At 41.8% G+C, this 57671-nt stretch carries 49 protein-coding genes; 10 read left to right on the top strand and 39 right to left on the bottom strand.

What is annotated here, in order from left to right:
* The first annotated feature begins 614 nt into the window (after positions 1-614).
* The gene (locus tag J2Z69_RS04980; RefSeq protein WP_245338951.1) at positions 615-1427 is read left to right on the top strand and encodes a DNA-binding protein; all 813 of its coding nucleotides are present in this window, start codon (positions 615-617) and stop codon (positions 1425-1427) included.
* A 628-nt stretch (positions 1428-2055) separates the two neighbouring features.
* Here J2Z69_RS04980 and J2Z69_RS04975 read toward each other — a convergent pair.
* Entirely contained in the window at positions 2056-2292 is a 237-nt protein-coding gene (locus J2Z69_RS04975; RefSeq protein WP_209859698.1) for a DUF3953 domain-containing protein, read from the bottom strand.
* Positions 2293-2796: 504 nt separating this feature from the next.
* Positions 2797-3264, bottom strand: coding sequence for a coagulation factor 5/8 type-like protein (locus tag J2Z69_RS04970; protein ID WP_209859697.1), 468 nt, complete (start codon positions 3262-3264; stop codon positions 2797-2799).
* A 767-nt stretch (positions 3265-4031) separates the two neighbouring features.
* Between J2Z69_RS04970 and J2Z69_RS04965 the strand changes: the two genes are divergently transcribed.
* Positions 4032-5399: a cytochrome ubiquinol oxidase subunit I gene (locus J2Z69_RS04965; RefSeq protein ID WP_209859696.1), complete on the top strand. Its 1368-nt coding sequence runs from the start codon at positions 4032-4034 to the stop codon at positions 5397-5399.
* A 12-nt stretch (positions 5400-5411) separates the two neighbouring features.
* Complete coding sequence (locus J2Z69_RS04960; protein ID WP_209859695.1) at positions 5412-6458, top strand: cytochrome d ubiquinol oxidase subunit II; 1047 nt, start codon at positions 5412-5414, stop codon at positions 6456-6458.
* Positions 6459-6508: 50 nt separating this feature from the next.
* On the opposite strand, the gene J2Z69_RS04955 is transcribed toward J2Z69_RS04960, so the two are convergent.
* From J2Z69_RS04955 to J2Z69_RS04930, 6 genes are all read right to left on the bottom strand, one after another.
* On the bottom strand, positions 6509-6814 hold the full coding sequence (locus J2Z69_RS04955; RefSeq protein ID WP_209859693.1) for a hypothetical protein: 306 nt from the start codon (positions 6812-6814) through the stop codon (positions 6509-6511).
* 524 nt (positions 6815-7338) lie between these two features.
* Positions 7339-7899 carry a hypothetical protein gene (locus tag J2Z69_RS04950; RefSeq protein WP_209859691.1) on the bottom strand — a complete coding sequence of 187 codons (561 nt, stop codon included), beginning with the start codon at positions 7897-7899 and terminating at the stop codon, positions 7339-7341.
* A 49-nt stretch (positions 7900-7948) separates the two neighbouring features.
* The gene (locus tag J2Z69_RS04945) at positions 7949-8464 is read right to left on the bottom strand and encodes a zinc metalloprotease (RefSeq protein ID WP_209859689.1); all 516 of its coding nucleotides are present in this window, start codon (positions 8462-8464) and stop codon (positions 7949-7951) included.
* Between the two features lie 426 nt (positions 8465-8890).
* Entirely contained in the window at positions 8891-10201 is a 1311-nt protein-coding gene (locus J2Z69_RS04940; protein WP_209859688.1) for an arsenic transporter, read from the bottom strand.
* A 126-nt stretch (positions 10202-10327) separates the two neighbouring features.
* Complete coding sequence (locus J2Z69_RS04935; protein WP_209859685.1) at positions 10328-11752, bottom strand: NAD(P)-binding domain-containing protein; 1425 nt, start codon at positions 11750-11752, stop codon at positions 10328-10330.
* A gap of 67 nt (positions 11753-11819) precedes the next feature.
* The gene (locus tag J2Z69_RS04930) at positions 11820-12128 is read right to left on the bottom strand and encodes an ArsR/SmtB family transcription factor (RefSeq protein WP_209859683.1); all 309 of its coding nucleotides are present in this window, start codon (positions 12126-12128) and stop codon (positions 11820-11822) included.
* Positions 12129-12474: 346 nt separating this feature from the next.
* Between J2Z69_RS04930 and J2Z69_RS04925 the strand changes: the two genes are divergently transcribed.
* On the top strand, positions 12475-13818 hold the full coding sequence (locus tag J2Z69_RS04925; RefSeq protein ID WP_209859682.1) for an FAD-binding oxidoreductase: 1344 nt from the start codon (positions 12475-12477) through the stop codon (positions 13816-13818).
* A 159-nt stretch (positions 13819-13977) separates the two neighbouring features.
* Here J2Z69_RS04925 and J2Z69_RS04920 read toward each other — a convergent pair whose 3' ends face one another.
* The 8 genes from J2Z69_RS04920 to J2Z69_RS04885 form a co-directional block, all read right to left on the bottom strand.
* Entirely contained in the window at positions 13978-14244 is a 267-nt protein-coding gene (locus tag J2Z69_RS04920; RefSeq protein WP_209859681.1) for a glutaredoxin family protein, read from the bottom strand.
* Positions 14245-14260: 16 nt separating this feature from the next.
* Positions 14261-14881, bottom strand: coding sequence for an NAD(P)/FAD-dependent oxidoreductase (locus J2Z69_RS04915; protein ID WP_209859680.1), 621 nt, complete (start codon positions 14879-14881; stop codon positions 14261-14263).
* Positions 14882-14905: 24 nt separating this feature from the next.
* Positions 14906-15829 (bottom strand): hypothetical protein, encoded by a 924-nt coding sequence (locus J2Z69_RS04910; RefSeq protein WP_209859679.1) that lies wholly within the window; start codon positions 15827-15829, stop codon positions 14906-14908.
* A 28-nt stretch (positions 15830-15857) separates the two neighbouring features.
* The gene (locus J2Z69_RS04905) at positions 15858-18296 is read right to left on the bottom strand and encodes a heavy metal translocating P-type ATPase (protein WP_209860513.1); all 2439 of its coding nucleotides are present in this window, start codon (positions 18294-18296) and stop codon (positions 15858-15860) included.
* Positions 18297-18343: 47 nt separating this feature from the next.
* Positions 18344-18544 (bottom strand): copper ion binding protein, encoded by a 201-nt coding sequence (locus J2Z69_RS04900; protein WP_209859678.1) that lies wholly within the window; start codon positions 18542-18544, stop codon positions 18344-18346.
* Positions 18545-18700: 156 nt separating this feature from the next.
* Complete coding sequence (locus J2Z69_RS19450; protein WP_425354983.1) at positions 18701-18784, bottom strand: metal-sensing transcriptional repressor; 84 nt, start codon at positions 18782-18784, stop codon at positions 18701-18703.
* Positions 18785-18917: 133 nt separating this feature from the next.
* Positions 18918-19262 (bottom strand): metal-sensitive transcriptional regulator, encoded by a 345-nt coding sequence (locus tag J2Z69_RS04890; protein WP_209859677.1) that lies wholly within the window; start codon positions 19260-19262, stop codon positions 18918-18920.
* Positions 19263-19389: 127 nt separating this feature from the next.
* Entirely contained in the window at positions 19390-20826 is a 1437-nt protein-coding gene (locus tag J2Z69_RS04885) for an MFS transporter (RefSeq protein WP_209859676.1), read from the bottom strand.
* Between the two features lie 518 nt (positions 20827-21344).
* On the opposite strand from J2Z69_RS04885, the gene J2Z69_RS04880 reads away from it, so the two are divergent.
* Entirely contained in the window at positions 21345-21947 is a 603-nt protein-coding gene (locus tag J2Z69_RS04880; protein ID WP_209859674.1) for a hypothetical protein, read from the top strand.
* A 154-nt stretch (positions 21948-22101) separates the two neighbouring features.
* On the opposite strand, the gene J2Z69_RS04875 is transcribed toward J2Z69_RS04880, so the two are convergent.
* The 4 genes from J2Z69_RS04875 to J2Z69_RS04860 form a co-directional block, all read right to left on the bottom strand.
* On the bottom strand, positions 22102-22617 hold the full coding sequence (locus J2Z69_RS04875; RefSeq protein WP_209859672.1) for a hypothetical protein: 516 nt from the start codon (positions 22615-22617) through the stop codon (positions 22102-22104).
* Positions 22618-22703: 86 nt separating this feature from the next.
* Positions 22704-23450 carry a hypothetical protein gene (locus tag J2Z69_RS04870; RefSeq protein WP_209859671.1) on the bottom strand — a complete coding sequence of 249 codons (747 nt, stop codon included), beginning with the start codon at positions 23448-23450 and terminating at the stop codon, positions 22704-22706.
* A 340-nt stretch (positions 23451-23790) separates the two neighbouring features.
* Complete coding sequence (locus J2Z69_RS04865; RefSeq protein WP_209859669.1) at positions 23791-26280, bottom strand: RICIN domain-containing protein; 2490 nt, start codon at positions 26278-26280, stop codon at positions 23791-23793.
* Between the two features lie 139 nt (positions 26281-26419).
* A complete protein-coding gene (locus tag J2Z69_RS04860) occupies positions 26420-27421 on the bottom strand; it encodes a peptidylprolyl isomerase (protein ID WP_209859666.1) in 1002 nt (333 codons plus the stop codon).
* A gap of 587 nt (positions 27422-28008) precedes the next feature.
* Between J2Z69_RS04860 and J2Z69_RS04855 the strand changes: the two genes are divergently transcribed.
* Positions 28009-29157, top strand: coding sequence for a glycosyltransferase family 61 protein (locus J2Z69_RS04855; RefSeq protein ID WP_209859665.1), 1149 nt, complete (start codon positions 28009-28011; stop codon positions 29155-29157).
* A gap of 75 nt (positions 29158-29232) precedes the next feature.
* Here J2Z69_RS04855 and J2Z69_RS04850 read toward each other — a convergent pair whose 3' ends face one another.
* The 9 genes from J2Z69_RS04850 to sbnA all read right to left on the bottom strand — a co-directional run bounded on the left by J2Z69_RS04850 (position 29233) and on the right by sbnA (position 41115).
* Positions 29233-30816, bottom strand: a complete 1584-nt coding sequence (locus tag J2Z69_RS04850; protein WP_209859663.1) for an AraC family transcriptional regulator — start codon at positions 30814-30816, stop codon at positions 29233-29235.
* Positions 30817-30851: 35 nt separating this feature from the next.
* Positions 30852-31856: a FecCD family ABC transporter permease gene (locus tag J2Z69_RS04845; RefSeq protein WP_209859661.1), complete on the bottom strand. Its 1005-nt coding sequence runs from the start codon at positions 31854-31856 to the stop codon at positions 30852-30854.
* Positions 31857-32858, bottom strand: coding sequence for a FecCD family ABC transporter permease (locus J2Z69_RS04840; protein ID WP_209859659.1), 1002 nt, complete (start codon positions 32856-32858; stop codon positions 31857-31859).
* A gap of 122 nt (positions 32859-32980) precedes the next feature.
* Entirely contained in the window at positions 32981-33973 is a 993-nt protein-coding gene (locus J2Z69_RS04835) for an ABC transporter substrate-binding protein (RefSeq protein ID WP_209859657.1), read from the bottom strand.
* Positions 33974-34100: 127 nt separating this feature from the next.
* Positions 34101-35984, bottom strand: a complete 1884-nt coding sequence (locus J2Z69_RS04830) for an IucA/IucC family protein (RefSeq protein WP_245338950.1) — start codon at positions 35982-35984, stop codon at positions 34101-34103.
* Between the two features lie 4 nt (positions 35985-35988).
* Positions 35989-37797, bottom strand: a complete 1809-nt coding sequence (locus tag J2Z69_RS04825; protein WP_209859654.1) for an IucA/IucC family protein — start codon at positions 37795-37797, stop codon at positions 35989-35991.
* Between the two features lie 49 nt (positions 37798-37846).
* Positions 37847-39070 (bottom strand): type III PLP-dependent enzyme, encoded by a 1224-nt coding sequence (locus tag J2Z69_RS04820; protein WP_209859651.1) that lies wholly within the window; start codon positions 39068-39070, stop codon positions 37847-37849.
* Entirely contained in the window at positions 39061-40080 is a 1020-nt protein-coding gene (gene sbnB, locus J2Z69_RS04815; protein WP_209859649.1) for a 2,3-diaminopropionate biosynthesis protein SbnB, read from the bottom strand. Before sbnB ends, J2Z69_RS04820 begins: the two co-directional genes overlap by 10 nt.
* Positions 40081-40116: 36 nt before the next feature.
* Positions 40117-41115 carry a 2,3-diaminopropionate biosynthesis protein SbnA gene (gene sbnA / locus J2Z69_RS04810; RefSeq protein WP_209859647.1) on the bottom strand — a complete coding sequence of 333 codons (999 nt, stop codon included), beginning with the start codon at positions 41113-41115 and terminating at the stop codon, positions 40117-40119.
* A 234-nt stretch (positions 41116-41349) separates the two neighbouring features.
* Here sbnA and J2Z69_RS04805 point away from each other — a divergent pair, with 234 nt between their 5' ends.
* The 3 genes from J2Z69_RS04805 to J2Z69_RS04795 all read left to right on the top strand — a co-directional run bounded on the left by J2Z69_RS04805 (position 41350) and on the right by J2Z69_RS04795 (position 45323).
* Complete coding sequence (locus tag J2Z69_RS04805; protein ID WP_209859645.1) at positions 41350-42627, top strand: MFS transporter; 1278 nt, start codon at positions 41350-41352, stop codon at positions 42625-42627.
* A 23-nt stretch (positions 42628-42650) separates the two neighbouring features.
* Positions 42651-44495, top strand: coding sequence for an IucA/IucC family protein (locus J2Z69_RS04800; RefSeq protein WP_209859643.1), 1845 nt, complete (start codon positions 42651-42653; stop codon positions 44493-44495).
* A gap of 150 nt (positions 44496-44645) precedes the next feature.
* A complete protein-coding gene (locus J2Z69_RS04795) occupies positions 44646-45323 on the top strand; it encodes a stalk domain-containing protein (RefSeq protein ID WP_209859641.1) in 678 nt (225 codons plus the stop codon).
* A gap of 234 nt (positions 45324-45557) precedes the next feature.
* Here J2Z69_RS04795 and J2Z69_RS04790 read toward each other — a convergent pair whose 3' ends face one another.
* The 4 genes from J2Z69_RS04790 to J2Z69_RS04775 all read right to left on the bottom strand — a co-directional run bounded on the left by J2Z69_RS04790 (position 45558) and on the right by J2Z69_RS04775 (position 49492).
* A complete protein-coding gene (locus tag J2Z69_RS04790; protein ID WP_209859639.1) occupies positions 45558-46274 on the bottom strand; it encodes an alpha/beta hydrolase in 717 nt (238 codons plus the stop codon).
* Positions 46275-46758: 484 nt separating this feature from the next.
* Entirely contained in the window at positions 46759-47286 is a 528-nt protein-coding gene (locus J2Z69_RS04785; RefSeq protein ID WP_209859638.1) for a hypothetical protein, read from the bottom strand.
* A gap of 143 nt (positions 47287-47429) precedes the next feature.
* Complete coding sequence (locus tag J2Z69_RS04780; RefSeq protein ID WP_209860505.1) at positions 47430-48518, bottom strand: low temperature requirement protein A; 1089 nt, start codon at positions 48516-48518, stop codon at positions 47430-47432.
* 86 nt (positions 48519-48604) lie between these two features.
* On the bottom strand, positions 48605-49492 hold the full coding sequence (locus J2Z69_RS04775; protein ID WP_209859630.1) for a LysR family transcriptional regulator: 888 nt from the start codon (positions 49490-49492) through the stop codon (positions 48605-48607).
* A gap of 116 nt (positions 49493-49608) precedes the next feature.
* Here J2Z69_RS04775 and J2Z69_RS04770 point away from each other — a divergent pair, with 116 nt between their 5' ends.
* Positions 49609-50994 (top strand): MFS transporter, encoded by a 1386-nt coding sequence (locus tag J2Z69_RS04770; RefSeq protein ID WP_209859628.1) that lies wholly within the window; start codon positions 49609-49611, stop codon positions 50992-50994.
* Between the two features lie 148 nt (positions 50995-51142).
* Here the strand turns inward: J2Z69_RS04770 and J2Z69_RS04765 are convergent, their stop codons facing one another.
* The 6 genes from J2Z69_RS04765 to J2Z69_RS04740 form a co-directional block, all read right to left on the bottom strand.
* On the bottom strand, positions 51143-52186 hold the full coding sequence (locus J2Z69_RS04765; protein WP_209859626.1) for a hypothetical protein: 1044 nt from the start codon (positions 52184-52186) through the stop codon (positions 51143-51145).
* The gene (locus tag J2Z69_RS04760) at positions 52146-53804 is read right to left on the bottom strand and encodes a glycoside hydrolase family 3 protein (protein ID WP_209859624.1); all 1659 of its coding nucleotides are present in this window, start codon (positions 53802-53804) and stop codon (positions 52146-52148) included. The genes J2Z69_RS04765 and J2Z69_RS04760 overlap by 41 nt, the downstream gene beginning before the upstream one ends.
* Before the next feature lie 19 nt (positions 53805-53823).
* Entirely contained in the window at positions 53824-54849 is a 1026-nt protein-coding gene (locus J2Z69_RS04755) for a zinc-dependent alcohol dehydrogenase (protein WP_209859622.1), read from the bottom strand.
* Positions 54850-55030: 181 nt separating this feature from the next.
* Positions 55031-55843: an ABC transporter permease gene (locus tag J2Z69_RS04750; RefSeq protein ID WP_245338949.1), complete on the bottom strand. Its 813-nt coding sequence runs from the start codon at positions 55841-55843 to the stop codon at positions 55031-55033.
* Positions 55844-55846: 3 nt separating this feature from the next.
* Positions 55847-56656, bottom strand: coding sequence for an ABC transporter permease (locus J2Z69_RS04745; RefSeq protein WP_209859619.1), 810 nt, complete (start codon positions 56654-56656; stop codon positions 55847-55849).
* Positions 56653-57636 (bottom strand): ABC transporter ATP-binding protein, encoded by a 984-nt coding sequence (locus tag J2Z69_RS04740; RefSeq protein ID WP_209859617.1) that lies wholly within the window; start codon positions 57634-57636, stop codon positions 56653-56655. Before J2Z69_RS04740 ends, J2Z69_RS04745 begins: the two co-directional genes overlap by 4 nt.
* Positions 57637-57671 lie beyond the last annotated feature (35 nt).

The following is a 57671-nucleotide window of genomic DNA, read 5'->3' as shown; positions in this document are numbered from 1 at the left end:
TGAACGAGTTCATCTACATAAGCAATTGCCGCTAAAAAAAGGGGATAGCTGTCAACAAACAAGTTACATAATAAACTTTGGCTTTTTTTGTGTATAGAAGTTCTTGTCATTTACTCAAGACAAAACTTCTATACAATCCCGTTGTCCCGGAAAGTACGAATTTTTAAGTGTATTGTCGGAACAAGGAGCCGGCTCGTGTTCAGTAAAATCTGTAGTAACAAATGCTGGGGAAAACTTGCCAGTTGTTCAAGCGTGGTTGTTTACAATTGCATTAAACAAATCAAATTTTATTGTAGTATCGACTAGAATGGATATTTTGTCTAATCCAACAGATGGAATGGAAACTAGAAGAGTTATAGGATTACATAATATGAGATTGCAATCATGCAGACATGAAACATATGTTGGATGCTCAGAAGAAAATAACCAAAAAAAATCATTCGTGCAGAAGATTTTTTTTGTGATTATTTTTATAGATGTACAAAGCAATTAATATTTAATTGAACATTAGTTAATTTTGGTATATATTACTAATATTAGGAAATATAAGAAGTTGCTATACATGCTTTCTGATTTTTTAACACATTAATAAAAAGTAAAAGGAGGCATTTATTTTGGAAAAAAATAAAGAAATTTCATTAGTTTCAGACAATTATCACGTATTAGATAAGACTTTTGAGCTCATTCGATCCTGCTATAAGCATAATGATTGGGAAGAAGCAGAAGTTATCTGTCAACATATGCGCAAAATAGCAGAAAAGCTTTACTCAGATCAAAAAAAATGGGGAGATATCTTGCCCTCATATTTAAAACGACCCATCATTTTTTACATTGGTTACAGTTATCTAGCAGAATCTATATTATATCAAAAACAGAGACGCTTTACTGAAGCAAAAGAGGCAATTCAGCAATATGCAAAGTTAGATAGATATGAATTATTTGACCAAAACAGCCAAGAAGAGATCGAGCGATTTCAACATTTTGCCAAAGCGAATTCTTATGCGAATGATATTTTATCAGGAAATAGGGCATCTTTAGGAGACTATGTAGAATTCTTAAAATTGGATGAGGAAGAAGTACTTCCAGGACTCATTACGATATTAGAAGCTGCAAATTTTAATGGATGGATTATAGATGAGGCTATAAGCGAATTTATACCTAAGGAACTTGAAGCTTTTTCATGCTATGAAGATCAAGGAAATCGAGTCTATTATATCAAATTACTTAACCAACTTGCTATTTATGAATTCGGCAGAAAAAATTATAATAAAACTATTGAATACATCCTAAGTTATCTTACTAAAGCAGTGAAAATGGATGCACATAGGGAGTTTATTGTTATAATTTCAATGTTTGAAACTATTCGATCCTTTGCAACCTCTGACCAAGAAAATTGTTATCAATTGATATTGAAGGGAGCGTGCTGAATAATGAAAAAAATATTAATAATAATGCTTTTAGCATCAACGGTTAGCTTTACAGTCACAAATCTGTCCAATGCAGTTAGTAAGGCTGTAACTTATAATCACGGTATTAACGGCTAATTTCATGACTAAGAGAGAAGCAAATTAAAGGGGGCAAATCGCCCCTTTAATTAATAGAAAACTAGAAAACTGATATTGGCGATAAGAATTTCAATCACGCGCTTACTCACAAAACTCGTATTTTGTACATATGTAAATAGGCTTAAACCAGTAGCCATTCCCTCCTCTTTGATTTCATAATATAACGTTTTAATTATAGATTAAATAAGATATACCTTGTTTATTCTATTTTCTATTTCAAATGCTAACTATAGGAATGATTTCCACCTCACAAAAATCAGTTTGTTTTTTAAAAAATATTTGAATAACAAAGTGATATTATCCCTAAGGCAATCTAATGAATAGATAATGAAGAGTAAGGCTCTGGTGTATCAATTATGTCTAAATTACGATTAAAGGCAAAAGCAAATGTGAAAATACCCGTATATGCTAATATCCTTCCAGTCATTGTAGGATTTTTCATTGCTCAATCACCACCTTTAATAACTTAATACTAATTCATAACTGCTCGTTAATTTAATATTAAATTTTGAATAGATACAATTAAAACAAATAATGCAACGATAATACTCATATACCAGAATCCTTTTCTGCCTTTTTGAAGATCTTCTAAGCCTATTATCAACATAAATACTCCTAAGCACAACATCATATATGGCATCAATTCAAATGTTTTAGTAATTAAACAATAAAATGATGTAGCAATAACTATTAAAGCTAAAATCATTTTACTGATTTTTAGCACCATAATTTCCCTCCTTAAAAATTAAATTTTCTATACTTCCAATTTTAGTAACATCAATCTAATACATTAATTTATTGTGAATTGTACCATAAATAGAATTTTTATGCTTTTGGCTCATCTTCTTATTAAGCTAGCCTGCCCGTTACCTAAATAATGGGCAGGCTACCGTAGCGCTTGCTCATCAATATATATTATTCAACTATGGTTCCCCGTTGGCAGCTATTGATATTTTTTTACATAAAAAAAGATTTTTTCAGTGTTTCCGGTCTAGTCTTCCTTCATTAGTTGAATCTTTGGGAAGTTCAGGTTTATCGTTTCCGATCTGCAATAAGACCATGTTCTTGTCCATTATCGGCAAAGGAATCAAGTTCTTGTCCTATGAAAAAGACAAGAACTCGGTCCCTTAAAAGAGAAGTTCCGCTCTGAGCGCGGATATACTGGGACTGTGTTCTTGTCTTCTGACAATATTCTATCGATCCATGTTATTTACTGCATTACTCGGCTATATTAAATTCCAAAATGAATAATTAATCTGTTATTCGCTGAAGCTTTGATAGCTAAGTCAATTAAAGATTCTAATTCACTCTGCATTGTTTCTCGCTTTAACCAATTTCTCGTCTGTTCCCAGTAGCCATCTTCATTCTCTTCTTCTTTCCAAACAGTATCTCCTCTTAAACTGAATATGTCAGGTGCTTCTTTGATTAATTCAAGCCATTTACCTAATATCTTTTTTAGCTTCTCTGCTCCCGACTTACTAATAACGGTTACCCCGTAGTAATTTATTCCTTTGTGACTTTCTTTTGTTTCGGGGTTATAAGTAGGTAACCAGTTCAAGAAGTCCGTCATGTACTGAATAATCTCATCAGATACTTCAGACTTTTCAGTCCATGTATACCGATTAGTTCTGTACCATTCATATCTGTCATTCAAATCAAAATTACTGCTAAGAAGAAAAAATTCGTGGGTTAGACTCATTCAATCACCTGGGTTACCCCTTGTTAATTTATTGATATTACAGAAACTATTTTAACACATATTGGAACTAACCTGCCTTTTAGTTTAATAACCTGGTTCATTTCCAGGGATTATGGATTTGTGTAGAAGTTCTTATCTTGAGCCAAGAACTTCTACACAAAAAATTAAAAATCCGCATTTTATAAGACTTTCATTGTATATATGTTCTTGTCGTCCGACAGCAAAGCCCGGAACCTGTCACCCATGCTGAATTTTGACGTATTGTCACCCATGTACACCATCGACCATACTGGTTCCTTCTCCCAGCCTTCCTCTTAAATGAAGCATTATATCCCCTCCAAGAATATTTATCCGACTATTTACGTTAGTCTTTGGACTCTCCGCTTTAACACTATTGTGATAAGTTTCACCTTATTACTTCAACGGCGAAACTTATTGAAACGAATTATCTTTTAGAGGGTCTATCGCTATGCGAAAGGTCCTCTTCATTGTAGTAATTATTTACTCTTTCGAAAAAGATTTTTACCTCATACACTATCAAGCCTTGCATATAAATCCCCCCTCCAAGTGAAGAAATATAATAGCAATCCGAGCGGAAGCAGGGCTCTTTAGCCTTTTAAATCTAATATAGCTTGTCCTGCAGCTCCTTCTGTTCAACCCATTTCCAAGCCGTTATACATATGTTAAAAAAAATGCATAAAAATATACCTTCAGGAAATTATAATATGGTCATGAAAAAGTTGGATGACTTGAAAGGACGAGACATCATGGATGATGTAGTTATAGCACGCTCATTATTTGGCACCACAATGGCCTTCCATATCATATTTGCAACGATAGGCGTTGGCCTGCCTTTGATGATTCTTACAGCAGAATTAATATATCAGAAGACAAAGAACTATGAATATGTGGTGATGGCCAAACGTTGGACCAAAGCATTTGCTGTTCTACTTGGCGTTGGTATCCCAACAGGTACGATTGCTGGAGTTCAATTATCTCTGCTTTGGCCAGGTTTCATGGAGGTCGTCGGACGAGTAATGCCGCTTCCTTTTCAAATTGAAATCTATGCTTTCTTTGTCGAAGCACTTTTTATGTCGGTTTATGTTTATGCAGCGGAAAGGATTACTCCTTGGCTAAGAACTTTAAGTCTAATCCTAGTCGCATTAGGTGCATTGGCTTCTGCCATGTTAATCACCAATGTGCATGCTTTCCAAGGAACTCCAGCTGGTTTTCATTATGATAACGGAAAAATTACAGACATTGACCCTTGGGCGGCCTTTTTCAACCCAGGATTTGCGGTGTCCGCCTTACATGTGGCATTTTCTGCTTATGTTGTAGGTGCCTTTGTAATTGCATCTGTTTCCGCTTATAAAATGTTAAGAAACAAATATGGGTCACAGCTATATCGTTTTCACCAAAAGGCGCTTATGGTCAGCATTATAATGGGCGCAATTTTTTCCTTGCTAACCGCATTAAACGGGCATCAATCTGCACAGCACTTACACGAATATCAACCAGAAAAGCTTGCAGCTGCAGAAGGATTGTTTGTGACACAATCCCATGCTCCCTTATCAATAGGTGGTTATACGGATAGGGCAACGAAAGAGGTTAAAGGGGGGATAGAAATTCCCTGGGCATTAAGCTTTTTGGCTGGAAACAGCTTTGATACGGTGGTTGTAGGGTTAAATGATTATCCCGAAGATCTTTGGCCCCCCTTATTTGTTCACACGCTGTTCAATGCAATGGTCGGAATTGGCTCACTACTCATCCTCATCTCTTTGTTAGGACTAGCATGGAAGTGGATATTAAAGAAAGGTAAATTTCCTAAGCTGTATCTGTTGATACTTGTTTTCTCGGGTCCATTAGCGATTATTTCTATTGAGTGTGGATGGATCTTTGCCTGCACAGGTCGTCAGCCTTGGGTTATTTATCATATTCTGAAAACAGTGGATGCTGCCACTTCAGCAAAGAACTTAGGGGTGCTTTCCATTTTGTTCTTTAGTATCTATCTGATATTAGGAATTGCAGTGGTTTCTGTGCTTCTCTATTATTTTAGAAAGAATACGGTAATGGATGATTTCGAAAAAGCTAAGAAGAAGGGTATCCCTCTCCCTCAATACGATTCAAGTAATTAGGAGGAACAAATAATGACAGATGAAATTTTAGCAATTAGTGTAATTTGGGGCTTTGTATTTATTTACGCTGTGATGGCAACAATGGATTTTGGCGCAGGTTTCTGGTCGATGATCTACCTCGATAGAAAACAAACAAAAGCTACCAATGTAGCCAATCGTTATTTATCACCGACCTGGGAAGTGACCAACACCTTTATAGCCGCTTTGGTTGTTGCTATTTATAGCCTTTTCCCAAAAGCGACCTATACTTTAGGCACAATTCTCATTATCCCTGGCAGTACGATTTTATTATTGTTAGCACTACGAAGTGCATTCTTAGTTTTTTCGAATATTGCCACGGATTATGTAAAGCCTCTTTCTTATATATCTGGAATAACGGGTATTATTATTCCGGGTATTTTAATCTGCATATTACCCATTACTCATGGCTCATACATTGAATATGTAGATGGAACTGCCAATTTAAGTCTCGCGGCTCTGTTTACAAGCCCAAATGCCTATGCATTTATCGGATTTGGCATTAGTAGTACACTATTTTTGTCTTCCTTACTATTAGCTGATTATTCTAAGGTGTCCACAGAAATGCATGCTTATAAAGTATATCTTAGGGATGCACAAATTATGGGTCCTATTTCGTTAATTATGGCCATATTGATTGTATTTACGCTGAGAAATGAGGCATCTTGGCTATACGATCGAATGTTAGCAGATTCACCGCTCCTTTGGTTATCCGTTCTTTCCTTTTTAATTGCTGGATTAGGTTTGTTCCTGCCATCTTTTTTTGAAAAGGGAGTCCGCGGTATGCCTCGAATATCTGTCGTAGCCACTATCATCCAATATCTAATCGCTAGTTATGTGTATGGGAAAGCACACTTACCCTATTTCATATACCCTAATATCACGATTCAGGATGGTGTTACAGATCCAAATTCATTTAGAGTCGTGTTTGCTACTTACATTGTAGGATTTGTTATTTTGTTTCCTGGATTTTTCTACTTCTGGCGTTTATTTATGAATGATAAAAAATATATACAGCAAGGGAAAGAAGAAAAGGAATAATAACTGGATAGTTAAACCCGATGCAAGTGACTTAATTTTCCTAGATGAAATCAAAAAATAAGTTTAAAATCAATAAAGTTTTTATACTCCACAATTGTCTTAAAGAATGATGAGTTACTAGGAAATTTGATATATAGAAAATTTCCAACTAACTCGATATTGTCTAATACCTCTCCAACAGCTATAATTTCATACACTAAAAAAAGCCCCTTATTAGAGGCCATTTGAGATCTATTGCTTAGTTTTAAAGATTTTTTCAATGTATGTCCCATTGGATCTTTAGCAATAATTCCGCCGATTAGCCCATGCATATCCAGTCCATCTGTTATAAAAGCAATTCTTGCTAATTCAGGCAAAGTAATTCATCAAACTTCCCTAAAAGGGGGGTCTCTCCTTCAGGGAGTAATTTGTCTGCACTAGTATCCTTGCATCCAATTATGATTTCTTTAATTAGCGTTTTTGGATTACCTATTCCTGAAACGACCAGGTAATACGGTTCTATAGGAACAATAGATCTGAGTGTTAACTTCTCGAATAGACCATTTTTTAATAGTCGTTCTAGAGTACGAAATCAAGCATGAGGATATCCTCTATAATGATTGTTTCTAATACCTCGCCGTATTTCTCAACGGATTTTTTATAATCATTACCAGATGAAGAATGAATCCATATGGATTGTGTAATGGTTACTTTAATTACATGTTAGAAGACATGTGCCTAGTCATTCAACAGAACCCATTCGTATCGAAAAATTATTATTTTTATCAAAAAGCAAAAGGTCCCATGCTCGCAATTAGCGACAAAGGAACGTTTTTGTTTTTGTTCCACTCGGAAGAAATGTCGTGATGGCTAAATTCAAGTAATTCTTTTGCTTGCTGGTTTACTTGTCTAGTTGCAGATCATTAATACTTTGAATGCTTTGAAGTTCTCCGAATTTTTCATTAGCTTTTTTGAAGCTTATCTTCTTACCGTCATCAAAAGTAAACTTACCTTGATATGCTCCTTCGATTGTATACGCATCTTCTGTTACAGGTCCATCATATTTCTTTAAGAACAAGACCAATTTTTCGCCTGGCTTAGAAACTGGATTTCCTTCTAAAACAAACTCTTTATTGTCGGATATACCTCCAGTTTCTAGTATGTCAATATTCTGCTTGCCTTGAAGATCACCTTTGTAAACTTTTTTTACAAGCAAATTATTTTTAGTGAATATTACATGATTGTATTCAAAAGATGTGCCTTTAACAACTTCAGCTTCAATAATTAGGGGTGCATTATTTTTCAAATCACTGACCGTTTTAAATACTTTGTTAAGATCACCGGAAACATTAACGACAGGAATAGATGATGCCTTTGATGTGTGATGGAGTGCTAGTGTACCTCCGCCAAATAAAATGGCTAAAGCAGGAATCAAGATTAGGATCTTCTTTTTATTTGTCATTTTATTGTTTCAATCCCTTCTATTTCTTTATTTATAAAATTCTAAAAACTCATGGATAAAGAGCTTTTGCTCCCTTGATGTCTTCAGAACCTGGTACGGTAGCCGTACGCCCATAGCCATCCTGACACATAATTTGTTTTACATCAGAATTATCATCATTTAATCCCAGAACATGTCCCAGCTCATGCGTAATTATTGCTTGATTTTTTGTAGAAGAATATCCTGACATGTGGTAATAATTCATGCTGACCGAAGCATTAATAGTTGTTGTACCACTAGGATTTATTCTAGTGGTAGCATTGTAATCCGTATTGCCGTAATTCCCATCGTAAAGCGAAACTTCAGTGACTGAATCATTGAAAGTCCACGTTATTTTGGAGTACGCATTATGCCATGCATTTTTAGCATTTGTAAATTCCGTTCCGTAATAGAGGAGTTGACTTGAGTCGTAAGTAAAAGCTGCATTTGAAAATTTATACCCTGTAAGTACGTACGCATAAGAAGTCGAAGACAAAGACATTAAAGCAACAAGCGATACAGCGAACAAAATGAATACTTTTTTCATTCCATTTTCAACCTCACTCTCATTGGTAATAGTTTCTATATTAGTTAAACATAGTTATATATTATCAATTAATGATAATTGTTAATTTCGAGTAAATATTTTATATTCTTGCAGCTCCTTTTCTTTTTCAAACGATTGAACGATCCTTAAAGTTGCAAATTTTACCAAATAAATTTAAGAAATGGACTGTTTTCTTTCTTTCGCCTTGTCCCACTAGAAAAATTGAATGTTCATCCACTTCATTCGTGTATTTTATATTAATGTTGCATCTGGCTTATCGGTCTCAGGATTTTTTCCCCCAGATCTATTCTCAGCTCCTATGTGAACGGTACAGCTACAAGCCAAAGCTTTGATTCATTTTTACTAGAACCTCTTAGCTTATCTAAAGGAACTGTATTATTTTCATCTGCTCCCTGTATATTAAGATCATAAGATAACTAACCATAAGTAGAGTCCTACCAAAGTAATTAGCAACGTTGGAACGGTCAAGATAATTCCTGTTTTAAAATAAGTGCCCCAAGAAATTTTAACTCCCTTGGTTCCCAGTACATGTAGCCACAATAGCGTAGCCAGAGATCCAATCGGTGTGATTTTAGGACCTAAATCTGAGCCAATCACATTGGCATAGACCAAAGCTTCTTTAATCGTATCTGTCGTATGAGTCGCGTTAATGGCAAGTGCATCAATCATCACGGTAGGCATATTATTCATTAGTGATGAAAGAAGAGCTGACAGAATACCCATCGACATCGTTGCGGCGAACAATCCTTGATCCGCTGCAAGCTGAATGACTTTAGCAAGTAAATCGGTTAATCCGGCATTTCTTAATCCGTATACCACTACATACATCCCAATGGAGAAAAATACGATTGCCCACGGGGCTCCTTTGATGACATCCTTGACGGGTACCTTTGGACTTTTTCGTGCCATGAGAAGGAAGAAGATGGCGATGATGCCAGCGATAATGGATACAGGAACATCTAGAAATTCGCTAGCAAAATAACCAATTAGAAGTACTGCGAGCACAATCCATGATATACGGAACATCTTTGGATCCTTAATTGCATTAGAAGGTGTCTTCAGATGCTCTAGATCAAAATTCTTAGGAATGCTCCTACGGAAGAACAGATACAGTACCAAGACGCTGGCACCAAGTGCAAACAAATCTGGAATGATCATGTGGCCTGCGTATTCTAAGAAAGTTATTCCGAAATAGTCTGCAGAAACGATATTTACCAGATTGCTGACTACGAGCGGTAGCGATGTTGTATCTGCAATGAATCCACTAGCTATGATGAAAGGAAACACTTTCTTTTCATCCAAATTCAATGCCCTGACCATTGCTAGTACTATAGGCGTTAAAATAAGTGCTGCACCGTCGTTTGCGAAAAATGCTGCGACAATTGCACCAAGTATGGTCACATAAATAAACATGCGTAATCCATTTCCACGTGCAGCTCTAGCCATATGCAGAGCAGCCCATTCAAAAAATCCAATACGATCAAGGATTAATGAAATGATAATGATGGCTACAAAAGCCAACGTTGCATTCCATACGATTTGTGTAACATCCCATACGTCTTGGAACGTTACAACTCCCACAAGCAGAGCCAATACAGCACCACCGCAGGCAGACCATCCAATAGATAATTTCTTCGGCTGCCAGATGACAAACGTCAGAGTTACCAAGAAAATAACAATTGCTATAATAACTGAAACCAATGTGATACCCTCCATTTAATCACAATTCATCTGGAATTAAGTTGTCCCGTACTATCCCACGCCAAGTATATAGCAGCGGTTAAGCCTGAAGGAATTGTATTTGATTTGTACATTTCTTCTAACAATTCGAAATTGGTACTCTTAATTACAGCAAGAAGGTGTTGTTGAAGCCGAAGTTGAACAACTGCTTTCACCTGAGCTATTCGTTGCATTAATTAAGCTGCACACACCTGTTTCAGGCAGCTCAAGTTCAACTTTTGCTGCTGTTTCTACGTCACCACTTAGATAGGCAGCAATAGATCGAACCTGCTCATATCCAGTAGCCATCAAGAAGGTCGGTGCTCGTCCGTAACTCTTCATTCCTACGATATAAAAGTCTTTCTCATGATGTTGCAGTTCTTTTTGACCATGGGGTCTTACAGTCCCACAACTGTGAATGTTCGGATCAATCAATGGAGCCAATGCTTCAACACTCTCTGTGGCTGGGTCTATACTGAGTCTGATTTCATTTATAATAGAAAAGTCAGGACGGCTTCCTGTGTTCACAATGAGTTGGTCAATTCCGCTAATCTGTGTGTATTCACCATTTAATGTCCCTGATATTTGAATCTGATGATCTGTTTGAATTAGCTCTTCAATTCTAAATGGCGTAAATACTTTAATTTGATTTGAAATGACGAGCTGGTGAATCCGGCTACCAAGCTCACCTCTTGCTTCTAGTTGGTCGTTCTCTTGACCACCATAGGCCTCTTCAACATTTCTTTTTCTTAAGATCCAATAAAGCACTGTCTCTGGATTAGCTTCTTTTAATGTGGCTAGTTCAAGTAAGGTATTTATCGCTGAATGCCCACTTCCGACAACTGCAACGCGTTTTTCTTTGTATTTCAATTGATTTTCTTCATTCATCTTTGGAATACCATAGAATATATGCTCATTCAAAGCTCGCTCTTCTTTTGTCCAGACACCACTAGCATATAAAGGATTAGGATTGCTCCAAGTACCCGATGCATCCATAACTGCTCTTGCAACAATGCGTTTTGTCGTTCCTTCGGATTCAACATAAAGTACGAACGGCTGTTGTTCCCGATTAGCCGATTTCATTTTATCGGTGTCTAGTTTGCTGACAGCAACCACCTTTGAATTTAACATGATATAGGGTTTGATCTCAGGAAGTTCGGCAAGTGGCTCCAAGTACTGCTCTACAATTTCATTTCCCGAGGGTAATTCATCAGCTGGGGGAGTTTTCCACCCCTGTTTATTGAGTAGTGATTTTGCAGCCTTGTTGACATTGTACTGCCACGGTGAAAACAGGCGTACATGCCCCCACTCACGGACATTTTGGCTGACTGCGGAACCAGCCTCCAGAAGGATAAAACGTTGATTCCGACAAACGAGTTCTGCTGCAGCCGCTAATCCGACCGGGCCAGCGCCAATAATTGCTACCGGAAGGTTACTTTGGTTTGCAATTGAGGCTTTATTTTGAACCTCAGCCACTCTAGATTCGTTACAGCACTCTAATGAAGCAGAGCAATCAGAATTGACGATCTCAAATTCAATATTTTCCATAATAAAAATCCTCCTTCACTAGTTAACACATCAATTTATTTTGATTAGATAAACAAAAAAATGATTATCAAGTATTCGGATAAAAAATGCAGCATAGCTCTTCAGACAAAAGTCCTTTAATTTCCTTATTGTTTAGTTCGTAATAATTCCATTTTCCGATACGCTCCATGAGGATAATATTTGCATCTAAAAGCATTTTCAAGTGATAAGACAGTTTGGATTGAGGCAAACCAAGCAGATCGGTCAATTCACATACACAAACCTTCCCTTTCTGGTTCAATTCATATATAATTTTCAAACGATTTTTGTCGGATAAGGCTTTAAACTTTTGTTCGTATTTGTTCAGCGTAGCATCATCGATTGTAGTACTGATCATGGTATCACCTTCTTTTCATTCATCAAATTTTATTGATATGAAAATTGTAACAGTATGAATATTAATCATCAACCATCAATTTTTTTTGATGTTTTTTTTAATTTAGAATTCTCATTCTGCTCTTTCATATACACTGTGGATTGAAGATGTATCAACCTTACAAAAAATATGTTACATGCCATGCCAACCAACACCAATAACAAGAGCTGAATTGTATAGCCCAGATCATTTAATTACGGCTCCTTCAGCAGCCCATACCATACAAATAATTTCTTCATACGATATGTGGTATCTACCTACTTTTTCGGGAACTACACTACACATTTATGAATAGGGAGTTGAGCAAGTGAAATTAAAAACGTTGCTTACCGGGCGAATAATATTTAAGGGAGATCCGGGGTATGAAGCAGCTCGAAAAAATTGGGATCCACATACCGACAGATTTCCAAAGGTATTTGTTTTTGCTCGAAGAACGAAAGATGTATCTAACGCTATACAATGGGCCCGCAAAAACAACGTACCTATTCGGCCAAGAAGCGGAAGACATTCATTAGAGACTAATCTTTCACAGGTTAACGGTGGCATTGTCATCGACGTTAGCGAAATGAAAAAAATCAAGTTGAATAAAAAGCACAGTACTGCTGTAGTAGAGACAGGTAATAGGGTAGGAAGAATTGTAGATACACTAGCCCGGCAAGGATATATTGCTCCATTTGGTGACAGCCCAACGGTTGGTATTGGAGGAATTACACTTGGTGGGGGAATTGGTCCACTCCAAAGGACGACTGGCCTCATCAGCGATAACCTAATCGAACTGGAAATGGTTGACGCTAAGGGAAGAGTAATCCTTGCAAATAAGAAACGAAACTCCGATCTCTTATGGGCCTCGCGCGGTGGCGGTGGCGGCAACTTTGGCGTATACACCAAATATAAATTCAAAGTACTTCGGGCCCCTGCCAAAGCTACCGTATTCAGCATTACCTGGCCATGGGATCAGTTCGAAAAAATCGTAAAGAAATGGCAATTATGGGCTCCTAACGCTAGCAGCAAGTTGGGAAGCGAACTGAGTATAGGTCCCAAAAAAGGTGGGAATGTCAGTATGCTGGGCCTCTATCTTGGATCTAAAACAGAAGCCTTACGTCATTTAAAGCCTATTCTCAGTGTAGGAACACCTACTAAAAAAGACATCCGATTGTTGCCATATATTGAAGCCACTAAATTTCTGTTAGCTCCCGATCCAGTGCTTACTCAAAAGTTCAGCAACCAGTTCTCCAGCGGCTTCGGTAGACGTCCATTCCCAAATAAATCCTTTAAAGCCATGCGCGAGTTTCTAGAAAATGTTGAGCAAGGAACTCCCGCAGGATTCTTTTTCCTCAACTGGGGTGGTGCCATAAGCCGTATCGCACCTAAAGCAACCGCATTCTACTGGCGTAAAGCCCAATTTTATGTCGAATGGAATAGCTCATGGATTAAACCTTCTCATGCGGCTAAGAATATCGCCTTGACTCGCAACACTCGGAAGAAGTTGCAGCCATATATCGTAGGCTCCTATATCAACGTACCAGACCAAGGTATTAAAAGTTCAGGGCCAGTTTATTATGGTAAGAACTATCCTAGGCTGCGTAAAATAAAAGCAAAGTATGATCCTACAAATGTGTTCAATAATCCTCAGAGTATTCCACCAGCGTAAATAGGTCAAGGGGACTATTACAAGAACTTCAATGAGCTCTATTGATGTAGAAAAGTCTAAATAAGTAGTAAAATAGAAGTTATACTTGAAATACCTGAAATAACGAATGACCGCTAATGTAAATTAGTGGTCATTCAACGACATGGCTGTTAATTCACACTAGGTTTCCTTGACAAGGAGAAGCTTACTTATTTCAATCAAGTTCTCGGCAAAACCAACAAACACTTTGTCGTGGATTAAAATGGTTGGTACGATTTGCTTTCTGGTCAGCTCTAGCACTTCTTTCACATAGTCGATATTTTCTTCGCAGTTGAAATCGGTATAGGGAACTTGTCGCTCTTTGAAATAGCGCTTGGCAAATTGGCAGTCGCTACAGGTCGGAATCGTGTAAATCTTAATCGGTTCTGTCTGATTGTCCTCTGACATTGATGTTCTCCTCCTTTTACGCGATGAGTTGCTTTAACTGATCCATCGTAATTCGATCTACGAATTTGACGAATTTTTCTTTCCCTTTCGCCTGTTCTTTGTAGAAATCTATAAGCGTAGATACGACAGGAACAAGCCGTTCCTCCGTTACTCCGGATACAAGCAACCGACCCATGGAGGCCTTAATTCCTTTAGGCTCTCCTCCAACATAAATATCGAATGTATCCCGTATTTTGATGACCCCGATATCCTTTATCAGAGGCTCACTCGTACCCAGTGCGCAGCCTGCATATCCAATCTTCAGTGGTGTGGGCGTCTCAATGCCGGCAATCGCTCGGTTCAAAATTCTTGCCGTCTCCAGACCGGCTTCTTTCGTGCCTTTACAGAAGTTGCAGGCGATCAGACTCTTGGTTGCAAACCCCGCCGGGTACACTTCAAGTCCGGCGTGCTCCAGTTCATTCTGGATGGCCTCCCGCTTATCGAGTGGCACTTCCACATAAAGCTGCTTGAACGAGGTCATTTCAATTTTGGCAGCCGAATCGGTAACAGTGCCGATCTTAGCAAGCTGCTGGGGTGTAAACACGCTTCCTCCGACTTGAATGGCGGGCGATACCGCGAGTTTCGTCTTTTCTCCCATGTTCACTCTCCTCCATTGCTACCTTTATTTCACATCAACGACGAATGGTACCGTGAAGACTTCGCTATTATGCTGAAACTGTCCCCAAATTTTGTATGTCCCGCTTTGTGGAAAAGAAGTTGCAAATTGCGCAGCCGGCCCTGTCGCTTTTTCATCAGTTGGATGGACATGAAGATACTGCTCTGCATCATCCGACAGGATAACGACATGACCTACCGCACCCAAATAGGGCTGTAAGTTATCGATCCCCTTTTTCGTCTTCGCTTCGCGAATGTTGAAGGTCAATGTCACGTCTTCTTTCGGCTTGCTGGCGCTCATAGTTAACTCAATTTCCTTGCCATCGACTTCTTTGACCCGCTTAACGTCAGCTGCAATCGCAACATACTTGTTTTCACTGCCTTCCACCTTCACCCATTCACTGAGCGTTGTATTGGCACCGCCGGTCGGAGTAAAGTCTGCATACATCTTGTATTCACCGCCAGCCGGGAACGAAGTGTTCACCGTAAATGTGCCGTCTCCCTTAAACTCTGGATGAATGTGGTTAAAGAACGACAAGTCATGATTGACGATGATGAGATGAAGCAATTTCTCATGATTGACATCATACTTATTGACTGGTTTTCCTTCCTTATCCGTCACTTGGATGGTCAATTCCGTTTTCTCGGTTGCTTTTGCAGTGCCTGTGGGAAAGGCAAACGATACGTTAAGATCCGTCGATGACGGCTTCGCATTTGCATCATGACCGCTGTGGCCTTCTCCGTTTTCCATGTCTATCACCTCTTTCTTCTCATTTCCTACAGCTTTCTCAGTATTCCCTTGTCCATTGCTGGCTTTATGAATAGAATGGTTATTGCCGTCTACAGGCTTCTTATCTTCCGCTGTTCCGCATGCGGCCAGTACACTGAAAGCGAGAATCACAGCAGTGACGAGGATAATTTTCTTTTTCATATGAGTATAACAACTCCGTTTCGTATCGTTATAAATTTGAGGATGCAGAGCGTACTTTGATACGTTGCAGCCGTAGAGCGTTAAGGACCACGGACACCGAACTGAAAGCCATTGCCGCCCCCGCAACCCAAGGGGCGAGAAGACCAATCGCGGCAATTGGTATACCGAGGGTGTTGTAGCCCAGTGCCCAGAACAAATTTTGGCGAATGTTACTCATTGTTTTACGGCTCATATAGATTGCATCCGGAATGCTGGTCAGATCACCGCGCATCAGGGTAACATCCGCGGCCTCCATTGCCACGTCCGTACCCGTACCAATGGCCATGCCGATATCTGCCATGGCGAGTGCCGGGGCGTCATTAATGCCGTCTCCGACCATGGCTACCTTCTTGCCCTGCGCTTGAAGCTTCTTTACTTCTTCCGCTTTGCCTTCGGGAAGCACTTCGGCACGGACATGATCAATGCCGACCTGAGCTGCGATAGCCTTCGCCGTCCGTTCATTGTCTCCAGTAATCATGATGACCTCAATACCCATATCTTTCAGCCGCGTTACGGCTTTTTTCGATGTTTCTTTAATGGTGTCAGCCACCGCGACAAGACCTGCATACGCTCCGTCAACCGCAATCAGCATTGCCGTTTTTCCTTCTTCTTCAAGCTGCGTCATCTGATCCAGGGCCGTTTCAACCGATACGTCATATTTCGCCATCAGTTTGCGCGTACCGGCTAAGACTTCTTTGCCTTCGACGATGGCCCGGATACCAAACCCCGGAATAGCTTCGAACTGTTCCGTTGCCGATGGCTCAATACCCCTAGCCCTAATTCCGGCAACGATGGCTTCCGCAAGTGGATGCTCGGAATCTTTCTCGGCAGCGCCGACCAAACGAAGAAAAGTATTTTCGTCCATATGGGATGCGGCAATATCCGTAAGTTCTGGCTTACCCTTGGTTACGGTGCCGGTTTTGTCGAGAATGATCGCATTAATCTTATGGGTAGATTCCAGATGCTCGCCGCCTTTGAATAGCACGCCAAGCTCAGCAGCGCGGCCGGAACCGGCCATAATCGATGTCGGAGTAGCAAGCCCCAGAGCACAAGGGCAGGCGATGACCAAAATTGCAATTGCTTTCTCCAGCGCATTCGCGAAGTTGCCGGGTGTCACCAAGAAGTACCACACCACAAACGCCGCAACCGCTATACCAACAACGATGGGGACAAAGATGCCGGAAATGACATCCGCTATCCGCTGAATCGGCGCTTTCGAGCCTTGCGCTTCCTCTACAACTTTAATGATTTGAGCAAGTGCGGTTTCCTTTCCGACTTTGGTCGCTTTCACTTTCAATCTGCCGTTCTTGTTAACCGAAGCGCCAATGACGTTATCACCAGCTTTCTTCTCGACGGGAATGCTCTCCCCAGTCAGCATAGATTCATCGACCGCCGAGCTTCCGTCGAGTACGTCCCCATCAACCGGAATCTTCTCCCCCGGTTTCACGATGACAATATCGCCGGCAAGCACCTCTTCGATAGGGATCGTCAACTCCTGTGCGTCCCGAACGACGAGAGCGGTTTTCGCTTGAAGGCCCATCAGCGTCTTAATCGCTTCGGATGTACGACCTTTGGCCATCGATTCGAACAGCTTCCCGAGAATAACAAGAGTAATGAGAACGGCGCTCGTTTCGTAGTACATTGAGGGACCCAGATGGGCCATGTTGCCCATCCTAGTCCATTCAATCGTCAAGTATAAGCTGTAGAAGTAGGCAGCCGATGTACCGAGCGAAACTAGGACGTCCATATTCGCGCTTTTATTGCGCAGCGCTTTGAACGCGCCCATATAGAACTGTTTACCGATGTAAAATTGAACCGGTGTTGCTAATGACAATTGAAACCATGGATTCATGAATAAATCCGGCATCCAGATCCAGGACAAAAATGAAAAGTGGCTGACCATGGACCAGAGCAGCGGCAAGGAAAGAATAGCTGAGAGAAGCAGTTTATGCTTTTGCTGCGAAATGGCTCTCTCGCGATGCTCCGCAGGATCGATTTCCTCTTGCATCGAAATCGCTTTGTAGCCGAGCTTCTCCACGCGCTGTTGCATATCAACGATCGATACATCGGCCGCATTGTACTTGACTCGTGCGGTTTCCATCGCAAAGTTGACGGATGCGTTCATGACGCCGGGCATTTTGCCAAGACCTTTCTCGATCTTATTCGCGCATGCCGCGCAGGTCATCCCTTCCAGCTTAAAATCGACGACTTCTTTTGTCGTGTCGTAGCCAAGTTTTTTAATGGTTTCTTCCAACCGCTGGACATCGACCTTCACCGGATCATACGTTACGCTCGCCTTTTCTAAGGCGAAATTTACATTCGCGATTGCCACGCCATCTATTTTGCTAAGCCCCTTCTCGATCTTATTTGCACAGGCCGCGCACGTCATGCCCGTGAGCTGCAAGGTTGTTTGACTATTTTGATTCATTTCGATTGCTGCCAATGGTGTTCGCTCCTCATCTCGCTAGGGTTTGATTAAACGACGTCGTATCCTTGCTCTTCAATCGCTTCTTTAATGACCTCAATAGAAACTTGGTTCTCCTCGTAAGAGACTTCCACCGTGTTGCTTGCCAGGTTCACTCTACCAGCTGCTCCGATTTCTTTCAGTGCGCTTTCAATAGAAATTACGCAATGCTGGCAGCTCATACCCTCAACTTGAAATGTTTGTTGTCTCATGTTCCTACTCTCCCTTTTCGAATTAATTTGTTAATGGATTCAAACATTCCATCCATTCGCTGCTTCAATTATCTGGGGGCCTCACTCTTCATGTACGATTTCAATTGATGTAGCAAGACCAGCTTCCCTAGTCCTTAAAAGTATTGTGAACGGCCGCTATCTGATGAACACTTGATCGCACTTGTCGGTTTGTTCCACTTGCCTTTGTACTCCCTGAACCTGACCTTCTATTTGATTCAGTCGGAGTACGTCATTTTTAATAACTACTTTCTTTTAGCATATCTGTCTACTCTATTATATTTACAATACCCGGGTACCCTATAAAAATAAAATATTAAAAGCAGTATCTCTGTTGCTTATTAGTGGTATGAATTTATTTCATCAGTTTATTGATGGTTGTCATTAATTCGGTTAATATTTCCGCATCTCCTTCTTGGATTCGTTCAATGACACAACTTTTCATATGATATTCAAGTAGCATCTTTCCGACACCGTTCAATGAAGCTTGCACCGAAGCAATCTGATTCAACACATCATCACAGTAAATATCTTTCTCAATCATTCCCTTAATTCCGCGAACCTGTCCCTCGATTCGATTTAGTCGATTGAGCAGACTGCTTTTGGTTTTATCTGAATGATGGCTCCTGCGCTCTCCATGAGAGAAGCAGCCCGGGTCTTGGTATATTGGTTGTTTCACGAGTATCGGTTCTTCGCGCATTGGAATCCCTCCTTTTTTAGTTTGCTATACCTCTCACCCCTATAGTAATTGTGTTAAATCAGTGGGCACTTTCACATAAGATAATTAGCCTCTTGCGACCGATTATAGATTTACATGGACTACATGACTACGTGTTACTTGCTTCATCCTTCTTAGGCGAACGGATAAATAGAAGCGTTAAAATTGCACCTGCAAAAGCAACGATACCTGACCAGAAAAATGCGTGTTGAAATCCTACGTTTAGCGCAGCGACCGAATCAACACCCGTTTGAGAAGCAGTTATTGAACCAGCAATCGCAACCATGATAGCCAGACTGATTGCTGATCCAATCTGGTAACTCGTATTAGCAAGACCCGATGCTAGTCCTGCCTCATCGGGTTTCGCCCCCGACATGGCAGACATCGTAGCTGGAATATAGGCAAGTGACATACCAAGGGCACCGAGTAAGGATGCCGGAAGTACGTTGACAATGAAATTCCCATCATTCGGCGTATTGCCAGCGAACAGAAGCATCGAACCTCCGAGTGCAATCAATCCGATGACCAGATTCGACTTCATCCCGAACTTGCCGATTAGCTTACCTGTAATAAAGATCATAAAGACGGCAATCAAGATCGTCATCGGCAGCAAGCCGACTCCACCTGCAAAAGCAGAAAACTTTAGCACCTGCTGCATATAGAGATTGAGGAAATACCACAGTGGAATCCAACCACCGGCCAGCATAATGAGCGCGATATTGCCTGCAGCCAGATTGGAAGCTTTAAAAATCTTCAGGGGAACAAGCGGCTCTTTTTTAGTTGCCTGAACGATCAGGAACAAGATAAACAATACGGCTGCTGATATAAGCGTCCACAATGTGGACGACGCCCCCCATCCATTGTGCTCTGCAGTAACAATGCCATACACCACCAATACCAAGGCTGCTGTGACGAAGATAGAACCAATCACGTCAACTCTACCTTTTCTACGCGTTCCCTTGGCCAAAAGTCCCGGGGATAGAAGCAGCGCTATAATACCAACGGGTACGTTGATTAAGAAGGTCCATTGCCAGCTGAGCCACTCGGTAATGACCCCACCGAGAAATACGCCTGCCGACCCACCTGCAGCGGCCGATGCGCCCCAGAAGCCTAATGCTTTCCCTAACTCTTTGGGGTTACCTCCGAAAAGCATCATTACAATCGTTAACGCAGATGGAGCAATTAGTGCGGAACCGAATCCTTGCAAGGCGCGGCCAACATTAAGCGTCTCTTCGTTCCAAGCCAACCCTGCCAACAAAGAAGCTAGCGTAAGAATCGACAACCCCCACATGAATATGCGGCGTTGACCAAACAAATCGGACAATCGACCACCGAGCAATAATAACCCTCCAAAGAAAATGACATACGCGTTGAAAACCCACTGCAAACTTGCTTGCGTGTAACCTAGTCCTTCTTTAATAGCTGGCAGTGCAACACCGATAATGGATGTGTCCATGATCACCATAAAATTGGCAAGGCATAGTAAGGCTAATGCTAACCAACGCTTGGGATCTGCTTGCGATAAAGCTTTGGCTTGATTTTTCATAATTTTCTTCCTCCTCTTCATGCTCTTAATCACTCTTATATTGTTGTGTTGAACATAATAGTATAGCCCCCTACCCTATATGTCAAGAAATAATTTACATATTCTTCTCTGTTGCTGAAGAATACCGTGCTTTATTTTACGTAATATTAAATCGTCGCAAAAACACAATTATTTTTTTCTACCTCTGACTAACGTAGCACGCAACAGTGAACTTTGAGCATATTCAGGACTAACCATAGAGTTTTAGTATTATATCAACTTCTAGTTGTCCTTTAAGGGCTGAAGAAAATCTCTTCAAGATAATTAATATCTTTGATAATGATGGTGACCATTTACACTTACTCTGACGAATCAACATCCATTAATAGTAGAATTATAGATACACACGGATAATAAATATTTATTTTAGCCTTACCTTGAACACTTCAGTCCTTCAAAAGGTTTGTAAAATTTTGTAAAATTCAATGTTAGACTAAAATAATATAAATATTATAAAAATACACTATTGGGGTGGCGAAGTGAAAAAGACCAATAAATCACAAAGTCTTATCGTATGTTTAGTGTTCGGTGTAATCTTGGGTATCATATCTAAATATTTAGATACTATCTCAATTACAGATGGTAAAAAATGGGATACTGTCCTTAGTTATTTTGGTGATTTATTTACAAGAGTTGGTATTTGGATATTCATTGCTACAATAATAGCAACATTTAGTAAAACAAAAATCAGTGCTGCAGGTAACACGTTCATTTTCTTTATAGGAGTGTTAATCAGTTATTATCTTTATTCAACATATTTATTTGGTTTTTTTCCAACCAGATATTTTATATCTTGGTTTATAATAGCGATTATATCTCCTCTTCTAGCACTTATTGCATGGGAGGCTAAAAATAATGTGCGTTTATCCTATATTCTACCTGCGTTACCAATGGGCATATTGTTGAAATATTCAATTGGAATTGGTTTATTTTATATATATTTGAATTATATTGAAGAATTAATTATGTATTTAATTATATGCATTGTCTATTACAAACAACCAAAGCAAATGGTAGCCATAGTTATTCTTTCAATTATTATCGCGTTTTTTGTTAAACAAATAGATCTATCTCCTTTATAAATTTCAGTTAGAATGTTAGGAAAGCCTGAATAGCTTAATCATCTTATCTTTGTTATCTCCTCTTAAAAAAGAAACCACATGGAGAATTACTCACATGTGGTATTCATGTAGGCTAAATCTTTTTTAGCGTTTATTTGAAAGTTCTTTGTTTTAATCAAAAATCACTGACCAGCGTTGCTCTCAGTTTCACTAGCTGATTTACATGAAAATTGTACTGGTGAGACATAAAATATTCATTAAATCTCATAAAAAAATGCTCCGCTTCGTTAATTATTGTTTGTAGAAATATTAACTTTGGGATAATGGTACAACCGTATTTTCCTTCACCCACTATAAATTTTATGGAATCATACCTATTCTCAAGGATCTCAATTTTTATGGGTTGATCAGGAAGGTAGCATTCCCCTTTTCTGTTCATCAAAAATTCTTCCACTGCGTTCAGCAAATACGCCCATAAATCCCCCACGTAATCCCATAATTCAAAACATAAAATTTGGCTGTTTTTATATTTCATTATTAGAGCACCTTCCAAATAATCTTGGTCAAATTGATTAATGATATTGATTATTCTTTCTTTATCATCAATATGTATAAAGTATTTTTCAGGTTCTTGCTCAAAATCATCTGGCAATTTAATATTGGGGATTTTAATATACGAAATTATTTCCATTCCATTACCTCAGTTTCTCATAGGATAGAATTGACCAACATGACCGTTGTCCTACTGGCATCCATTCTGAATAAAAGCGGTAGTATTTACTCCGCGACAAGCTTCTTATTAACCATATCTAATTTGTAATGCCCATCTTTATCTGGAGGCCCTCCTGCTCCTAATGGACGAACTACTACTAACTGATTGTTCTTTATATAAAGAGGTGCTATATCTTTAGCTTCGGAATATATTAATCTATCTATATCTTGATTATTATTTTTAATTAATATAGAAAAGGCTTTTCCAGTCTGCTTTTCAATCGCAAATACAAATGCTTCTAATCCATGCCCTGACTGATATTGAGGAGTAAGAAAATAAAGATCAGCTTCTTTAAAGGCAATCTTTTTAAAAGTTAAGATCTTATCTGTGGGCTGTACATATAAATAGGCTGGCAATTCTAAGAGGACTTTCTCCTGTTCACCTTGTTTAAAAAGGATAGAGTAAGTACTCTGAAACGTTTTACTTCCCTCTAGCCCTGTTGTACTTGACACAAGCAAGTGTCCTTCCTCTTCTCTCCCCTTAGAAATCATAAATAACGTTCCGTGTTCTGTTTGGGTTTCAGCACGAATAGATGGCGTATCATGAACTGCATCTATAAGAATAGATTCCTCAATACCTGTCTTTGGGAAAACACTGGCATGGCCTTCTGAGAGATTGGAATTAGAAGAATTATTTGAAGATTCTACTTTCTTTTGGAGTTGTTCATTTGATATCTTTCCATGATTAGAACTAGGTTGATTGCTACAAGCAACCATGATACTAAATGATATGATCAGTGTCAGAAATAACAAAACATACTTTTTAATAACAATCTCCCACTTTCTGCGTGTTCTCCTTTTGATTATATACATCCGTTTTATTTGAAAAGTTTTAAAAAATTTTTTTATGTTGAAATTACTGTTACTATTATGTATGTTTTACAGCTTTACTAAATTTCACATCACTGATGCAAAACTAGTCTAAGTGCTTTTCTCCATGATCTTTCTCTCACCACTGCCCATCTATGCCTCTAAATTAAGAGCCTGCTCTGCTTCGTATCTTGATATTGAATATTGATAGACAAACAAGCCATACTTGTTCCGGCTCCGGAACAAGTATGGCTTGTTGCATGACTTCATTTAAAGCCGAATTTTATAATTTAGTAAGCAATACTTTCTGGTTATCTGCTGAACCAGAGGTCCATTGTATGAATTGTGTACCCAAGGTTGTGCTGGATCCGGGGATATCAAGGGCTTTACCGCTATTACGGTTGATTAGCTTATAATAACCTCCGCCCGCATCTACAAGCTGCCACTCGTCGTTGGATGGTGCCGCAGATGAATACGTAACCTGTACGATCTTAGCATTATCTGCAGTGGATGCTCCTTCGACGGCTAAGGCTTTGCCGCTATTCACATTCATGATTTTGTAATAACCACCACCGATATCTGTGATTACCCATTGTTGGTTGTTACCACCACCATAATTCCATTGAATAATTGCAGCACCCTCAGCGGTACTGTTGGCATTCACATCCAGTGCATAGCCATTACTTTTGACCGTCATTTTGTAAGTTGCGCCAGATACAATTGCATTGGACACAGGTGTCAATTGGAACTTCTGATTGTTGCTCGTACCCGCGTCCCACTGTGCGAACTGGGTGCCCGCTGTCGTCGAATTAGCAGGCATATCAATAGCTTTGCTACTGTAACGATTGATGAATTGGAAATACCCTCCGCCGACATCAACGATTTGCCATTCATCGTTATAAGGACTGTTAGATGTATACGTATACTGAGCAATTTTAGCATTGTTGTTAATGGAAGCTTGATCGACTGCTACAGCTTTACCACTCTTCTTATTAATCAGTTTATAATAGCCATTGCCAATGTTCGTAATGATCCATTGTTGGTTGTCTGTTCCGGTATCCGCTGACTGATCAATCACTGCACCTTCAGCGAGACTCCCTGCATTCACTTCTAGCTTCATCCCACTGTGTTTTACTGTCAATGTGTAAGTCCCATCCGCAATAACACTTGCAGCCGGATAGGCCGTTCCTGTGTATTCATTGGCTCCAATATCTGGTTTGCCATTGTATAGAGAGGCTCCCCAATAATCCTGACCTCCATTATTCGGAATGAATACGCCTTTGTTAATAGCCGGAGAATCCGCTTGTAGTTTATAGCCGGCAACTGTAGTCAGCCCAACCGTTCCCGACCCGGGAGATGTTAACTTGGGATCTGCTGTGATTGGGTTTGGATCAGTACTCGGTGTGGATGGGAATCCATAATATACGTTGGAGTTGTAGTTAATCGCACCGGTTGCGAAATCCAGATTGGACAAAGTACCTTGATTGTAAAAAATATTATTAAAGACTTGAACCTGATTATCCGGTCCTCCGGAGAAATTGTAAATGAACTGTCTGGACTCTCCTGCCCCCATATAGACGGTGTTGTTGTATAACATCGAGCCTCGCATGGTTGCCCGTGGCTGAATTACCCCATGTGATGTACTGTCATTTTGGCTAATGTTATACCGGTAGATTCCGTCATAACTAGGTAGATTTGCGGTATTACACCACATGGCGAAGCCGCCTGCGTTATTGTGCACATAGTTGTATTGTACATAGGTTTTATCATTCAGGGCATCGATCTCAATTCCTTGCGCATCGCCTGCAGGCTGCGTATCGTATACCTCATTGTATTGGAAAGTTACGTTCTCGGAATTCCAGTTGAACAATCCGACTGCGTACGAGCCACCTTTCGCTGCGCGGTAAACGGTATTGTGCTCGACAATGGCATCCTTGATATCTCGAATAATAACCCCATCACCTTCGACATCGTGAATCACATTATTATAGATGTGTACACCTACGGTAGGAGTCCACGGTCCAATGCCTTGGAAATCGACACTTGGAAATTTTCCACCTACGCCTGGCGCACGAGTACACCAACTTGAGTGAAACTTAATGCCTGATCGACTGACGTTCTCAATGGTACTATCACTGATTACGACATCCTCGAACCATGTAGGTTGTCTGAGCGAAGGATCGTCTGGGTTGAACTGCACATGGAATACGATACCGCCAGAAACCTTACCTTCATTTGTATCAGGTCCTTTGAACCCGTTAATATGAACATTGCGAATATAGATATGCTTCACAGCCCCAACATCTTGGGCTTCGATATATATGGCGCGTCGATACACTGTAGTCGTATCGGGATTAACGTTAGCTCCATTCGGATCCACAAGATCTAGTCCCTCAATCTCCCAGTAGGACTGGTTATATAATTTAATAACACTGTTAACGGTGACATTACGTTTGACGTAATTGTTCAACGTCATTGCAGGATCTACCCAGTCCGCATCCGGTTGAAATAGTGGTTTTGCACCCGTTCCGTAGGCACCAATTTTGATAGGTGCGCCTTCAGTACCCGAGCCCTTTGGTTCGAGTCTACCTGTCCACGTTGAACCTGCCTTGAATAAAATTTGATCCCCTGGTTGAAACGTAGTGCTGCTTACTTTACTTAATGATTTCCATGGAGTAGCAGTACTTGTACCGTTATTTGCATCGTTACCTGTGACCGAATCGATATAGTAAACGTTAGTTGCAGCATGTACCGTATTTAGCTCTCCTGGCACGAGAAGCCCGCCCAAACATAAAACACTAACTATAAACCATACCAACAGCTTCCTGTTTTCCCTTAACATGCACATATCCCCTTTGTAAATTAATTATGCAATACTTAATTAGAGCGCTCTCTCTCACCTCCTCTCCATGTTATTTGTTAGCATCCGTGATAACTTTCGCCTTTAGAACCAGTTGATCCACGTACTTCTCGTACTTCTCATTAGTGAGCATGATCTTGATCCGATCTTGAATTTCATTAAGAGGTGTGTAGCCTTGAGGCACCCTTGAAATGCAACGTATTAAAGTTAGCTCAGTCTCATTCTCGAGCACCTGTCCAACTTGTCCTTCTTGCAGCAATTTAGCTTCTTCCAGTAGATAACTATAAGCGTTCTCGTCGATTCTGCTGGTTTTGTCCGTAAACTGCTGGACCATGATTTGGTTTGATGCATTGACACTCTTCGCAATCACGTCGAAATCAGATCCATTGGCGATTTTTCGCTCGATATCTTCCATCTTCTCCCTAGCTTTTTGAATAGAAGATTTAGTTACTTGCCCATCGCTGTCTCGTTTGTCCACAGTAATTTTATGAATGGTAATCGCATCCTGCTTACGATACGAGACTTTTACTTCCTCATATTTCTGTTTCAATTCAGCATTAGTCACTGTAATCACGCCATCAGCAAGCAGTTTTTCCTTGAGTTCTATAACTGATTTGCTAAGCGCATAATCCTGATAATCATGGGCTGATAATTGTGTTACCCCATAGACCACTTGCTGCTTTTGTTGTTTCTGTTGCCGTTCACTATTCTCCATTTGACGTAGCTGATCTAAAGTTGAGCTATCAACGATACCCAACTGTTTGGCCAGTGCCCATTGAACTTTGAACCGTACTATCGCATGTTCTGCCCTATGTAATGCTTCCTTGCTTGATCCTTTCATGGAAGTCAGACCAAGCTCAGTTTGTAACTCTTCCTTGGTGACCTGCTCCCCATTGACAGACATAACGATATCCGGTGAAGAAACATGCAGACGATTAAATAAGTAAGCGCTTCCAATTATAGTAAAAAGAACAATCGCAGTTATCACATATCTCTTCTTTCGCATCTCCAATAACTTCCCCCTCTGATACACTTTCGAAGTAATCGTTTTCATCCTCTTCACTCCTATAATTTATCTTAGCGACACGTTTATATCTACAGACATATTGCCGTTGATTTTATAAATGTTGCTATTGTAATATATTTCAAATTGCTTAGAAATTGCGTTTGTGTTAGCAATTTTCATAATTTTAAGCCTTTATTACGTAAAGGTTTTTGAACATTAAAAATGACTTCACCCCAACTTAGAGAAGGTTTCAAGTGATCCAACAAGAAAACCCAAGGGGGTAAAGTCAGTATGTATATTGTTCGAGAAAGTCTGCTTCTTTTGCCGTGATAATGAGTTACTAATTTCTTAAAGCGATCCTTTTCCTCAAAGCTCATTTCTAACATTGTATACATTTTTAAATAATAACGATTAACCTCCTGATCTTTACCATGAACTGTTTTGAACTAAACTGACCCATTTTCTTTGTAAAATTATATACCACACTCCCACCCACAATGAAAACTAAGGTTACACTAATAAATATCCCTCTTTACTCACCATATTCATACGCCCTATTTGTTCCAACTCCGTGTCCTTTACTTTTTTTCAACATAAAATATTGCCATGTAATAAGAACACTGGAGGGATATTCCTTGAATGAACAGATGAGAAATCCCGACTCGAATGCATGGAGTTATTACAACACCATTTGGGATTGGCAAAAATCATTCAAACAGACACTGCCCTCTTCTATTGAAGATGAATATATTACTCCCTTTGATTTTGGTGCTCTCGCGGTATATGAAGCTCCTCGAGGAATGGAGGCGAATATTCATCCTCATCTCACCCCCTATCAACTTCAACCCACAGGTGGTTATGTTGCTGTAATCCCCTCCGGCCGTGTATGGGGGAAGTCTGGCTGTATTCTGTCGGCCGATGGCAAACTAATTGCGGACCTATCTCCTGAATACGATGGACAGCAAAATCGAATGTTGAGCGCGGATGAACATCCTGCTCTGCATAGGCGTCCTGATCAGGAACTTCAATATATTCACGGCACCCTTGCCGCCTTAACTTTTTGCGGGAGTCATAATTATTTTCACTGGCTGTATGACGTGATAACTAGATTCAGCATGCTTCAGATCTTAGGCCATCCGTATGACTATCTAATCATGAACCCGAATCCTTATGGCGCATTTGTTGATGAGACACTAGAAATGCTTGGTATACAGCCATCTTCCATCATTCGAAATGGTGAGAATTCTAATATCCAAGCAGATCGATTAGTTGTTCCCTCTATCATGATGACATCTCATTACCCTCCATGGACCACCGCTACCTTACGCAGCTTATTCCTCCCTCACCGGGTAAATACATGGGCAGCTCCAGAACGCATCTATATCTCACGCAGAAAAGCCTCGGTCCGGCGAATCGTTAACGAGATTGAAGTCATTCGCTGCCTAGAGATCCATGGTTTTGTCTCCATTTGCCTAGAAGATTTCACGATTGCCCAGCAGATTCATTTATTTGCTTCAGCTAAGGCGATTGTGGGTCCCCATGGCGCTGGGCTAGCCAACCTTGCTTTCTGTACTGCAGGAACTTCAGTTATTGAAATTTTTCATATTCATTTTATTGTGCCTACCTATTGGATGATCAGCAATCACAACCAGCTACATTACTATATGCTATATGGACAACAATCCACTACCCCATCAGATCTTTATCCGGGCCTAGAAGATTATGTTGTAGATATCCACCGTCTAGAACAAACGCTACACCTAGCTGGATTAAATTATCGATGAGAATCTTTTTACATTCTCTCTACAATTGAACTGAACTATATTAGTTTAAGTCTTATTAATAACGAGTTCACATATTTAGCTAAAAGTAGCCAGCAATTCTTTCATGATCTGCTGCCTTCCTTCAGGAGTCCAACTCATCAAGAACCAATTGGATATATGCTGGACCTTATCCTGCTGTACAGCTGGAATCATTGGCCATGCCGCGATTTGTGTTAGCTTAGTATACATCTGTTCGCTGCCAGCAAGCTTGTGATGGTGATGAATGAATAGATGTTCTGTCTCCAAAATGGGCATCGTTTGAGGTTGAACCTCCATTCGCCATAGGTCTGAAGGTACTTGATTACCCGGAAGCAGGGCAAGCTGCTCATATATTAATTGATTCAGAGGATGATGTGTTTTTCCTTGGATTCCGATGGCCCGGTGATTGACTTGCAGAATAGTTATACGTTCCTTACCCAATGTCTGGCGAAGGAACTTTCCGGTTGTCTCCATCTCGATTTCTAGTCGTGTCAGAACTTCCTTGGCTTGACGTTCACGGTTCACAAGCTCAGCAATGTTGTTGAAATTAGCTTTCCAGTCCCAAGTCGAGAAATCCAAAAAAAGGGGTGTGGCGATCTGTTTGAATTGTTCTTTGAATGCTATATGATAATGATCTGCAATAATCAAATCCGGCATTGACTCGCTCAATAGCGTGAGTCTGCTTCGAAGCAGTTCAGTATATTTCTCTTTAGGCTGACCCGGATAATGGAAGAGATCTACAACACACACCGGGGCTACTCCTAAAGAAATCAGATGACGGTCAAAGCCAAGAGAAGTGGCCACAGCTACTTTTAAGGTATCTCTATTCTTAAATAGGGTCGGCGTAACACCAACCGAAGACTGAAACCTTCGGCTGAAATAGAATTCACTACGAAAACCTACCGCAGCAGCAATTTCTTTTACCCTGCTGTTCTTCATACCTAGCATCTTCTTCGCCTCACTCATACGAATCTGATTAAGATAATCTACGGGTGACATGCCGGTCTCACTTCGAAATAGGCGCGAAAATGCAGTCGGTGCTAACATACCCGCTACTTGGGCCAGTTGCTCCATCTTTATTTTTTCAATAAAATGCTTCTCCATGAACAAGATACTCTGAACTATTCGTACATCCATTGTTGTAGAAGGCACTTCGGACGGACATTGCGTTATAGCAAGAATAAGTTCTTCTAACGGCAATCTCAGTTCCATACGATCTCGATGGTAAGTTTTGCTCAGATGAAATAAATGTACTATTTTTTCTAACAACCACTGCGGGTGTTGGACTGGAATGAATCCCGGTAATAAGGTTGGCTTATATAAAGGTAGGGTACGATTCGCTTCATATTCGCCTTGTTTTTTCATAAGCATAATTGGTTCAAAACAAATTCCATAATATACAAAGTGTGGACTGTGCTCCGGAAACTCTAGGATCATGCCCGGAACGAGCAGGTATAACTGCAGAGGACGAATTTTCTGTAGGGAACCGTCCAAGACCATGAACCCTTCTCCTTCCATCACATAACACAGCATATGTACCGAAATATTGAGGCGAACGGCCTGACCGGTCTTTGGATATTTACGCATACGAACCGAAGATAAAAGATAGATAGAATGGGTCTCATCCGCTTGAGGATTCATTAGCAACTCCCCCTCCCTTCTCCTCGTAGATATTCTTATAACACTCTAGGTTTTAATAGCAAATATATCATATAGGGTGCGCCAATAATTGCCGTTATTAGTCCGGCAGGGACTTCGAAAGGAGCAAACCCTGTGCGTCCTACCAAATCTGCCATCATAACGATGAGTCCCCCGATTAGTGCAGAAATGGGTAAGCGTATTAAGCTTCGGTGACCTACCAAATACATAGCGATATGTGGTGCCATTAATCCAACAAATCCAATCGTTCCTACCATGGATACAGCAGATCCAGCAAGTCCTACACTGATTAGAATAAATAGCATTCTCCATGTCTCTACGCGCAGCCCGAGACCTAGTGCAGATTGTCCATCTAAGAGGAACATATCTAATCTTCTCGTAAGTGACAATAATAGTAGAAAGAGAATCAAAATCCAAGGAAGCAAGGGCCAAACATGCTCCCAGGTTCGCCCGTACAAACTGCCAGCCATCCAGATGGAAGCTTGGGATACTCGAAATATGTTACCTACTGTAAGTAAATATGTAATAAGTGCGCCTGTCATGGCTGAGAGACTTATGCCCATCAGTAACATCCGAGCAGGTGAATCCATGCCTCCTTTTCGCCAGGAGAATATATAAATGATAGTGGCAGCCGCGAAGGCTCCTCCAAAAGCTATCCATGGCAAACCCTTCATAGAAAAAGAAGGAACGAACACCATGATGGCAACAACAGCTGCAGCAGCCCCAGAATTAATACCAATTACTCCTGGAGAAGCTAAGGGATTACGCGTAATCACCTGTAATATCGTACCTGCTAAGGCTAAACCACATCCTGCTAGAAAACCGGTTAACACCCTAGGCAATCGCAGCTCAAGAATGATGAAATTAGATTCCACACCTTCTCTACCCAGTAGCACTTTGAATACTTCATTTACCGGAATATATCGATCCCCTATAGCTATATTTAAGAAAAAAAGAAGGATATTTAGCAATATTAAGATTACAGCAATATAAAATAATGCGGTTCTTCTAAAAATGATCATTCATTTCATTCCTCCCTTCCTTTGAGCCAAAACCATCAAAAAGGGCGCTCCAAAGAAGGCCGTAACTATACCCACTGGCACTTCCTGGTGAGGAAGTACAAATCGCGCTCCTATATCCGCTATCAAGAGGAGCAATGCCCCTAACACAGCTGTATAAGGAACAATCCAGACATAGTTGTTACCTATTAATAATCTAGCGATATGTGGAACGGCAAGACCTATGAACCCGATAGGCCCTGCAAGTGCAACTGCACCACCTGTTAAGAGTACGATAATGAGAATACATACGATTCGAGTTCCTCTTAGCTGCTGCCCTAATCCCTGAGCAACTTCTTTTTCCAGATTCATAATATTCAACTGTCTGCCCATCAACAATGAACAGATTAGTCCTATAAGCAGGATTGGCATAATCTGAAAAAATAAATCCATACTTCTCCCCGTTAACGAACCTGCGAGCCAGAATCGCAACGTATCCAGTGATTGTTCATGCAAGATGAGAATGCCTTGAGTCAAGGAGGCAAACAACAAGTTGAGTGTTGAGCCAGCTAGGACAAGCTTCATAGATGTTAAAGGCTGCCTTCCTGTAGAACTAAGGAGGAATACAAGTGAACCGGCTACGGCAGCTCCAATTATAGAAGACCCTGCAAATAGCTGCAACGAAGTAGTCCCCAGTATGAACGAAGCGATCACCGACGTAAGAGCAGCACCGTAATTAATGCCGAATAGTTCAGGCCCTGCCAAGGCATTCCGAGTTAAAGCCTGCATCATACAACCTGCCACAGCCATGGAACTCCCTACAAATACCGCAATCATTGCCCTTGGAAATCTAACGGTGCGAATAATTAATTGTTCCCGGGAACCATCGAATGAATATATGGCCTTTGAGATGGATTCCCAAGAGATCTGTGCAATACCGAACAGGATACTAAAAAAAAACATGAGTAAAGTCAACGACAGAAGAATCGCTAGACCTGTTAGTTTATGTCCCCATTTACTATTCATCTAAGTAGCCTCCATATGACCTATCGCTGCGTCGCTAAAGTTGAATATGTATACTTTTCATAGAAAAATTGGACCGCCACAATCGACGATCCAATGCATGTAATCATTTAATTTGAGAAAGTCTAATGGATCAAAAATCTATTCAGGTCATCAATAATCTTATTGACTGCCTGAATGCCAAGTCCACTCATCCAGTACTCCCAATCGACAGGTTGCACAGCATGTTGCTGAACCGCTTGTAGTGTAGACCACAGCGGACGATTGCTCAATTTGTCGAAAGCATCGGGTTCGCGATTGAACCATAGAATGAGGTCCCCATCCAGATCTGTAATTTGTTCTTCGGTGATATCTTTGGAAAACCCATCCCCCTGCTGAGAAGCAGGACGAGCAATTCCCGCATCATTCATGACGGTACCTGCAAAGGTTTCTTTTAAATAGACTTGGATTTTGTCTTCCCGCGGACGAATCAAGGAGATTTGCTTAGCTTTCTTACCTGCAAGTCCAGACTTTAATTTATCTATGCGATCCTGATAGGTACGTAATAGTTGTGTACCTTGATTTTGCTTATTTACCGCCTCAGCATGAAGTTGTAGGTTTTCTTTCCAAGTTACACCTAAAGTCTCTACGAACACTGTAGGTGCAATCTGCTTTAGCTGTACATGAATCGCATCATGAGTGTCCTTGTTACCCAAGATGAGGTCCGGCTTCAATGCATGGATTCGTTCGAGATTCGGTTCATTCACCGATCCAATATTCTCAATGCCCTTAGTTCCTTTTAGGTATGCTGGATAAGGATCACCTATTTTTAAGATGGAAGGTGCACCCACAGGGGTAATACCCATCTCTAATAAATTATCTAAAGCTCCGATATCCAGGACCACAATTCGGCTAGCTTGAGTAGGAACCTCTACCTCACCATAAGCATCTTTTACCGTTCGTGTATCACCTTTGATTGCTGATGATTTTTTATTGTTATTTGTTTTCTCAGATTGTGCAACGACATTCTTCGTAACTGAATCCGAGTTACTGCACCCTACAATTAACGACATTACCATAGCTGCAATAATTACGTACAACCATGACAGATGTCGAATCTTATTACGCTTTGCTTCCATAACAGTTCCGCCTCCACATTCATTTCGCGATCTAATTAATAATGATTATCATTATTAACAACAATATCCTACCGTTCCAGTTTCTGTCCATGCACATTTTTAAAAATCTCATATACTTTTTTATTACCTAAGCTAGAGGATTAGGTACCAGATGAATGTGCATGCGATCATCCGGAAAAAGACGACGCTTGGTCAATTGCTCGACACCGATTTTGGGCGCAAATAGGGAATACACCTTATACCTATCTTGATATTCTGGAAAATGCAGTTGGTAATTATGAATAATGGTTCGGACATGATTCCAGAACGTTCGCTCGGCAACTTCATAATGTTCGTGCATAAAAAGGGCTAATTCACCCAGATTGATAAAGAAAAAAGCGTCATGCATAAAATCTCGTACTTCACTTGGTTCTTGCGTCTCTATGAATGAATTTCGGTTTACTTTTTGATGATGTGCTGAGGATTCTACTAATAATGGACAGAGGTTAGGCTCAGCAAGCCACTCCCTACTGAAACGGATGCCATCGTGAAAATCCTTAAGTGCAATGCGGGTAGGTATACCCGACTGATGAATGAGCAACATATTTTGTGCATGAGATTCTAGAGCAATGCCATGAGCGAATAACCAGTGAATGAGAGGACGAACAGATGTATTTAATAGATCATATAGCCAATGTTCTACCCCCTGTTGCCTTACCCAAGGTTCAATAATAGGTAGACCATTCACGTCCATTGTAGTCAAGGCATTAAAGGGTATGGAGGATTCATGAGGTTCCAAATAAGGATGGATGCTTTCTCGCCAAATACAGGATAGAACACCATAGGACAAGGACTTCACAGGTTCGGGTCTATGACTGTTATCGTAGGCAACTCCCGCTACCTCACCTAGTAGAACAGTGCGAAGTTCTTTTTGAAAGTAGACATCTTTCTTCAAAATGCCTTGCATCCAATCGGTTAGACGTGGAGCATTTTCTACAGTATGAGGTGCTAGAATTCTTCCGGTCGAAGTATTCAGAATGCTCAGCGATAATTTTACATAAGGCAAGTGAGGATGTGTACGATGGGCTAATGTGCGTATCGATTGCTGGGCTGTAAATTTGTCCTCGCTACTGCCGAGTAGCACAATAGTTCCGTTCTGGATATCGCTTGCAAGGACTGAACTTAGCGTTGTTCTCCACTGCCAAGGATGAACGGGGAGTAGAACATAGGCGGCTGGATCCATCTCGCGTTTATGTAAAATACTATAAAAATGTGAAAGTACAGATTCCCCCAAATGCTCCCTTAGCCACTCATTTGAAGACGGAGAATGTTGATGTAAAGAATGGCTTATGCGCGCTTTAGACTTGTGAACACCGAGCCAGATGGGTCTAATCCACTGTGCAAATTCAGGCCCATAATCGATCTGGTCATGAATATCAAAACCTATTCTTGATTTATAACTTGGATGGTAAGGATGGCCTTCAATAACTACGCTCTCCCAATCCTCATCCTGCACATTTTGAACTTCAATATGACGTTCTGCCCGTATATAACGGGCTAATGTGTCATTGATCAAGGTCTGTTCTAATTCCGTGATGAACTGAACTACTTGCACTTCGTCAATGCCCGCATTAGCACCTACCTCGATCAGAAAAAGAGCAATAGAAATAGCTTCTGTTTTCTCAGCACTAATTGTACAAGATTGATCCCCTCTCAGTTGCGATGATATAGTTCTGCTGATCGGCTCAGTGAACAGCCGTATACGTCCAAAAGTTACATGTCTTCTTCCCTTGCACGTATAGGTTACTGCCGAACCATCTGTTGCCGTTCCAAGAATCTCCCATACGGAATATTCGTTCGTATCACTACACGCAGAAATAACAATATTTTCATATAATAAGGATTCGACGAGCTGTTTGAATATGCGCCTTCGGGCAGCTATATAATGATCTGAGGTTATTGCCAAAGCATACATGCCATCCGGCGAATCTATGTCCATCTGATCGATTAAGGTTGTACGCGTTGTATCCATACGTTCACTCCTTCCGGGATTCATTCATGACAACATATAGGGGATTACGTACCCTATGGACACAATCATCGGGATTTTCATCAAGGCGTCTATAGGTTAACTTTTCAACTTCAACTTCGGGTGAAAAAACTTGAAAATGGTCAAATCGTTCGCCCAAATTAGGGAAATGAGCTTGATAATCCTTAATGATCTTCACAGCGATATCCCACCATCTGCTCTCATGAAGGCCAAAATGCTTCTCCATGAACCAAGCTAAATCAGTCAAATTAATGAACATAAGTGCGTCCAGCAAAAAATCTTTAACTTCCTTAGGATCTTCTTTCTCAATAAAGGAATTACGGTTCACTTTTTGGTGATTAGGGGGCGGGTATTCGATTTGGGGATATTCATTCGAATGAAGTGCCCATGGACAATACCGAATACCATCATGGAAGTCCTTCAGTGCCAAGCGAACCGGCCAGCCTTGCTTCATCACAATGATCATGTTCTGAGCATGTGATTCTAAAGCTGCACCATGGGCATATAAGAGATGAACGAGCGGTACAATGACAACGCGAAGCAAGCTTGTAGTCCAAATGTCTAGCCCATATTTACAGATCCATGGTTCTATGAGTGGAATACCTCGCTTGTTCACGTGAGAACATGCAGCAAATGGTAACGCATGCTCTTCAGCATGCAAATAGGGATGGAGACTTTCCCGCCAAATGGTCCCAAGTGACCCATACATTTGTTGCTCGAATAGGTTAGGAAATTGGGGAAGATCATAGGTCACCCCTACCATTTCTTTGAGGACGATTAACTCTAGTTCTTGTAAGTACGTATCTTCTGTAACTATATGACCCAGCCAGTCCGAAATGCGAGCCGCATTGATAATGGTATGCCCAGCTAGAATCCGACCTGAGGATGTATTTACGATATTTAGTGGCAATTTAACATAAGGCTTATCTCGGTTAGTCACATTTGTCATGGTACGAATGGATTGCTGAGGACGGTAGGAATCACCGGCCCTGCCCAGATATATAATTTCGCCCTTTCGTATTTGATCCGTACATAATAGTGCGATGTGTTGTTCCCACTGCCACGGATGGACGGGGAGTAGTACATAAGGAACTTCGCGGGAAGCTAGTTGTGGCAGCTTAGACATGAGCAGCTCCCATTCCTCTCCGAGTTGCTGTTGGACAAATTGGCTATAGGTACCTAGGGAAGTGGATAGAGAAATTTTCGCTACATCCTGATGTAGAGCAATCCATACCAAAGTGAATTCAGGGGAGAATTCCGGTCCATACCTTTTATTATCCGCCAGAGTAAACCCCATTCTTGATTTGTAACATGGATGATAGGGATGACCTTCTATCAGTGTCGATTCCCACTCATCATAGTCAGACATATCAGGGTCTTCTTGATGATTATTCCAGCGTAGTGAAAGCGTATCTTTCAGATGAGTCTGCTGGAGTTCAGCTATAAACTGTGCTAGTTGAGGTTCTGAGGTAGGAAGACAGCAAGCAATTTCCTGTAAAAACTGAGGGATTGAGTCCGCTTCCGTCTCCTCTTCTGAAGTAATTCGCATAACGGGTGTCTCGGTTAATCGAATCCGATCAAAGCTTAGTTTATGCATAGCATAAAAGGTATATTTCACCTTGGCTCCGGTATGGCTGTGCCCATGGATCACATAGGTTGAAGCGGCCTTGCTCTCCACAATCGGAATGCTTAAAATTTGCTCATACAATAGCGATTCAATCAGTTGTCTAAAAATTCGCCGGCGCACTTGAACCCACTCTTCTGACATCACTAACGTTGCAATCACATCGTTCATTACACACCTCCAATAATCATTGCAATTCTTAAGTTCTAATTGTAATTCTTTAATTCAAATAGATATGCTGCGGATGAGGATGGCTTAAAAAATCATGATGAGAAATCGCCCAACCGTAAGCCCCTGCGTATTGAAAAAGTAAAACATCCCCTACTCGCAAGCTGGGTAATACAACATCCTTAGCTAAAATATCTTTGGGCGTGCAGAGCTGACCCGCTATGGTAATCGCAGAATCGATGACTTGAGGACGCTCATAGGAATAAGGCCAAACTTCAACTTCGATCACTTCGAAAGGATGACTATGCTGCCATGAGACTGGGAGACGGAAGTGATGTGTTCCCCCTCGTACAATGGCATAATTCGTAGCATGATTTGATTTGATATCCAGTACTTCTGTGGCATAATAGCCGCTTGAAGAGGTGAGATAACGACCGCATTCAAATAAAAGCGTCGTAGATGACTCAAGTTCACTCTCCAATAACACACCAAGTTCACGTACAAATGTGAACCAATCAAATTGATCTTCGAGATGAGCATAATTCACACCTATACCGCCTCCAGCGTTCACATATCGCAAGGGAATGCCATACTGCTCCGACCATTGCTGGGCAATGCGGCAATAATACTGAACCAGCTTCACGTGCTGTGAAGCATCAAGATGATTCGATAACGAGTGGAAATGGAAACCTTGAACTTCAATATGAGGAAAATCCCTAATACGCTCCATGACTTGTGGAAGCAAGGATTCGTCTATACCAAATTGAGTGGGGCGACCTCCCATGCTAAGTGTAGCCTGAGGTAAAGGTCCTTTCAGATTCACTCGAAGAAGGACGGGAACGAGAATTCCTTTATGGCTAGCTAGATCATTTAATTTGTTCAGCTCGTGTATACTTTCCACATGAATAAGCTGTACGCCATATTCTAGAGCACCTTGCAGTTCCGCTTCTGTCTTGCCTGGTCCGCCGAACAGAATAGGAATCTCTTTAGAGATTGCTCTTACTTTGATAATCTCACCTAACGATGCCACCTCAAATCCATGCACCAGAGGGGCCAGCGTTCTTAGAATAGTTTCGTCTGAATTCGCTTTGATCGCATAAAATAACTTACTCTGCTCAGGTAGAGATTGTACGCATTGTCGAACATGTGAAGTCAGAGCCTGTAAGTCATAGATGTAGGCACAGATCGGTGCGTGTTGTGTGGTCTTCATTTCCTGAATCGTAGTCCGAACGCTTGCGGCTTCCAACTTATGCCCTGCCACATTAGTTACAGACATAAGCGCGTACCTTTCTCTTGCTCCACAGCTCTTGAGTAGATTTCTGCGGCACAGGCAATATCTTCGATAGCCATTCCCATCGGATTCAGTACAATAATCTCATCCTCATGTTCACGGCCTGGCTTCATTCCCATTAAAATTTCTCCAAGCTCCGCGTGAAGCTGTGCACGAGAGAATTTCCCTTCTAGTACAAGCTGATGGATAATTTTTTTCTCCCGATTGGACTGGTCCCAGTCATCTACAATCACTTTATCTGCACGTGTGAAGACATCCTTATGCAAATCCATGATGGAAATATTGCTTACAAAAGTTCCTTTTGCCAACCATTCGTAAGGAATATGTGGGGAAGAAGCTACTGTAGCTGTAATTAATACTTCGGTATGACGTACGGCCTCTTCAGAAGATTGTGCTACCCGAACCTCCACTTGATCGACAAATGATTTCAGCTCATTAGCAAGCTGTATCGCTGTTTCTCGATTCAAATCATACAAGTGAATCATTCGTATAGAATCGAACTGCTCTAGTAGTGAAATGATTTGCATTTTTGCAATGACACCGCATCCGATGACACTCACAGATTGGAATGCTTTTCTAGCTAGATACCTCGCCCCAATACTAGTGACTGCAGCAGTTCGCATACCGCTAATAATGCTGCCTTCCATCACTGCTATCGGATAATTGCTCTCCGGATCATTTAAAATAATCAGAGCACTTGCACGTTCTTTGTTGCGCTTAGCCGGATTATCGTGTTTGCTGCCAATCCATTTCAAGCCGCTAATACATAGATCCCCCCCTACATATGCAGGCATGGCAATGATTCGATCTGCAATATGTCCATTCTTCGGGTCGACACGAAGATAAGGCTTTAAAGGTTGCACAATATCTTGCTTCGCATGAAGCTTTAGTGCAAGTGTTACGGCTTTCACATAAGGATCAGAACGTAAACCTCCCAGATCTACAATATCCTGTTTGCTCAAATACAAAAGACTGTTCTCCTGAGTTGCACCCATCAACGATCTCTCCTTTGCTAATCTTATATCTTTACTTTATACATTGTAGCTTTGCGGTAATTGATCCACCCAGCGGTCATCATATACGCTGTCAAGATAACGTTCTCCTCGGTCTGCAAACACCGTGACTACATTAGACGAAGCGGGCAAAGTAGGGACAAGCTTCTCTAATGCAGCCACTAGAGATCCAGATGATCCGCCTGCAAAAATCCCTTCTCGCTCCAATAGCTTTTGGCAACCCTGAACCGACTCACGATCATTGACATGTATGACCTGATCAATTTCATGAGGACTAAATAACTCCGGTACACGATTTGCTCCAATCCCCGGTAACTCCCTGATCTGAGAAGGGGTGCCGAATATAATTGAGCCTACCGCATCAACGGCTACGATTCTTGTATGGGGATAGGCTTCCTTTACTCTTCGGGAAATGCCGAGAATGCTCCCGGTTGTGCTGACTGCGCATACTAACACATCAATCTGTCCATCCATCTGATCTACAATTTCTTGGCCTGCTCCATGATAATGTGCTTGCCAATTCAGTGGATTTGCATACTGATTAATCCAATATCCATTTGGATCATGAAGGACTAGTTCCTGAACTCTACGAATACGAGACTGCAAATAACTCCCATGTTCGTCGGGGTCCTTTACCATATCAATATGAGCTCCAAGGCAGGTAATGATCTTGAGATTCATGGAAGTAATTTTGGGATCAACCACACAAGTGAATTTTAGTCCGTATTTCTTAGCAGCAAGCGCCAGACCGATGCCTAAATTTCCCGAGGTGCTTTCAATGAGATGGCTATTAGGCTTAATCGTTCCGTCTCGCAGACCTTGCTCGATAATGTAGCGAGCGGGCCTGTCTTTCATACTCCCACCAGGGTTCATCATTTCCAGCTTGGCATAGACAGAAGCTTCTGAAGAACTAAACAGGGAGTTCAAGCGAACCAACGGCGTCTGACCGATACAATCGACAATAGAATTAGCGATGTTGTGAGATCGATCTTTGATGTTCAAGCTACGTTGTTCCATGTGCATCACCCAGCTTTCCAAACAAATTTGGTATCCAAAAAAGAATTAATTGATAATGATTATCATTTTCATCAATGGACACAGGGCTTATTATGTAGGTCCTTTTTTGCGCTGTCAATATCTTTTTTAGTAATTTTATGGAAAAAATAATTTCGTTGACAATGAGAATCATTCTTGATAACCTGTTCACCAATTGGACATGTTTACCAAATAAGAAGGAGGCAAAGTGAACTGATGATGCCGCAAGTGGCATGGAAACAGAGCGTACGCATCCTTTGGGGAGGGCGTTTTTTATCCAGCGCAGGTCTAACAGGTATTAGCCCTTTTATCCCCTACTACATGGAACATCTACATGCGGGATCTGCAAAAGAAGTCCTTATGTGGACTGGCTTATCTGTATCGGCACCGGCTTTGTCTTATGCACTATTGACCCCGATTTGGGGTAAACTCGGGGATCGATGGAGCCGAAAATGGATGGTTGTAAGAGCCCTCACTGGACTCGCGGTCAGCATGGCTTTAATGGGTCTGGCGCAGACTCCCCTTCAATTCGTGCTGTTCCGATTGTGTCAGGGTGCTTTCGGTGGTATTTCCGATGCAAGCAGCGCTTTTGTAGGAACACATGCACCTAACAAGCATCAAGGAACTGCTTTGGGACACTTAGAAAAAGCATCGGCTGCGGGGCTGCTCTTAGGTCCCCTTTTAGGGAGTGCTTGTGTGAATACTTGGGGCAGCCGAAGCTTATTATTCGTTACCGCTTCGCTGACGCTGAGCTTTGCTATTCTTGCTGCATCACTACTTAGCGGAGGGGAAAAAGCTTCGGATATAAAGGTTTCTCTTCAGACTAACTCATGGTCTAGAAGGCAAGGCCGAAATGAACTACAACGAAAAAACGGTATATTTCAGACGTTTCTATTTCTCCTTTCTCATTCGCTAACCCGGCGATTAGTTGTTGCAGGTATTTTTTTTAAGTTAGTTGATTTTGCCACATTTACCATGTTCACTCCCTTAATCAGAGAAGGTATTCCTTCATCCCCATCCGCCGTTCTTGTGATAGGTCTCCTCCTAGCCATGTCCTCTCTTGGGGAATTTGTCGGATCTTCTTGGTGGGGCAAAAGAAATGACAGAACTAATCCCGAACGCAATCTGCGGTTAGCTGGACTGTTATGCGGTTTATGCCTGCTAGCTCATTCGCTTCCGATCAGTGTTATTGGCCTAATTGTCATCCGTTTTCTTCAAGGATTTTTCTTCAGTGCTCTATTGCAAACCGTAATGCTAAATGTATTACGATGCTCTACCGATCAAGATCGGGGTGTTCGAATAGGGGCCACGAATAGTCTGCTAATGATAGGACAGTTAACGGGCCCCTCCCTAGGGGTCTGGATAGGCGGAATCTTCGGTACCCGTGCTGTATTTATAATTATGGGTGCTGTAATGCTAGCCATATCCCTATGGATTTGTCGCCCTGCTGTAGAAGAAGTCCCCCCTGTTTCTGTTCAACAGCCGTATTCATAATACGTTGAGAAAGGATGATTCGGATGTATTCACATAAGTCTACATGTGCACAGTCAGGGCAGATTTTTTCCTACACTTCCCTCCTTCAGTCAGAGCGTGCTCAGCAAGAGATGTTAAACCGTTTGTTCAATGCTTATCTACGAGAGACAGGGCAATTTGATCCTTACTATCCCGATTCGTCTGGTTCCGGATTGACAGCAGCTATTTCGTTACCAGATGCGAATCGCACCATTTATGGGAGCCTGCTTCACCGTTCTATAACGGGGCATCACACCTATGGTGAACAATTCTATACCAGAGATGATAAGAATGATGAAGGGGAAATTTATCTTCTCACTTTTGAACAAATTGTAACGATGTTACTAGATGAAGTTTCACTTCTTGAACCTAATGCAAATCTCAGAGAATTAAAAAGAGTACAGTTTGAGCATATGGTCTTTAACAGCTTGGATCATATGTCGACTTATCTTGAACATGCTGTACGCGAAAGCTCCTCCTGTCCTTTAGACTTTCGATATGTGGAACAACTATTGCTCTGCGGCCACCCCTTTCACCCCACACCGAAAAGTCTTGAAGGATTCAGCGCTTCGGATTCCGCCGCTTATTCCCCGGAACTTGGGGTGGCCTTCCCTCTTAGTTGTTTTGCGGTCTCTCCTGAATATGTCTCTGAAGACTGGCTCGATTCTGGCAACAGGGGAAGTGCTGCGCCATGGATTCCTGTAGAAATGCTTGATGTTCGTTCATTGCTCCCTGAAGAATATCACCATTATGTTCTTATTCCTTGTCACCCATGGCAGGCCGCTTACCTCGTTACGCTTGAATCTGTACGCGACTTATTGCAGCAAAAGCTAATAATTGATCTGGGCTCAACCGGACCTTTAGTCTACCCTACTTCCTCTGTGCGCACAGTCTGGAATCCACAGGACAATTGTTTTTATAAGCTCTCCCTTCACATACGGATTACGAATTTCATTCGCGAGAACAGTATGGACCAGTTGCTACGTACACTGGATGCTTCAAGAATTGTGCAGACTGCTTGGGAAAGCGGGAGTACGGAGTTCTTCCACATTCTATTAGAAAAAGGATGTCGCACTGTGCATTTACCCGGGGCTAGCTCATCTGTACAAAATACTGTATCCGCTGGATTCTCCATGATCTTGAGAGAAGCTCCAGATTCCTGCCTTTCACTGAACAATGCTCCCTATGTCATCGCCTCACTACTGGAAGTTCTTCCGGGGGAACGTGAGCCGCTTTTATTTCGAGCTGTGCGTGATAGCTCCTCCTCAGTTGAAGGAACAGAACAAGCATGGACACATCCAGATTGGTTCGCATGGCTTCGGGAATACTTAGAATTATCCATGATGCCCATTTTGAAGTTGTATGCAGATTACGGCATAAGTCTGGAAGCTCATGTACAGAACTCGATGATTACTATGAAGGACGGACGGCCACATACGTTTGTGATTAGAGATTTGGAGGGAATCAGTGTCAATAGAACGTGTGCAGAAGAGCAAGGATGGGTAGGTACTGTAATTAAAGAAGATAGTCCAGTCCTTTACACAGAGGAGGAAGCACGATATCGATTAAAGTACTATTTTTTTGTGAATCATCTCAGTCATCTCATACAGCGGCTTGCCTTGTATACGGGGCAACAGGAACAGCCCTTCTGGGGTGTCGTCAGAAATACTTTAGTAGCCAATACATCAAAGGGACTGCATTCGAACCAGATGATTGATGTCATTCAGGATCTGCTAACAACGGTTACCCTCCCTGCAAAGGCTAATCTAATTAGCCGCTTTCATCAGCGTGGAGAAACACCCCTTTATGTAGATATTCCGAATCCCCTTCTTTGTGCAGATACGAATTAATTCATTGACTATAGGGTATGTTGACCTGCTTGAATAGGAGCAAATAGGTACTGTTTTTCCGCTATTTCAATATGTATGGCTTCGATCAAACTTTCTTTGGAATTCAATTGTTTATCCTTATATGTATATGAAAATGAGGTGAAATGAAAAATGAAATCCTTAACCAAAATTTTAGTCTGTGCTTCAGTTGGAGCAATGATCGCAGTAGGCTCTGCTTATGCAGGATCGAAATTGAATTTGTTCGTGAATGGAAGGAGTTACGATACAAGTGCACTGGACATTCAAGTCAAAAATGGTAAGGTGTACGTGCCCATTGACCGTCTAGCAGAAGAATTCAAAGGCAAAGCGGTCTATGACACGAAAAAGAATGAAGTGCGCGTAACCCTACCGGACTCTGCTGAGCAGGCGATCCAAATTAGCCGTTTGGAATCGGGACTTCTGCCAACTACAGCCAAAGAAGCTTTGGATACTTGGGTAGAAGGGATTCAGACTCGAAACGGTGCATTACAATATGCTGTGTTCTCTCCTGAACTGCGTGCCTCAACTAAGAAGAAATTCGAAGATTTTTACTGGGTTACGGGTGGCTCTAGTCCACATATGACATCTGTAGACCATCTCAAAACAAAACCACTGAATAAGACTACAATACAATATTCATTTGAGTATGGTCTTGCTTCTTCGAATTGGAAAGGCAGAGGTTCAGCAGTAGTTACGGTGAAGAAATTTACAAATGAGGCTGAGGAAAATTGGCTGATCACCAATATTAAAATGAAAAACCTTGGCGATACAGGCATCACCATTGGAATAGAACCATTTCAGAAAAAATAACTTAGATGATATTTTAATTCTAAAAACCCCTGATTGTTTTGCTCTCAGGGGTTAATTTTTGTGTAGAATAACTACACCATTGTAATTTATTAAGGTAGCAATTGTTCATTTTTGCGTCTGCAATCCTACTGTTCGTTCCCACTCTTCTCGTAAAATTGCATAATAACCCAACGTTACTTGATATTAAAAATATTAAAATAAATCAAAAGACTATTAAGAGACATTAAAATACTTTCAACGTACTTTCCCCGGATAAAGTTCATGAATCTTGGAGATTAAATCTTCAGCGTTGGTATGAAAGACTTCGTTCGCATCTGTCCAAGCGGATTTCAGAAAGTATGTGGCATGGAACATTCTCCCTCGGTGGTCGGGATTAAAGTTCATTTGAATTTCATGACCCGGCGTTCCGCTGTATATTTTAGATCCAGGTATGCGCCAACTACCAATTCTTGTGATTTTATCGGGATTCTGGCCTGTGATATAAGTGAATCTATTATTGAATGGAATGTCCTTCAGATAGAATTTTGGACTTCCTACAGCAAATACTTGAGTATGATTAAATCCTTCATATTTCTCTAAATAGAGCCCTGTACGATAGGCAATCACGCCGCCAGCACTGTGTCCAATCAGTAGAATGTGTTCTGCGTCTATAGCTTGATCACGAATAATCTGTGATATTTTCTGGACTCGGGTCGAAGAAGCGCGAGCCATATCATAAGTAACTTCCGTAAGCTGTCTACTTAGCAGGGGAATTAACGATGCACCTTCTACCTGGTTGGCCGTTCCATAGGGGAAGATCATAACGATTTTTACTTGCTCATACTTTTTAGCAATTTCACATGCAGCATCCTCAAAGTTGTTGCGGTACGTCAGCACACCTCCAAAAAAGAAAACTACCGTACGGCAATGTGTGGTACACGTGCTATGGGGGGATATGAATGTTTCGATCATGACTTTTGTACCCCCTTTTTGATATTTGTACCTCGAAAGAATATGTATAACTTACATGAAGCAGGATTACTTGTCTCGTTATTACCCTATTATGAAGTGATGTTAACTTAATGGATCTAGATACTTCTATATATAATTATTCTTCCAGATAGCTGTGTGTTAAATACATGAGCCGAGACCATTTGTCCATTCCCATACCTTGGATTAAGATTTGATGCCTTATCATTAACCTTAGAGATTCAAGATTTACAATCCCACACATTCTAATTTTACCTTTATTAAACAGTCTAGATAACTAAACTTATATCATACTTAATTAAAAATAGAAATTTTCACAACAAGGTGATATTGCGTAACCAATACTAGAAAAATAAATTTCAACACAGACAAAAAAGCCACCAATGAGGTGGCTCTTCTATGCTGAACTAACATCTATAAAATTATTGAGAAAGTAGAGTGCATCATGTCATTTACATATTAAAAATCAAACTCTAGTGAACCCTTCATAAGCTGAAGGATCTTCTTGAATATAGTTATAGGATAGCCATTGATAGTGTTCAATGCCTGAGCGCTCTGTCACCACATAAGCAGGATGCATCTCTAGTTCGAAGAGATCTTCGATGTCAGTTATGTTGAACATCTGTTCCAGATCGTCACTCTGATTTCCTTGTTCGGTAGCCAGTTGCTGAAGCACACTTAGATTTATTTGACTAGCTTTAATTGCGAGTTCTTCTTCCTCCCAATTGCAATGATATGCGAATATAAGCTCTTGTTTGTCATAGACTAAAAATTCCCAAAAATGATCTTCTGTAAACACATAATGTACAATTCTGCCCGTGTTATGAATTATCACTTGTTCATCAACAGAAAAATCACCATCTGCAATGACGAACGTTACCCACCCATTCTGCGGCTCAAAGACATAGCCATGTTTGCCTGTCCGCTTAATAAGCATAACGGCTTCTTCCTTATCGTTAGTTCGTAGATGATAACTCTGACTGAACTCACTCATGTTGTTGCCTCCTAGTATGATGTGCTTTGAATCAAGAGATAGATGGATCTCCCAATTCAGAATACATATGTTGGAAAAATAAGTCGATGATAAAATAGATACTTTGTCCCATACAAATCTATGCTTGCAAACAGTGCAATCTTTTAAGTCGTTACCTTCGCGTACACTGCAAAAAATGTCATTAACTCTCCAACCACAAGATAGTTAGGCATAGTGATATACCAATTTAAGATAAAGAAAGCCACGAGTAATCCGAACATCAGAATGAAATGTCTCCACCCTAGTCTATCTTGTGCATTCCTATATTGATGGAAGACGAGCGAGGTAGACAAAAAATAGAGCAGTACTGAACCGAAAACAAGACATAATGTAAACGGATAACTCACTTGTTCCAAAAACAGCATTTGAATTGAAGCTGCAATCATGCACAGCGAGACGTAGATAGGTAAATGACCATAAATGATGGTTTGTCCGGCTGTCTCTAGAGTCTGGTCTACTTTCTTCTCAACATTATCGAAATACTGCCACCACATGGCGATGATAAATAGAAAAGTAAACAGAGCAAACCCAACAGTCTTCCAATTCCATGAACTTGATTGCAATACAGCAAGAATACTTACAACCGATTCACCAAAAAGAATGAGCGTAAACAAGGCGAAGCGTTCTAATAAATGAGGGGTATGTATAGGGCTTTTTACCAAGTATTTTCGTCCAAAAAAGGGGATCAATATATCTACAGCAATGCCAGCATAAAGAACGATATACCGCACCCAAGCGTCAAAAAATAGAGATAAGGCCGAAATGACTAGACCAATCCAGAACCGAGTCCCCAAGTAGCGAGCAGTTCTTTGTCGATTCCCTTTTTCTATCTTAGATATGAATAGATATTGAAAAGCAGTCACAGCTCTCAAACCTACATATCCTATCAAAAAAGAAATATAGTATGCATCAAAATTTACGGATAAACTTGCAGTCATAATGAGTACAAACAATAATTGCAGAATTATAAATATACGATGCGAAAACATATCCTGTCCGAAACGATTGACGAAGAGCGATTGTCCGACCCATGCCCACCAGATCGGAATGAACATGAGGATGAATTTGAGTAAGTACTCCAATGGAATCGTACCCGATTCGACATGTAACAGTACATGACTGGCTTTGGATACGGCAGCCACAAAGAGCAGATCATAAAAGAGTTCCAACCAAGTTACTTTTTTCTCTGGCATTCGAATGATAGGATGAGATCCGGGTGTCTGCTTATTCATTCATCTACTCCTTTTGTTAAACTACTTGCTCATCATAGTTTGTTATACTACTTTATCATCATAGTTTTCTGTTCAAAATACTGTAAAACCACATCCCGAAATTCCAGAGCAGCCTGCGACATATATCGACTTTTGTGCCATAACAAAGCAACTTCCCTGACTAGATCATGATTCTCTATCTGAAGATAATGAATCTCTTCCTTGGGATTAATGGCTGTGCTTGGGACAAAGGCGATTCCAATACCTGCCTCTACAAGTGCGCTAAGCCTCGCAGGTTCATCCCCCTCGTATACATATCTAGGTTCAAATCCAACTGATTTGCAACTAGAATCTACTACATCGCGTGTGCCATAACCTCTCTTCACGCCGACAAACCATTCATCTCTTAGCTGCGTTAAACAAATACTCTTTCGATCTGCCAGCCGATGTTCCTTGGGAACCGCCACAACAATGGGGTCGACAAACACAATTAGACACTCCATTTCCTCTCCTACCACAGGGGGTGAAGACAAGCAATAATCTACCTCTCCTCTTCGAAGAAGTGTAACCATCTCCTCCGTAGTTAACATTTGCACATGAAACTGAATATGGGGTCGCCTCTTCCTAAATTCTCTAAGAATAGGCGGTAATGTGCTGGCTGTGGTCACGGCGAGTTCGAGTGTTCCATAATCCGTACCAGATAAGTCAAGGAGTTCCTGCTTCCCTTGTTCCAATTCAAATAAAGCTCTTTCTGCTCGAAGTAGAAATGTTCTTCCGAACTCATTCAGTCGCAGCTTTCTACCTATTCGGTCGAATAAAGGAACTCCAAGATCCTCCTCCAATCGTTGGATGGTCTTACTCAGTGAAGATTGCGTAATGTGAAGACTTCGTGCCGCTTCGGTCATATGCTCGACTCGCGCTACAGCTAAGAAATATTGCAATTGTAGAAGTTCCACACACTAGCCTCCCCGCTCTCTCATTCCCTGTGATCCATGAGATCATAACATGAAATGCGTTGGAATAAATAAGAAGAATTCAGTACGATGACATCAATAGATAGGGGGATATAACTATGAGTGTTCGAAACTGGTGGTTCATGATAGCGGTTGGATTAGGTGTACTATTGAATCCATTAAATTCTTCTATGATAGCGGTAGCTATTCCAAATTTACAAAACGTATTCCATCTGAATTTTGCCGATGTATCTTGGATGATCTTCTCATTTTACATTGCTAGCAGCATTGCCCAGCCAATCATGGGAAAGGCCAGTGACTTATTTGGCCGAAGAAGAATATTTCTGATAGGGCTTGTTGTTGTATTTATCGCATCACTCGGGGCTCCGTTCTCTCCGAGCTTTGGCTGGCTTATACTATTTCGAATTATACAATCCATTGGAACCAGTATGATAGTGGGCGTAGGTATGGCGCTAGTTCGAGTTCATATTACAGACAACCAAGCGACAGCACTGTCCGTATTGTCCATATTTCTATCAGGGGCCGCAGCTATGGGGCCTTTTGTTGGAGGGGTATTGCTTCATGTGTGGGCATGGCAGGCGATTCTTCTAGTCAATATACCGATTGTAGTTGTGAGCTTCATACTTGCTTGGAACATGATTCCTAAAGATGTGCCATCAAGATCTATGGCAGAAGGCATGACCTTTCGCAACTGGATACATTTCATAGATGCCCCAGGGATTATACTTTTCACTGTTGGCCTGATTACTCTGCTTGTTAGTGTATTATCAGCAAAATCTACCAGCCACATTTCATTAGCACATGTGGGGCTCGGAGTAGTGGGGCTCATTGCATTAGCGGTATTTGCACGATACGAATTCAAGGCGGCAACTCCCTTCATTCCATTGCGAACTTTCCTTAAGTATCCCGCACTGTTTCGGTTGAATATAGAATTTATGCTAGTTAACCTGCTCTATTATTCTCTTTTTTTTGGACTTCCCTCCTACTTGCAGATGGTACGTCATGTCAGCGAATTCCACACCGGTATTCTCATGCTCAGCTTAGGGTTATCCTCCTTAGTCACTTCTCCCTTTGCTGGGCGATGGATTGACAGATCAGGTCCCAATCTAGCATTGCAGGTGTCCACCCTACTGATGACACTTGGGTCAATATGGCTTGTGCTATTAAATCCATCTTCACCGATTGTAAGCGTGTGTGTCGCTTTGGCTGCATTTGGCATCAGCAATGGACTGAACAATGTGGCTATGCAAGTTGCTTTATTCAAGGCTTCACCTAAAGCCATCATTGGAGTCACCTCCGGGTTGTTCAATACATCCAGATATTTTGGAACTATTCTCTCTTCCTTATTAATAGGCATCGTAATGGGAGATCAATTCAGCGCCAAGGGGCTAAGCGTGCTTGGGATTATTCTAACGCTCATTGCACTGTCTTTGGTAATCTTAAGCTGGCGACGCGGGGAGTTAGGACAATTCGAAAAGGAATAGATTCAGCAAGTCCAGACAGACTTGGATTTCACATCTAATGATGTCATGACTTACTGAGCACAGTTCATAATTAAAATGGATCGTATATTCACGAGCTTATAAGCCCCCGTAGAATAATTAATTTTTGTAGGTTCTACCGGGGGGTTTTTCAGCCTTCGAGCAGTGTAATTAATCTGCGCAGGAGCGCGGGTTCTTCAGTCTGGAATTGCTCGAATCGTAGCTTTAGTTGCTCGAACATGGTCTGATCCTCACGGATTTCATGACGAATGTACTGATCCCTTAGTTTCCTAGCTCTTGTAGTAATATTTTTGCAGCCTTCTACAAGCTCTTCATCATAGGGAATGATCCCCTCGCCTACCAGATATTCAATTCGCTCACTCATTACTCTTTTATGCTCCCAGAGGACATGCAGGTGCCTCATATCGTTGCGGACACCCAGCCGAGAATCCTTATTCTTTACGGCATCAAAGTACATTTGCAGATAGTCGTATACCTTTAGGCCGAACACTTCCTCATCATCGAAATTGTAATTGATTCGATTTAAGTGGGTCTCCTCATTAAGATAATCGCGCAGCTGGTCAATTGTGGCCTTTTTATCAAAAGGATAAGGAGAATGCATTTCGTATTTATACAAATACGTATGATGATCTGCCGTGAGGTTCTCATCCAACAAATCTCTCATGGAGCGGACAGCATCCTGGAACTCCTGGAATGGAATCTGTAGATTACGGTATACTCCCGTGTGGTCGAACATAGAAGCATGAAAAAAGCTCTCGTCCCAGTCGAACCCGTATAAAAAGAGGTGATGTGGAAATGGCTCTTTCTGATAACAGGCCGCAGTAGATAACTTGGATTCATCCAAAAAAACAACACAATAATAGCCGCTACGAATTTGATTCGCGAAAAATTTTGGCCATTCGTCCAAAACCAAATGATTCATAATCGTATAATTGATGGAGCAAGTTAAAAGAAAAGGATTGTTGAAATTAAGCTCATTAGGCTTACCCCGAAAAAAATCAATGTAATACTGACTACCGTCCTCCAGAAATTTTTTGGTGCAGGACAACTGAATAAAATTGCTGTAATACCAAGGAATCGTTTCTCCATGGACACTCGTGATCGAGAGCGTGTATGCCCATCGTAGAAAACCTTTAAGTGGTGGATTCAACACCGGAAGCTGAACAGCATTCATCTGATTCTCCTCCTTTTGACAAGTAATAAGGGAGCGTAACCGGCAGAATTCCGACAGGTTCAGCCAGGCCCATTAGAACACGAGATAGCATCTGCAGCGTTTGTGGATGATGTTCATAACAGGCTAGTGAACCCTTAGCTTCTGGAAAAGCCGCAAGATCGACCGGATTTCGTAAAGAAACCGGAATCACCTTAGCGCCTCCGGCCAAGAGCTTGTGGACCAAAGCTGGCTGCCCGGGATTTGAAGCCGTGTGAAAAATCCCCACTACGATCTGCTCATACTTCTCCGCTTCGGACACAAGGGACATAATCTCAGCTGGACTCGGATTGGTTCCATATACATATTCTTTAAAGTTACTCTTAATAAAAGGACGTAGGTAGCTGCCAAGGGTGTCATTGTATACCGGCTCATCCTCAGATTTACAAGCAGCCGTTATCTTCGGCCAAAGCACAAGTGTCAAAGCTTCAGGGGATAATCGGCAATCATCCCCTTCGTGGGTAATAGCGGTAATGCTTTTCTCTCGGAGTAACTCGATCAACTTGAGCGTCTGCGGATTTTCCAATAAATTTCGTGTCTCTTCCCAACAGCGCTCCCCCTGCATTGGTATGCGTAACTTCTTTAGGTGTAAAATGCGCTCCACAGAAGCATCAATTCTCTCTTCCAAAAGACGCCCGTCCGCCACTGCACGCTCCAGAGCAGCTACCGCCTCCAATTGACTTTCGTAGGTGTGGCTTACAAGAAGAAGATCCGCTCCGGCAAGCAAAGCTCGGACGACGGCCTCCCCCACGCCAATCCCCTGCGTTACGGCGTTCATCTCCATGCAATCGGTCACAATAAGCCCACCAAAGTCCAGTTCCTCCCGCAGCAGACCCGTTAAAATTTCTGGGGAAAGCGTGGCTGGAATGGACTTTCCTCCACTGAGCAACGGAATACCAACGTGGGCCGTCATCATAGCGTCAGCCCCCACATGCACAGCCCGCTGGAACGGAACGAGTTCGATGGAGCGCAGTCGCTCAAGGGAATGTCGTAAGAGTGGCAGCTCCGCATGGGAATCCGTCTCTGTATCGCCGTGCCCAGGAAAGTGCTTAATGACAGAGACGATTCCTCCGTCTTGAAAGCCAAGCATGGCGGCAATCCCAAGCTCGGTGACCCGTTCAGCATTGTCCCCGAACGCGCGGACGTCAATGATCGGATTGAGAGGATTAACGTTGATATCCACCACTGGTGCAAAATTCATGTTAATGCCTAACATCTTAAGTTCCTTTGCTATACCCTTGGCAGCTTCATAAAGCAACTGTGGATCAGATGCCGCTCCCAGAGCCATCGCAGTAGGAAGCTGAGCAATCCCTTGCTTTATCCGAACAACCATGCCCCCCTCCTGATCCGTTCCAATCCACATCGGTATGCCCGTCGTCGCCTTACCCAACTGCTGAAGTTGCTGCGTTAAGGCGAATGCCTGCTCAGGATTCTCGAGATTGCGGGAAAAGAGCACTACCCCACCGACCAAATGGTTCTGCAAAAGGTCCCGTATATTTGTATCCGGTGTAAGACCGTCAAAACCGACCATTAACAGTTGGCCGATCTTCTCCTTCAACGTAAGCTCATTGCATGCTCTCATTTGGTTTCCTCCTCAGCGGTTACAATTGTGACCAATCGAATATGACTCCTAAGAAGTCGGACTTATGCTCAGCGAGACGGGCATATACCGATACAGCCTCAAGCGGGCTTACTTTCTCAGTAACAAGACTTGCAACGTCCAGCTTCCCCCGGTGGAAGGATTCAAATATGAACTTGTTCATATCAGCTTCCGTCCAACCCTTGAAGCCCTCCATCATTCGGCCGTGAATCCCTAGTAAGCTAACCGAATTGAATACGACATTTGGCCCGATGGTCTGCTTGGAGGGCTCCGTCGAATCCCCCAGCAAAATCACTTTGCCGAGATCCCGAGTCAATTGTGTGCAATAGGGGAGTACGTCGTAAGAACCCGTAACATCGTAGACGGTGTCCAACATTCTGCCGCCAGTAAGTTCTTCTACTTGTTCGAATGCTTGGGACACGGGAAGATTTAACAGATCCGTCGCTCCATTTTTGTGGGCTTGGTCCAGCCGAAAGGTACTAGGCGCAATCGCAATAATCTGGCGCGCCCCTCCCCTATTCAAATACTGAATAACAAGTTGCCCAATCAGACCAAGTCCGATGACACCTACTCTTTCTCCGAAAGCATGCTCAGCACGCAGGACTCCCAGCAGGGCAACCTTCGCAATCTGTGTAAAAATTGCCTCTTCGTCACTAATCCACTCTGGGATGAGCGCTGATTCTTCCGCATCCACGAGAAAATATTGGCGGTGCCCGGCTGGACAGATGATCCTGTCACCGGCTTTTATGCCCTCTACTCCGCTTCCAATCTTCAGCACTTGCGCAGCCATAGAATATCCAGGATAGAAGGGGTAACGAACCCATGAGGACCAGACTGTTCCCTCGTCAAAACGTCCCTTCAGACAGGCGAGTTCTGTCCCCGTACTGATCAGCGACTTTTGCGCTGCACACAAAATTTGTCCCGCTCCCGGATCAGGTACACACTCCTCTATAAGTTCGATCCGGTCCGGCTCTTGAAAAACGCAATTTAACGAGGTGATTGTAAGGGCTGCTGCAATGTCTGGCATGTGTAGGCACTTCCTTTCCATGTATAGGATAGTAACCTTGTATAGGCTTGTATAGAATAGTAACCGGAGTAGTCTAAGGTATCGAAATTTCCCACTCATTGAGGAGAGCATAAGCAGGTGGTGTAGATGTTCCACAGATGTTCTGCCATCCGCTGTTTATTTATAGCAATATAGCCCCCGTTCAACTGCTCGCACTACTATATCCCTTTACGGCCTGTTTCCAGAGCAGCCTTATGGCTACGAAGAGCAGGAGGGAACCGATCAGCGCCATTGCCGCATAGAGCCAGCTGAGCTGCCCCAGCAGAAACATCGGTCCAAAATTGGTAATGAGAAACAAAGGAACGACGAAGGTTCCGATTCGGCGAATCCATGCTGGGTAAATGGCCATTGGAAAATTGTTGGCGTCCCACACGGAATGAGCCATTTCGAACAAAGAGCCCGTCTGGACGAACCAGAATGACAGCAGGGCCGGGATAATCATCAGGCAGTATGTGATGACAATGGAGACAACCAACAAAAGAACAAACCCTGCGAAATGCAGGAATGTCAGCGGAATATCCATAGCATTCCAGCCTATACTGATCATAACGAACCCGACGACAATATCGGGAATGGGCAAGGCCAGATCCACATAACGTAATGAAGCCATAAATTGCAGGGAAACGGGCTTCGTCAGCATGAGGTCAAGCGAGCCGTCTTTGATATACTCGGGAATTTTCATGAAATTGGTAAAAAAAAGTCCGACATACATTCCAGTCGCTACGGTATGCATGCCAATAAAAAGCAATAACCCCTCGGGCGGTATCCCATTGACATGAAGATCCGTACGAAACACAACAAGCACATACAGCAATTTGGCGAGCAGATACACGGATTCAACCAGCAGGCTCATTATAAAATTGCCGCGGAACTCCATCTGCGCAATGAGGCAGTTCTTGATGAAAATTCCGTATAGAGTCATATATTTTCTCGCAATTCTCATCGTATGGAACATCTGCTAACCTCCAACCGCTGAATATTTCTTCATGGACGCGCGCCATGTAAGGCGAGAAATCCAGAAAAAAAGCAGAATCCATCCTCCTTGAACGAGCAGTCCTTGATACATGGCGGCCATTTCTGTTTTACCGCTGAGGACATTGACTGGAAAATAAATGGTATATGGAAATGGTGTGAACTGGAGCGCCTTCACCACGGATTCACCGAATATCTCCAACGGAAACATACCACCGCTCAATATATTGATAAGCAGACTTGTAATGACAAAAAAGTAGGAGATTTCATGCAGGTAAAATGCAATGGCACAGATACAATAAACGATCAAGAAGTTGAGCAGAAGCGCTCCCCATAGCGTGAAAGCAAATAAGGTGAGACGTACAGCTTGGACATCGAGTAATTGTCTTGCGGAAGAAATCCAAATAATGCCGATGAGTAATAGAGCTGTAATCCCATAATAAATGACCTTCTGCCCCAAAAAAGATACCAGCCGATATCCAAAATAGCTGACGGGCTTAATTAAATATTTGTTAAGTCCACCATTTTTGATGTCATCGGCAATCTGCTGCTCAAATTGAGTAGCAATCAGCTTGGACACCAGCCCCGCCAAAATCGTATATAAAATAATTTGACCATATGAATAGGAAAATAGTGCCGCTTGCCCGGAATAACGGTATACTGCCGTCCAGATAAAATACTGAACAAGGATAGGAAAAGCAGCTCCGAGCAAGCTGAGAAAGAAATGAAAGCGATATTCCATCGAATGTTGAATACCCATCGAAAAAATCGCCTTATATAATCTGCGTCTGTTCATACCGCTGATTCCTTGCGATAGAGCAATGAAATGCTTTCTTCAATCGACACATCCTCTATGGTCCAGTCGATGATAGGGAACACATCGAGCATGGCACGCGATACTTCCTTCAAGTGGTACATAGGTACTTCTAGCACAGCGTGGTAGTCGTCCCCGCTAATGATTCTCCCGAACCTAACCAACTGCTGCTCAGCAACCGGTTCGGAGAACTGTAGTTTTATAATTTTTTGCTCACCAAAAAGATGGTTGATTTTATGAAATGGCCCATCATAGGCTAGACTTCCTTCATTAATGATGATCGTCCGCTTGCACAGGTCCTCCACATCCTTCATGTAGTGACTAGTAAGCAGGATTGTAGCCCCGAACTGCTCATTGTAATATTTCAAAAATTCCCGGACCTTCTTCTGAGAGGGAAAATCGAGGCCAATGGTCGGTTCATCGAGATAAAGCAAGCGGGGCCGATGAATAAGCGCTGCGATGAGCTCCATTTTCATTCGTTCGCCAAGGGACAGCCTACGCACCTGCACGTTCAGAAGCTCCTGAACATCCAGCATTTCTGATAACTCAGCAAGACTCCGGCGGTAGAGATCATCGTCCACATCATAAATACATTTGTTCAAATAAATTGACTCACTTGCGGGAAGATCCCACCAAAGTTGGTTTTTTTGGCCCATCACAATGGAAAATAACCGTTTGAATTCGTTCTTTCGCTCCCATGGCACATATCCGAATACATCGGCTTCACCACTAGTTGGGTACAAAATGCCCGACAGCATTTTGAGCGTTGTCGTTTTACCCGCCCCATTGGGTCCAAGGAATCCGACGCACTCGCCAAGGCCGATGTCGAAGGAAACAGATTTGACCGCTTCCTTCACCAGCGACTTGCGGGCAAATAAATTTTTCAGCGAATTTTTCAGCCCGGCTTCTTTCCGGTAATACACGAACGATTTGTGCAGATTCCGCACACGGATACTATCCATCCCCGCTCCTCCTGAACCCTTGCCTGTTTTGCCTG

The sequence above is a fragment of the Paenibacillus shirakamiensis genome (genome assembly GCF_017874255.1).
GTDB lineage: Bacteria > Bacillota > Bacilli > Paenibacillales > Paenibacillaceae > Fontibacillus > Fontibacillus shirakamiensis.
Note: the sequence above shows the minus strand (reverse complement) of the source record. Positions and strands in the feature narration are given on the sequence as shown.

Coding starts and splice junctions, on each gene's coding strand:
- J2Z69_RS04770 (WP_209859628.1), top strand. CDS start 49,609: ATGAGTGTTCGAAACTGGTGGTTCATGATAGCGGTTGGATTAGGTGTA.
- J2Z69_RS04750 (WP_245338949.1), bottom strand. CDS start 55,843: ATGTTCCATACGATGAGAATTGCGAGAAAATATATGACTCTATACGGA.
- J2Z69_RS04905 (WP_209860513.1), bottom strand. CDS start 18,296: ATGAATCAAAATAGTCAAACAACCTTGCAGCTCACGGGCATGACGTGC.
- J2Z69_RS04800 (WP_209859643.1), top strand. CDS start 42,651: ATGTATTCACATAAGTCTACATGTGCACAGTCAGGGCAGATTTTTTCC.
- J2Z69_RS04795 (WP_209859641.1), top strand. CDS start 44,646: ATGAAATCCTTAACCAAAATTTTAGTCTGTGCTTCAGTTGGAGCAATG.
- J2Z69_RS04970 (WP_209859697.1), bottom strand. CDS start 3,264: ATGAGTCTAACCCACGAATTTTTTCTTCTTAGCAGTAATTTTGATTTG.
- J2Z69_RS04830 (WP_245338950.1), bottom strand. CDS start 35,984: ATGGATACAACGCGTACAACCTTAATCGATCAGATGGACATAGATTCG.
- J2Z69_RS04740 (WP_209859617.1), bottom strand. CDS start 57,636: ATGGATAGTATCCGTGTGCGGAATCTGCACAAATCGTTCGTGTATTAC.
- J2Z69_RS04835 (WP_209859657.1), bottom strand. CDS start 33,973: ATGGAAGCAAAGCGTAATAAGATTCGACATCTGTCATGGTTGTACGTA.
- J2Z69_RS04975 (WP_209859698.1), bottom strand. CDS start 2,292: ATGGTGCTAAAAATCAGTAAAATGATTTTAGCTTTAATAGTTATTGCT.
- J2Z69_RS04890 (WP_209859677.1), bottom strand. CDS start 19,262: ATGCGCGAAGAACCGATACTCGTGAAACAACCAATATACCAAGACCCG.
- J2Z69_RS04950 (WP_209859691.1), bottom strand. CDS start 7,899: ATGACAAATAAAAAGAAGATCCTAATCTTGATTCCTGCTTTAGCCATT.
- J2Z69_RS04790 (WP_209859639.1), bottom strand. CDS start 46,274: ATGATCGAAACATTCATATCCCCCCATAGCACGTGTACCACACATTGC.
- J2Z69_RS04920 (WP_209859681.1), bottom strand. CDS start 14,244: ATGTCAGAGGACAATCAGACAGAACCGATTAAGATTTACACGATTCCG.
- J2Z69_RS04845 (WP_209859661.1), bottom strand. CDS start 31,856: ATGATCATTTTTAGAAGAACCGCATTATTTTATATTGCTGTAATCTTA.
- sbnB (WP_209859649.1), bottom strand. CDS start 40,080: ATGGGTGCAACTCAGGAGAACAGTCTTTTGTATTTGAGCAAACAGGAT.
- J2Z69_RS04910 (WP_209859679.1), bottom strand. CDS start 15,829: ATGAAAAAGAAAATTATCCTCGTCACTGCTGTGATTCTCGCTTTCAGT.
- J2Z69_RS04820 (WP_209859651.1), bottom strand. CDS start 39,070: ATGTCTGTAACTAATGTGGCAGGGCATAAGTTGGAAGCCGCAAGCGTT.
- J2Z69_RS04960 (WP_209859695.1), top strand. CDS start 5,412: ATGACAGATGAAATTTTAGCAATTAGTGTAATTTGGGGCTTTGTATTT.
- J2Z69_RS04765 (WP_209859626.1), bottom strand. CDS start 52,186: ATGAATGCTGTTCAGCTTCCGGTGTTGAATCCACCACTTAAAGGTTTT.
- J2Z69_RS04850 (WP_209859663.1), bottom strand. CDS start 30,816: ATGAATCCTCAAGCGGATGAGACCCATTCTATCTATCTTTTATCTTCG.
- J2Z69_RS04785 (WP_209859638.1), bottom strand. CDS start 47,286: ATGAGTGAGTTCAGTCAGAGTTATCATCTACGAACTAACGATAAGGAA.
- J2Z69_RS04965 (WP_209859696.1), top strand. CDS start 4,032: ATGGATGATGTAGTTATAGCACGCTCATTATTTGGCACCACAATGGCC.
- J2Z69_RS04860 (WP_209859666.1), bottom strand. CDS start 27,421: ATGAAAACGATTACTTCGAAAGTGTATCAGAGGGGGAAGTTATTGGAG.
- J2Z69_RS04755 (WP_209859622.1), bottom strand. CDS start 54,849: ATGCCAGACATTGCAGCAGCCCTTACAATCACCTCGTTAAATTGCGTT.
- J2Z69_RS04780 (WP_209860505.1), bottom strand. CDS start 48,518: ATGCCAGAGAAAAAAGTAACTTGGTTGGAACTCTTTTATGATCTGCTC.
- sbnA (WP_209859647.1), bottom strand. CDS start 41,115: ATGGAACAACGTAGCTTGAACATCAAAGATCGATCTCACAACATCGCT.
- J2Z69_RS04945 (WP_209859689.1), bottom strand. CDS start 8,464: ATGAAAAAAGTATTCATTTTGTTCGCTGTATCGCTTGTTGCTTTAATG.
- J2Z69_RS04840 (WP_209859659.1), bottom strand. CDS start 32,858: ATGAATAGTAAATGGGGACATAAACTAACAGGTCTAGCGATTCTTCTG.
- J2Z69_RS04805 (WP_209859645.1), top strand. CDS start 41,350: ATGATGCCGCAAGTGGCATGGAAACAGAGCGTACGCATCCTTTGGGGA.
- J2Z69_RS04745 (WP_209859619.1), bottom strand. CDS start 56,656: ATGAACAGACGCAGATTATATAAGGCGATTTTTTCGATGGGTATTCAA.
- J2Z69_RS04875 (WP_209859672.1), bottom strand. CDS start 22,617: ATGGAAATAATTTCGTATATTAAAATCCCCAATATTAAATTGCCAGAT.
- J2Z69_RS04940 (WP_209859688.1), bottom strand. CDS start 10,201: ATGGAGGGTATCACATTGGTTTCAGTTATTATAGCAATTGTTATTTTC.
- J2Z69_RS04885 (WP_209859676.1), bottom strand. CDS start 20,826: ATGAAAAATCAAGCCAAAGCTTTATCGCAAGCAGATCCCAAGCGTTGG.
- J2Z69_RS04760 (WP_209859624.1), bottom strand. CDS start 53,804: ATGAGAGCATGCAATGAGCTTACGTTGAAGGAGAAGATCGGCCAACTG.
- J2Z69_RS04900 (WP_209859678.1), bottom strand. CDS start 18,544: ATGAGACAACAAACATTTCAAGTTGAGGGTATGAGCTGCCAGCATTGC.
- J2Z69_RS04935 (WP_209859685.1), bottom strand. CDS start 11,752: ATGGAAAATATTGAATTTGAGATCGTCAATTCTGATTGCTCTGCTTCA.
- J2Z69_RS04915 (WP_209859680.1), bottom strand. CDS start 14,881: ATGGGAGAAAAGACGAAACTCGCGGTATCGCCCGCCATTCAAGTCGGA.
- J2Z69_RS04825 (WP_209859654.1), bottom strand. CDS start 37,797: ATGAACGATGTGATTGCAACGTTAGTGATGTCAGAAGAGTGGGTTCAA.
- J2Z69_RS04930 (WP_209859683.1), bottom strand. CDS start 12,128: ATGATCAGTACTACAATCGATGATGCTACGCTGAACAAATACGAACAA.